Here is a 57671-nt window from a genome sequence, read left to right on the forward strand (position 1 = left end):
CCCCGCCCCGTCGTCGGGCAACGGCAGCGGCACTCCCCTGTTTCCTCTCCCAAAAGGGGCGCGCTGGTGCAAAGTGGCAGGACAGGGCTGGGTTCATGATCGGGAGATCTGATGCGGATCGGATACAAGCTGTCAAGCGAGGGCTTCGGGCCGAACGAGATCATCCGGCAGGCCGTCCGCGCCGAGCAGGTGGGGTTCGACTTCGTCGAGATGAGTGACCACTTCCATCCCTGGCTGGACAGCCAGGGCCACTCGTCGTTCACCTGGACCGTGCTGGGGGCGATCGCCGCCCGGACCGACCGGATCGAACTGGCGACCGGGGTCACCTGCCCGAGCGTGCGCTACCACCCGGCGATCATCGCCCAGGCCGCCGCCACGCTCGCCCTGGTGTCCGACAGCCGGTTCACCCTCGGCGTCGGCGCCGGCGAGCGCCTGAACGAACACGTCGTCGGCCAGGGCTTCCCCGGGGTCCGCGGGCGACACGAACGGCTCCGCGAGGCGCTGGAGATCATCCGGCTGCTCTGGTCCGGCGGCTACCGCTCGTACGAGGGAAAGCATCTTCAGTTGGACGACGCGCGCGTGTTCGACCTGCCCGAACAACTGCCCGTCATCGCCGTCGCCGCCAGCGGTGAGGCGTCCGTGACCGTCGCCGCGGAACTCGGCGACGGGTTGTTCGCCACCGAACCCGAGGCTGATCTGGTGCAGACCTACAAGCGACTCGGCGGGCAGGGCCCCCGCTACGCCGAGGTCCCGCTCGCCTGGGCGCCCGACGAACAGCAGGCGGTGCGGGCGGCCTGGGAGACCAGCCGGTGGGCGGTCACCGGCTGGAAGGTGATGAGCGAGCTGCCGAACCCGGTGAACTTCGACGCGGCGTCGCGCACCGTCACCGAGGACGACATCCGGCAGCAGTTCGCCGTCGGTCCCGACCCGGACGTGCACGTCCAGGCGGTGCGGACGTACGTCGAAGCGGGCTTCGACCACATCGTGCTGCAGAACGCCGGTCCCGACCCTGACGGCTTCCTCGATTTCTTCCAGGACACCCTCGCCGCCCGGCTGCGCGCCCTCGGCTGACCGGCGCCACCCCCGGCGGGCATTGACACTGCCGACAGTGACGTGATGTGCTCCCAGCGTAGCGGTAATGACAACCGTGATCGTTAGCTGAGGAGGAGCATGTCTCTCACCGTGCCGCCGAGCCTGCTGCGGGCCGCCGAGTCCGGCCCCGTCGACGACGAGGCATTCGTGGCCTGCGTCCGCGAGTCACTGCCGTACGCCTGGCAGACCGTCAGCCGGGTGGCGTCGGAGCTGGCGTCCTCCGACGCCGAGTTCGCCGACAACCAGGTGCCCCCGCCCAGCGAGGCGGAACGGGGCCAACTGTTGCGCGCTTTGGCCAGTGACGCCATCCGGTCCAGCCTGGAGCGTCACTTCGGCGTCAAGCTCGCCTTCCAGAACTGCCACCGGGTCGCGGCGTTCCGGCCGTCCGCCGTCGACTCCGACACCTACCACCGGTTCATCTCGATGCGGGGCCAGTTGCTCAACCAGTCTCCCGAGCTGCGTGACTGCTGATCCGAGCGAGGCCCGGCGGGCCGGTCGGGGCGTACGCGCGCACCTGTTCCTGCTCGCCGGGCAACGCCCCGGTGAATCGCACGCCGAGGCGCTGGCGACCGCCCACCGCTACGGCCACGCGGCCGAGGCCGCCGGCTTCGCCGGGGTGTGGATCGCCGAGCACCACTTCATCTCCTACGGGGTGTGCCCGTCGGCGATCACCTTCGCCGCGCACCTGCTCGGCGCCACCCGCCGCATCGAGGTGGGCACCGCCGCGTGCATCCTGTCCAACCGGCACCCGGTGGCGCTGGGCGAGGAGGCGGCACTGCTGCACGAGCTGTCCGGTGGACGGTTCCGGCTCGGTGTCGGTCGGGGTGGCCCCTGGGTGGATCTGGAGGTCTTCGGCACCGGGACGGAGCGGTTCGCGCACGGGTTCCACGACTCGCTGGAGCTGTTGACCCGGTGGCTGTCCGGGCAACCGGCGGTGGCCGGGAACCATCGCTTTCCGTTCCGTGCCGTCCCGGTGGTGCCACGACCGCGCGGCCGGCTGCCCGTCTGGGTCGCGGCGACCTCGACCGGCACGGTCGATCTCGCCGCCCGGCACGGCCTGCCGCTGCTGCTCGGCCTGCACGCCGACCTCGCCGAGAAGGCGGAGCTGCTCGACCGCTACGCGCGGGTGACCGAGGCGCACGGCCACGACCTTGCCAGCATCGATCATGCCAGCGCCCATCTCGCCCAGCTGGCGGAGACCGACGCGGCGGCGGCGCGGGTGGTCGCCACCGGGCTCCCCCCGCTGCTGGCCGGCACCCGGGAGTACGTCCGCCTGGACGGCGCACCGGCCGGGCAACGGGATCCGGCCGGCTACGTCGAGCATCTGATCGACATCCATCCGGTGGGCGCACCCGGCCGCTGCCGGCAGGCGGTCACCCGGGCGGCGGCGCTACCCGGCGTACGCCATCTGTTGTTCATGGTGGAGGCCGGCGGCGGGCCCGAGGTCGGACTACCCAACCTTCGTCGGCTGGCCGCAGACGTGCTCGACCTCGCCCCGGCCGGCGATCGGCAGCCGGTCACACCGACCTCGGCGAGTCAGGCGGCGGGTTCGGCGTCGGATGGCGAAGCGACCCGTTACCATGCGATTCATGGAAACGGTTACCGTTAGCATCTGGCCGGAGGGGCGCCGATGAAGATCGCCTTCGTCGGAAAGGGTGGCAGTGGCAAGACCACCCTCGCCGCGCTCCACGCCCGCCACCTCACCGCCGAGGGCCGCCCGGTGCTGGCCATCGACGCCGACATCAACCAGCACCTCGCGGTGGCTCTCGGCGATCCGGTCGTGGCGGGCACGATGCGGCCGTTGAGTGAGCACCTGCCGGCCATCAAGGAGTACCTGCGCGGCGACAACCCACGCATCGGCTCGGCCGCGCAGATGGTGAAGACGACTCCCCCGGGACGGGGCTCGCGGCTGCTGCGGGTGGCGGAGGAGAACCCGATCTACGCCGAGTGCGTCGCCACCGTCGGCGGCGTACGGCTGGCGGCGACAGGTGAGTTCAGTGCCGAGGATCTGGGGGTGGCCTGCTACCACTCCAAGGTCGGCGCGGTGGAGCTGCTGCTGAACCACCTGCTCGACGGGCCCGGCGAGTACGTGGTGGTGGACATGACCGCGGGTGCCGACTCGTTCGCCTCGGGACTGTTCACCCGCTTCGACCGCACCTTCCTGGTCTGTGAGCCGACCGTGCGCAGCGTCAGCGTCTACCGCCAGTACGCCGGCTACGCCCGCGACTACGGGGTGGCCCTGTCGGTGATCGGCAACAAGGTCGAGGACGCGACCGATGTGGAGTTCCTCCGCGAGCACGTCGGTGCCGACCTGCTGACCTGGATGAACCGCTCGGCGTACGTGCGCCGCGCCGAACGCGGCACGGTCGGCCCGCTGCACGACCTCGAGGACGCCAACCGGGCCGTACTGGGCCGGATGGCCGAAGCCGTCGACGGCACCGCGCAGGACTGGGCGGCGTTCACCAGGTGGGCCCACGAGTTCCACCGGCGCAACGCCGAGGCGTGGGCCAACGACCGCGCCGGAATCGACCTCACCACCCAGATCGATCCGGACTTCCGCATGGGGCCGGCCGCACTGGCCGGGGCCGCCCCCCACGCCTGAGGCAGCGCGCTGCCGGGCCGGCCCGCGTCGCGCCCGGCGGCTCGTCGCCTTTGTTCCAACCTGGTTAACGTCACCTGCCGCCTACGCGACAGGTCTGGCGCCGGGCGCGACATCTTGCGACGCTGGTGATCGTGTATGACTACGACCTGTTGGTGCTGGGCTCCGGGCCCAGCGGTCAGAAGGCCGCCATCGCCGCCGCGAAGCTGGGCCGGCGGGTCGGCCTGGTGGAACGACGCGACATGCTCGGCGGGGTGTGCATCAACACCGGCACCGTGCCGTCCAAGACCCTGCGCGAGGCGGTGCTCTACCTGACCGGCCTGAGCCAGCGGGACCTCTACGGCAGCAGCTACCGGGTCAAGGACGAGATCACGGTCAGCGATCTGGCCGCGCGGACCCAGCACGTCATCAACCGGCAGACCGATGTCATCCGCAACCAACTGGCCCGCAACCGGGTCGCCATCATCACCGGCACCGGACGGTTCGCCGACGCCCACTCGGTCTGGGTCGACGGCGACTCCGGACGCGAGTCCAAGGTCACCTTCGACAAGGCCATCATCGCCGCCGGCACCCGGCCGGCCCGGCCGGAGAGCGTCGACTTCGACGACCGGACCATCGTGGACTCCGACGGTGTGATCAACCTCCAGGCCGTACCCCGCAGCATGGTCGTGGTCGGCGCGGGCGTGATCGGCATGGAGTACGCCTCGATGTTCGCCGCGCTCGGCACGAAGGTCACCGTGGTCGAACGCCGGGAGCGGATGCTGGACTTCTGCGACGAGGAGGTCGTCGAGTCGCTGAAGTACCACCTGCGGGACCTGTCCGTGACGTTCCGCTTCGGCGAGGAGGTGGCCTCGGTCGAGAAGCACCAGACCGCCGCGTTGTGCGTCCTCAAGAGCGGCAAGAAGATCGTCGCGGACACGGTCATGTACTCGGCCGGCCGGCAGGGCCAGACCGACGGGCTGGACCTGGCCGCGGCCGGGTTGACCGCGGACCGGCGCGGTCGCATCGAGGTCGACGCGAGCTACCGCACCACGGTGGAGAACATCTACGCCGTCGGCGACGTCATCGGGTTCCCGGCGCTGGCCTCGACGTCGATGGAGCAGGGACGGTTGGCCGCTCAGCACGCCTGCGGTGAGCCGGACCGCCCGATGCACGAGTTGCAGCCGATCGGCATCTACACCATCCCCGAGATCAGCTTCGTCGGGAAGACCGAGGAGGAGCTGACCGACAGCGCGACGCCGTTCGAGGTGGGCATCGCCCGCTACCGCGAGCTGGCACGCGGCCAGATCGTGGGTGACTCGTACGGCATGTTGAAGCTGCTCGTCTCGCCGACGGACGGCCGGTTGCTCGGCGTGCACGTCTTCGGCACCGGCGCCACCGAGATCGTCCACATCGGGCAGACGGTGATGGGCTGCGGCGGCACGGTGAACTACCTGGTCGACACGGTGTTCAACTACCCGACGCTGGCCGAGGCGTACAAGGTCGCCGCCCTGGACGCGTCCAACAAGATCCGCAACATCACCCGGATCGACGGCTGACGGATGTGGCGGCGCCGGTCGGCCCAAACCCGACCGGCGCCGCCACCCGCGCTGACGCCGACTCAGCCGGCCGTCAGGGCGAGTTCCCGCGCCGGCCTCAGGTGCCGGGCGTACGCGCTGGTGGTGAAGAACGACGGCAGGTCCTCACCGAGGGCGGTCTCCTCGACGATGCGCGCGGCCTGCTCGGCGCGTTCCCGCTCGGCGTCCTCGCGCCCCTCGGTCACCGTGGCCAGTTCCTCGGCGAGCATCGAGCGGACCAGTTCCTCGGTCACCGATCCCCCACCGGCCAGCGGCGTGCCGTGGTGCAGCCACTGCCACAACTGGCAGCGGGCGATCTCGGCGGTGGCCGCGTCCTCCATCAGGTTCCACAGCGCCACCGCGCCCGCGCCGCCGAGCCAGGCGTCGATGTAGCGCAACGCCACCGCGACGTTGGCCCGCACCCCCGCCTCGGTGACCTGCCCCGGGGTCTTGTCCACCGAGAGCAGCTCGGCGGCGGTGACCGTCACCTCGTCGCGGCGCCGGTCGAGCTGGTTCGGTCGCTCGCCCAGCACCGCGTCGAAGACCTCCCGGCAGGTCGCCACCAGGCCGGGGTGGGCGACCCAGGAGCCGTCGAAGCCGTCGCCGGCCTCGCGCTGCTTGTCCGCCCGCACCTTGCTCAGCGCCACCTCGTTGACCTGCGGGTCGCGGGCCGGGACGAAGGCGGCCATCCCGCCGATCGCGTGCGCGCCACGCCGGTGGCAGGTGCGCACCAGCAGTTCGGTGTACGCGCGCATGAACGGCACGGTCATCGTCACCTCGGCGCGGTCCGGCAGGACGAAGTCCGGCCACTGACCGAAGTTCTTGATGATGCTGAAGATGTAGTCCCACCGCCCGGCGTTCAGGCCCGCCGAGTGCTCGCGCAGTTCGTAGAGGATCTCCTCCATCTCGAACGCGGCGGTGATCGTCTCGATAAGCGTGGTGGCCCGGATGGTGCCCTGCGGCAGCCCGAGGTAGCGCTGGGCGAAGACGAAGATGTCGTTCCACAGCCGCGCCTCGCGGTGGCTCTCCAGCTTCGGCAGGTAGAAGTACGGGCCCTTTCCGGCGTCGAGCTGCCGCCGGGCGCAGTGGAACAGGTAGAGGCCGAAGTCGACGAGGCTGGCCGAGATGGGCCGCCCGTCGACCACGATCCCCTTCTCCACCAGGTGCCAACCGCGCGGCCGGACCACGATCGTGGCCAGGTCGTCGCCGAGCGCGTACCGCTTGCCTCGGGCGTCGGTGAAGTCGATCCGGCGGTCCAGGGCGTCGATCAGGTTGAGCTGGCCGCTGATGACGTTCTGCCAGGTCGGCGCGGTGGCGTCCTCGAAGTCGGCGAGCCACACCTTGGCACCGGAGTTCAACGCGTTGATGGTCATCTTGCGGTCCGGCGGGCCGGTGATCTCGACTCGGCGATCCTCCAGGCCGGGTGCGGGCGCGGCCACCTGCCAGGTCGGGTCGTCGCGGACAGCGGCGGTCTCCGGCAGGAAGTCGGGCAGCTGACCGGTGGCGTAGCGGTCGCGGCGGGCACGGCGGGTGTCCAGCAGGGCAACCCGGCGGGCGGCGAACTCGCTGTCCAGCGCGACCAGGAACTCCAGTGCCTCGGGCGTGAGGACCTCGTCGAAGCGTTCGGCCATCGGGCCGATGATCTCGTATCTCATGCGAACTGCTCCTCTTCCGTGGAGCCGCGCAGCGCGGTGGTCTCGGCGGCCGGGTTGAGCACCGTGCTGATCAGGTCGAAGTAGCCGGTACCCACCTCGCGCTGGTGCTTGACCGCGGTGTAGCCCGCCGGCTCGGCCGCGAACTCCCGCTCCTGGAGCGAGACGTACGCCGACATGCCGTCGGCCGCGTAGCCGCGGGCCAGGTCGAACATCGAGTAGTTGAGGGCGTGGAAGCCGGCCAGGGTGATGAACTGGAACTTGTATCCCATGTGGCCGAGTTCCCGCTGGAACTTGGCGATGGTCGCGTCGTCGAGATGCTTACGCCAGTTGAACGACGGCGAGCAGTTGTAGGCCAGCAACTGGTCCGGGTGCTCGTCCTTGATCGCCTCGGCGAAGCGCCGGGCGACCTCCAGGTCCGGCGTGCTGGTCTCCATCCAGAGCAGGTCGGAGTGCGGGGCGTACGCCAGGCCACGGGCGATGCACGGCTCGACGCCGTTGCGGACCCGGTAGAAGCCCTCCGCGGTGCGCTCGCCGGTGACGAACGGCTGGTCCCGCTCGTCGACGTCGGTGGTGAGCAGGGTGGCGGCCTGGGCGTCGGTGCGGGCGATGACCACCGACGGCACGCCCGCCACGTCGGCGGCCAGCCGCGCCGCCTCCAGGGTGCGGATGTGCTGGCCGGTGGGGATGAGCACCTTCCCGCCGAGGTGACCGCACTTCTTCTCGCTGGCGAGCTGGTCCTCCCAGTGCACCCCGGCGGCACCGGCCGCGATCATCGCGTTCATCAGCTCATACGCGTTGAGCACGCCGCCGAAGCCGGCCTCGGCGTCGGCGACGATCGGCGCCAGCCAGTCGATGCCGGAGGTGTCGCCCTCGGCGGTGGTGATCTGCGCGGCGCGCAGCAGGGCGTTGTTGATCCGACGCACCACCGCGGGCACCGAGTTGGCCGGGTAGAGGCTCTGGTCGGGGTAGGTGTGCCCGGCCAGGTTCGCGTCGGCGGCCACCTGCCAGCCGGACAGGTAGATCGCCTTGAGCCCGGCCCGGACCATCTGCACGGCCTGGTTGCCGGTGAGGGCGCCGAGGGCGTGGATGTAGTCCTCACTGTTCAGCAGCCGCCACAGCCGGTTCGCGCCGTGCCGGGCCAGGGTGTGTTCCTCCTGGATCGCACCACGCAACCGCACCACGTCCTCGGCGCGGTAGCTGCGCCGCACACCCCGCCAGCGGGGGTTGGTGTCCCATTCGTGCTGCAACTGCTCGACCGCGGTAACCATCGTTGCTCATTCCCTTCGAATTCCGTCGTCACCTGGTGACGCTGCGCGAGACGCCGGGCCGCCGGGTGTGGAGCCCACGGTCACATGGCCCGCCGGAAGTGGTCGAGGGACGGAAAAAGCCAATTATTGAAAAGTCAACGGGCGATTCTGCGAAGTTGTGAAAGCGCCCATTCGCAGCAGTGCTAATGTGGCCGGATCAGGTCGCCGGATCAGGGAGGTGAGGGCCGTCGCCAGGACCTTCGCCGGGGCCCGGCTGCGCCGGATGCGCGAGGAGCGTGGGCTGAGCCAGACGGAACTGGCCCGACACCTCAGCATTTCCCCGAGCTATCTCAACCAGATCGAGCACGACACCCGGCCACTTACCGTCCCGGTGTTGTTACGCATCACCGAACTGTTCGGCGTCGACCCGACCGTGTTCGCCGCGCACGACACCCCTCGGCTGGTCGCCGGGCTACGCGAGGCGCTGCCCGGACGCGCCGGCCTGACCGAACTCACCGAACTGGCCACCCGGCTGCCGGAGGTCGCCGCGGCGGTCATCGAGCTGCACCGGCGCTACCAGCAGGCCGACGAACAGCTCGCCGAGCTGGTCGGCGACCGGGAGCGGATCGGTCGTAGCCCGCACGACCAGGTCACCGAGTTCTTCTACCGGCGGCAGAACTACGTACCGGATCTCGACGAGGAGGCCGAGCGGCTGGCCGGGCGGATGGGGCTGCGTCGCGGCGAGGTCCGCGCCCTGCTCCGCGACCGGCTGGCGCAGCGGCACGGCGTACACGTCACCCGCGAGGACGCCGCCGCACTCGGTGGTGAGCTGCACCGGTACCGCCCGCAGACCCGCACCCTGCACCTGTCCACCTCGTTGCGCGCCGGGCAGGAGGCGATGCGGATGGCGGCGCAGATCGCGCTGCTGGAGTTCGCCGACGTCATCGACGAGATCGTCGAGTCGGAGGAGTTCGACGACGTGCAGACCCAGATTCTGACCCGCGTCGGCCTGGCCAACTACTTCGCGGCGGCGCTGATCCTGCCGTACGAACACTTCCTGGCCGCCGCCGAGCAGCGCCGTTACGACATCGACCTGCTCACCCAACACTACGCGATGGGCTGGGAGACGGTTTGCCACCGGCTCAGCACGTTGCAGCGGCCCCGGGCGCGCGGCGTGCCGTTCTCCTTCGTCCGGGTCGACCGGGCCGGCAACATGTCGAAGCGCCAGTCGGCCACCGGCTTCCCGTTCTCGCGTACCGGCGGCACATGTCCGTTGTGGACGGTGTACGAGGCGTTCGGGGCGCCGGGGCGGGTGGTGACCCAGGTCGCCGCCATGCCGGACGGGCAGCGTTACCTGTGGATCGCCCGCACCATCACCCGCCACCACGGCGGCTACGGCCAGCCCGGCAAGGTGTACGCCATTGGGCTGGGCTGCGAGGTGCGGCACGCCAGCCGGCTGGTCTACTCCACGGGAATGGACCTGCACGCGGCCGAGGCGGCGACCCCGATCGGGCCGGGCTGCAAGACCTGCGAGCGGATGACCTGCCCGCAGCGGGCCGCCCCGCCGATCAGCCGACACCTGGACGTGGACGAGAACCGCAGCACCTTCATCCCGTACCCGCTGCGGACCTGACCTCCGTACCGCCGCCCGCCGCCGCCATCACCCAGCCGGCGGTCCCGATCGCCGACCGTGACGAACCTGGCGGCGGAGCACACCGGTACGGATACACTTTCAGCCCCTCCGCGAGCCAGGGCTGGTGCATGGTTTCTCGTCCGATAGTTCTGCGGCAACTGGCGGCCGCCGTCGCCCTGCTCTCGGTCGCCACGGTCCTGGCGGGCTGCTCGGTCGTCGCACCGGTCGCACCGGCACCACTGCGGGTGCTCCAGCTGAACCTGTGCAACAGCGGCATGGCCACCGGCTGCTACACCGGCCGCTCGGTGGCCCGGGCCGCCGAGGTGATCCGGGCCGAGGCCCCCGACGTCGTCACCCTCAACGAGATCTGCTCCGGCGACGTGGACACCCTGGAGCGGGCGATGACGGACGTGCACGACGGCACGATCGCGGCCGCCTTCCAGCCGGCGCGAAACGGCCGCACCGGCGAGCCGTACCGTTGCGTCAACGGGCAGCAGTACGGCGTCGGGGTGCTGACGCACATCGCGGCACCGGCGGGCGACCACGAGGTGCACGCCGGGATCTACCCGGCACAGGACCCGGCCGACCCCGAGCAGCGGGCCTGGCTCTGTGTGGAGGCCCGGACCCTCTTCTTCGCCTGCACCACACACCTGGCGTACACCAGCTCAACCCTGGCCCTCGCCCAGTGCTCGCACCTGCTCGGCACGGCGATCCCGCAGTTGCACCGCGACGGTCGCTATCGACCCACCGTGGTCAGCGGCGACCTCAACCTGCGTCACGGCGGCACGCCCGACGTGACATCCTGCGTACCGGCGGACTACCGGCACCGGCACGACGGCGGAGTGCAGCAGTTCATGGCCACGGCAGACCTGGGGATCGAATCCACCAGGTCGGTCAGCATGGCACGGACGACCGACCACGCGGCCTTCCTGGTGACGCTCACGCTGCCCGGTCAGGGTGAACCCGCCCACTGAGGAGCACCCGGGTCAGTCCCACCAGAACGCCCAGGTCGGCGCGTCGACGATTCGCTCGGCGTAGGCGGCCAGGGTGCACGGCCGCTGCCCCTGCCACACGTTGTCGGGGCAGAAGGCGAAGTGCTCGGCGGCCACCCGCAACGCCTCGGCGGTCTCCTCCGGAGGTGCGGCGACGCTCAGATACAGCTCGGCGAAGCCGACCCCGATCACCCGGACCCCGAACCGGTCCTCCCAGCTGCGCAGCACGGCCGACAGCCGGCCGGGATCGTTTGTGTGGTTGACCGCGCCCAGCCAGCCGAGGACGGCCAGGGCATCGCTGCCCCGCTCGGCGGGGACCAGCCCGAGGCGCATCGCCGGTTGGGCCAGCGAGAGCTGCTCGGCCCAGTGGTCCGCGTGCCGCTCCGGCGTCGTCCACGGCTCGCCGGGCGGTGCCAGCCCCGGCCAGTCCTGCCCGTACGGGGCGGTCACGGCGACCCGCCGGTCGTTTGACAGCTGGTCGTCGCCGTCGTAGGGGGCCGTCTGGCCGGCCCACCAGTCGGCGAGCAGCCGCTCCGGATCATGCTCGGTGGGCGAGGACCCGCGCTCGGGCCAGAACTCGCCGTCGTCCCACGGCCGCGTCGGCTCACCGTCGTAGCCGTCCAGCAGCAACGGCCACAACCCCGACTGCGCGTGCGCCGCGTGCAGCCGCGACCACAGCCCGGCCGGAGCCGGGCCGTCGCTGAGCCACAGCGTGGGTCGGTCGGCGTCGCCCCCGTCGCCGCGGATCGTCCGGCCGGGCGGAAGCGGCACGGACAACGTCCGCGGACGCGCAGCGGCGGCCACGAACAACTCCAGCAGGTCGGGCGGCATCTCGTTCAACTGTGCTGTCACGACGCGTGAGGATAGTGGCCATGTCCGACAATGCACGGCGACAAGCCGCTCGCGTCGCCGGGTCGTCGGCCCGGCCGAAGATCCGGGCCGCCGTCTTGGTCGGACGTCAGACGCCCTCCTACTCGGCGGCAGCGAATCGTTCGACGTTGTCGACCGGACCAACGACCAGGATCAGATCGCCGTAGGTCAGCACGGTGTCGGGGGTCGCGTGGGTGAAGCCTGGTTGACGGCCACCGATGGCGACCTCCGGTTTCACCGCCACCACGGTCACCCCCCACCGGCTGCGGAGGCGCGACTCGCGCAGCGGCATGCCGACCACGTCGTGCGGAGGCTTGGTCTTGATGACGGCGAAGTCCGCGTCCACCTCGACGTAGTCGAGAATGCGGCCGGTGAGCAGGTGGGCGGTGCGTTCACCCATGTCGTGCTCCGGCGCGATGACGTGGTGGGCGCCGACGCGAGTCAGGATGTTGCGGTGCTGCCCGCTCACGGCTTTGGCCCAGATGTCGGGGATGCCGAGCTCCGAGAGCAGGCTGGTCGTCAGGATGCTGGCCTGGATGTCGGTGCCGATCGCCACGACCGCCCGGTGGAAGTCGCCAACACCGAGTTGCCGTAACGCCTCGATGTCGGTCGAATCCGCGGTGATCACGTGCGGAAGTTGCCCGACGAGGCTCTGCACGGTCTTCGGCTGGTTGTCGATGCCGAGCACCTCGGTACCCCGCTTGGCCAGTTCAAGAGCCAGAGCGCTGCCGAAGCGGCCCAGGCCGATCACGACGACCGGCTCGTTACGGACGTCAGCCAACGATCGTCCTCTCCTCGGGTAGTTCGAATCGCCGGTTGCGATCGCGCAGCGCCAGCGCGGAGGCCAGGGTGAGCGGTCCGATCCGGCCGGCGAACATCAGCAGAACGAGTAGCACGTCGGCCTGCGGCGGCAGGTCACCGGTGATGCCGGTGGACAGGCCGACGGTGCCGAAGGCCGACACCACCTCGAACAGGACCGCGTCGAGCCGGTACGGGGTGGTGGCCAGAAGGGTGAAGGTGGCCACGGCCACCGTGCCCGCGCTGAGCAGGACGATCGCGAGAGCCTGACGCTGGTTGCTGGCAGGGATCCGGCGGTGGCCCACGTTCACCTGTGTCTCGCCACGCATCTCGGACCACAGGACGAAGGCGAGCAGTCCGAAGGTGGTGACCTTGATACCGCCGGCCGTGCCCGCGCTGCCGCCGCCGATGAACATCAGCACGTCGCTGGCGAGCAGGCTCTCCGGACGCATCGCCCCGATGTCGACGTTGTTGAAACCGGCCGTACGGGTCATCGCGGAGGCGAAGAACCCGGCGAGCAGTTTCTGCGGACCGTCGAGTGGGCCGAACGTGCCCGGATTCGAATACTCGGCGAGAGTGAACACCACGGTGCCGAGCGCCAGCAGCGCGACGGTGAGCGCGACGGTTATCCGGGTCGTCACCGACCAGTACGAGGGCTGGCGCCAGGAACGGACCAGTTCGAACACGACCGGGAATCCCAGCCCACCGAGGATGACGGCCGCCGTGATGGTCAGCGTGATCCAGGGGTCCGTGACGTAGCCCATCAGGCTGTCCGCGTACGTGGAGAAGCCGGCGTTGTTGAACGCGGAGATCGCATGGAAGACGCCCTCGTAGAGCGCCGTTCCCAACGGGCGATGATACGCGGTGGCGAACCGGATGGTGAGCAGCGTGGCTACCACTGCCTCGCTGACGAGGCTGAACACGACGATTCGGCGCACGACGCCGCGTACGTCGCCCAGGTTGAGACTCTTGGTTTCCGCTTGGGCGAGGAAGCGGGCACGTAGCCCGAGCCGACGGGACAGCAGCACGGTGAACAGCGTGGCCAGGGTCATGATCCCGAGGCCGCCGATCTGAATGAGCAGCAGGATGACCACCTGCCCGAAGGTGGACCAGTAGCTGCCGGTGTCGACCGTGACCAGGCCGGTGACGCACACCGCCGAGGTGGCGGTGAAGAGTGCGTCCACCAGTTCTGTGCGATCTCCCGACCGCGTCGCCCATGGCAGGGACAGCAGACCGGTGCCCACCACGATCGCTCCGGCGAAGCCCACGGCGATCATCTGCGCCGGATGCCGAAACCGGTCACCACGTCGCTGCCACGCGGGCCGTCGGGTTAGCGGACGCACGATCGGCCGCCCGACCCTTGCCCCGTTTGCCTCGAACGATCCGAGGTGCTGACAGCCCGTCCGACGAACCGGCCCACCGGTCGCCTCTGGTCAGCAGCGATCAACACATGGCGCATCTTCCCACGGTCGAACCGTCCCGGGCCCCCGGCCCGGCAGGTGGGGGTGACCGGCGCATCGAAGTCCGGCGGCGTAGCGTGCCGGTGTGGAGCCTGATCGGACGCCCGGGCAGCGACCGCGCCGGGCAGATGGGTCGGCCGCGGAGCTGCTCGCGGCGGCGCGGGCCGGTGACGGTGCGGCGTTCGGCCGTCTGGTCGGCGGTACGCGGCAGCCTGGGAGACCGGTGACGTCGAGACCCTGGTGGCGATGTTGGCCGAGGACGCGCGGTACTCGATGCCGCCGCAGCGGGTCTGGTACCAGGGCCGTACCGCGATCGAGGGCTTCCTGGCCGAGGCGGTGCTGTCACACCGCTGGCGGTTCCTGCCGGCCTCGGCGAACGGGCAGCTGGCGTTCGGCACGTACCTCTGGGACGACGCCCAGGGAAGCTACCGGCCGGCGGGTCTGGATCTGCTGGCGCTGGACGGCAGCCGGGTCAGCGAGGTGGTCTCCTTCCTCGACGCCCCGTTCCCGGAGTTCGGCCTGCTCGCCCGACTTTGCGAAAACGAATCGGCCACCCGCGGTGAGTTCGCGTGCTGCCCGGGGTTGTAGGGGTGACGGACCCGATCGACCCGGAAGGACCGAGCCGAGCATGACCACCAACGAGGAACAGATTCGCGAGCTGATTGAACGCTGGGCCAGGGCGGTACACCAGGGGGACCTCGCCACGGTGCTCGCCGACCACGCCGAGGACATCGTGATGTTCGACGTGCCGCCGCCGCAGCAGGGGGTGCGTGGTCTCGACGCGTACCGGCAGACCTGGCCGCCGTTCTTCCGGTGGCAGGCTCAGGGTGCGTCGTTCGACATCGAGTCGCTGGAGGTCACCGCCGGCGACGACGTGGCGTTCGCGTACGCCCTGCTGCGCTGCGGCACGGCGGAGGACCTGGCCGAGGCGCCCGACCGGCGGTTGCGCCTCACCCTCGGCCTACGCCGCCACGACGGGCGTTGGGTGGTCACCCACGAGCATCATTCGTTCGCCCTCGACCCGGCGTCCGACCGGGATTCCGTCGCCGACGAGCGGGAACTGCACGAGCTGCACGAGCGATGGTTCGCCGCGACGGCGGCGAAGGACCTCGACGCCCTGATGGAGCCGATCGCCGCCGACGTCGTGTCGTACGAGCACGAAGCACCGCTGCGGTATGTCGGCGAGCCGGCGGTACGCGAGATCTGCCGGGCCCGCCTCGACGCGGCGGGTGATGGTGCGGTGAGCTGGGAGGTGCCGGACCAGACGCTCGTGGTTGACGGTGATCTCGCCGTGTCCTGGGGCCTGAACCGGGTACGGGTCACCACGCCCGGTGACGCGACCGTCGAGAGCTGGTCGCGCGGTACCCGAATCTTTGCCCGACGCGACGGCGGCTGGCAGCTGGTGCACCAACACCTGTCCTATCCGTTCGACCCCGCCACCGGTGCCGCCCGGACCGATCTGCTTTCCTGAGCCGGTCCGGTCCCGGTGCGTCCGCCGGCGCACCGCTGCTGTCCCACCCCGTGGCACAGAACGGTGCGCCGTCCACCGCCAGCCCGGACCCGCTACACGACACTAGTTGCCGGGCTGCTCCGGGTTGATCAGGAACACGATCTTGCCGCTGGCCCAGGCGTCGATGACCCTCGACAGGTCCTTGTCCGGATACCGCTCCCCGGTGTCGGAGTACGAGAACAGGTCCTGACGAATGGCGGTCTTCGCGAACTCCTCAAGCGCCTCCCGGCGGTTGATCGCGTCGGAGCTTCGCGGAGTTCCGCCGCTGACGCACGCCGCGACGAAGTCCACCTGGTCGCCCCGCTCGCCGCCCTTCGCCCGTGGCACCCAGTTCGGCAGCCTGATGAGCGTCTTGTAGAAGAGTTTGTTCAGCTTCTCGTTGCCGGGCCCCCGGAAATAGAGGTTGTCCCGGAGACCGTCGATCAGATCCTCGACCGACCTCCGATCCTCCACATCGCGGGGCCTGTCGACAAAATAGACATCGGCCTTCTGGAAGTACTGCTGGAGAAGCTCCTTGGAATAGGGCTCTCTCGCGAGGCTGGCGAGCGCTTCCGGGGGCAGCAGCTCGATGACGTCGAAGCGAAGTTCCTCGGGTACGCCCATGATGAATTCGTCCGGCATGACCGGCACTCCTCTCTGGAGGTCGGTCAGTCGATGGTGGAGATCGCGACCGGGCAGGTGAAGGACCAGCTGAGGCGTTCGGTGTGCGTCTTCACCTTCACCGCGAAGACCTCGAAGGTCTTCTCCACCGACGCCAGGTGGGCCGTGACGTCGGCGAGCAGGCGTACGTCGTTCGACTGCTTGCCGCGGCTGACGAAGATCCCGGTGGTCACCAGCGGAAGGTTGACGATCGAGATGTGCGGCACCGGGTGCAACGGCGCCCCCGCCACCTGACCGCCGCCGCTGAGGTCGACGAGATCCTTCGGCTGGTTGTAGCGCGCCCCGTCCTCGGTGGTCGCCATGCGGTACTGGTGCTGGATCACGGTGTCGTCCGAGAGGTTCTCGACCCGCCATGCCTGCAGGCTCTCGCTGACGGAACTGCCGATCGTGAGGCTCCCGCCCGCGTTCGTCGTCGGGGTGTCGCCGAACGTGCCGGCGCTCAGGTTCAGGGTGAACTGCGAGGATGAGGTGATGGTGGAGGCGTTCATGGTGGTCGGCGGGGAGTCGGTGCCGACGTAGTACTCCGGCGAATCGAGGCGCAGGGTGAGGTCGACCCCCTCCAGGAAGTACCCGCGCTTGTCCTTCTTGTCGTGCTTCATTTTGCCGTCCCGGGCCGCCGCGACGTTTGTGCCTTTGACGTCGACGCTGACGAAGGTGTGATCCTTGAACTCGTCGAGCTGGGTGACGATCGCGTTGAGCCGGAGTCGCACTCCGACAGTCTGGCCGTCGAGGGACTTCTCGACGTAGGTGTCCAGCGAGAATGATTTGTCGCTCATGCAATTCATCGTTCAATCGGGCATCAGGAATGACAAGACGTATGTCAATTTCCGCACTGACGCCAATCGAACGTGGATGTCGCTCTTATCCGACAGGGTCAGCGTTGCACCCGGGCACCGGCCCCGCGCACCAACGCCTCCACCTCGGACAGACTGGCCATCGACGTGTCGCCCGGCGTGGTCATCGCCAGCGCACCGTGCGCGGCGCCGTACTCCACCGCGAGCGCCAGGTCGCCGTCGCGTTCGAGCAGACCGTAGATCAGCCCGGAGGCGAAGCTGTCGCCGCCGCCGACCCGGTCCAGGATCTCCAGGCCGGGTCGGTGGGTGGCCTCGGCGAACGCACCGCCGGCCCAGGCCACGGCACCCCAGTCGTTCACGGTCGCGCTGCGTACCCCGCGCAGGGTGGTCGCCACCACCTTGAAGTTGGGGTACGCCCGCACCACCGCCTCGATCATCGCCTTGAAGTTGCCGGCGTCCAGCGCACCACTGTGGATGTCGGTGTCCGGCACCGGGAAGCCCAGGCAGGCGGTGAAGTCCTCCTCGTTGCCGATCATCACGTCCACCAGGCCGGCGAGTCGGGTGTTCACCTCCCGCGCGCGGTCCGGGCCGCCGACGGCCTTCCAGAGGCTGGGCCGGTAGTTCAGGTCGTACGAGACGAGTGTGCCGTGCCGGCGGGCGGCGGTCATCGCCGCCTCGGCGGTCTGCGCGGCCGTCTCCGACAGGGCGGCGTAGATGCCGCCGGTGTGCAGCCACCGCGCCCCGAGCGTGCCGAAGAGATGGTCCCAGTCGACGTCGTCCGGCTTGAGCTGGCTGGCGGCGGAGTGGCCCCGGTCGGAGGTGCCGACCGCGCCGCGCACCCCGAAGCCGCGCTCGGTGAAGTTCAGACCGTTGCGGACGGTGCGGCCGATGCCGTCGTACGGCAGCCAGGTGATGAGGTCGGTGTCGACGCCGCCCTGGAGGATCAGGTCCTCCAGCAGCAGGCCCACCTCGTTGCGGGCGAACGCGGTGACGACCGCGGTGCGCAGGCCGAAGCAGCGGCGCAGGCCCCGGGCGACGTTGTATTCGCCGCCGCCCTCCCAGACCCGGAACTGACGGGCGGTGCGGACCCGGCCCTCGCCGGGGTCGAGCCGCAGCATGACCTCGCCGAGCGAGACCAGGTCGTACCGGCAGTCGGCCTTCGGCCGGGGGTTCACCGCGCTCACACCGCACCTCCGGCGGCGGCCAGCGCCTCCCGCGTGCGGGCGGTGATCTCGTCCCACTGCTCGGCGGCGATCAGGTCGGCCGCGACCATCCAGCTCGCTCCGACCGCCAGGACCGCCGGCAGGGCCAGGTAGTCGGCGATCACCGCGGCGGTGATCCCGCCGGTGGGGATGAACCGGACGTCGCGGAACGGTGCCGCGAGAGCCTTGATCATCGCCGCGCCACCGAGCTGTTGGGCGGGGAAGAACTTGACCACGTTCAGGCCGGCGTCGAGGGCCATCTGGATCTCGGTGGCGGTGGCGGCTCCGGGCACCACCGGCACGCCGGCCTGTTGGCAGGCGCGGACCACGGCCGGCGCAAAGCCGGGGGTCACCACGAACCGGGCACCGGCTCCGATCGCCCGCTCGGCCTGTTCGACGGTGAGCACCGTGCCGGCGCCGACGGTCAGGTCGCCGCGGGCGGCGAGCGCCGCGATGGCGTCCAGCCCGGCGGCGGTACGCAGGGTCACCTCGACCGCGGTCAGACCACCCTTGACCAGGGCGTCACCGAGTGGGTCGGCGTGCCGCGCGTCGTCGAGCACCACCACCGGCAGCACCCGCCCGACAGGCAAGCGTTCAGAACCATGAACGTTGGTCACGTACGTGACCTTACTGGAGGCGTACGCCCTTCGCTAGTCTGGCCTTGTGTCCACCGCGCCCGATGACTTCCAGCCCGTGAAGTCGGCTGGACGCACCCTCGACCTGCTCGAACTGCTCGCCGATCAGCCGCAGACCTGGGCGCTGGGCGACCTGGCCCGCGCCCTCGCCATCCCGAAGAGCAGCCTGCACGGCCTGCTGCGCACGCTGGTCAGCCGCGGCTGGGTACAGACCGACGAGAGCGGCACCCGGTTCCGACTCGGCCTCCGCGCGCTGCGGGTCGGCGCCGCCTACCTGGACGGGGACGACCGGGTGGGCCTGCTGTCCGGCGTGCTCGACGAGTTGTCCCGTCGCTTCGGTGAAGCCGTGCACCTCGGTCGACTCGACGGCGACCAGGTCGTCTACCTCGCGAAACGGGAGTCGGTGCACCGACTGCGGCTCTACAGCGCGATCGGCCGCCGGCTGCCGGCGCACGCCACCGCGCTGGGCAAGGCGCTGCTGGCCGGGCATCCGGACACCGATGTCGACCAGATGCTGACCTGGCCGCTGCCCCGCCTCACGCCGCACACGGTCACCGACCGCGAGGCCCTGCACGCCGCCCTGGCGATGGTGCGGAACACCGGACACGCGGTCGACCGGGAGGAGAACGCCGAGGGCATCCGCTGCTTCGCCATGGCCGTACCGTTGGCGAACCCGGCGGTCGACGCGGTGAGCGTCTCGGTGCCCGTCAGTCGCCTGAGCCCGGAACTCGAAGCGGCTATCGTCGCGGCGCTGCGGGAACTGGTCGGTGGCCTCGCCCAGGCCCGGAGCATGCTGATCGCGTGATGTCGGCGGCACGGCGACCTGCGTTGACCCTGCCCGACGACCCTCATAACCTGAGGTGAATCGGTTCGACAGCGAGGAGCGGGATGAACATCGGGGAGATCGCCCGCCGCGCCGGGGTGTCCCGCAGCACCGTGTCGTACGTGTTGAGTGGCAAGCGGGCGGTGTCGGAGCCGACCCGGCAGCGGATCCAGGCCGTCATCGACGAGCTGGACTACCGTCCCAACGCGAACGCCCGGGCGTTGAAGGAGGGCCGCACCCGTACCCTCGGCCTGGTCATTCCCCCGGCCAGCCAGCGCCTGACCGACATGCAGCTCGGCTTCGTCGCCAGCGTGGTCGAAGCCGCCGCCCGCGCCGACCTGGACGTGCTGCTCTCCCCGTCCGGCGGCGACCACGACCGGTCGTTCGAGCGGATCGTGACCGGACGCCGGGTGGACGGGGTGATCCTCATGGAGATCCGGCTGGAGGACGACCGGGTGACCCGGCTGCGGCAGAGTCGACTGCCCTTCGTCACCATCGGCCGCACGGCCGAACCGACCGGCACCAGCTGGGTCGACGTCGACTACGAGGGACTGATCGCGCGATGTGTGCACCATCTGGCCGACCTGGGGCATCGGCACGTCGCCCTGGTGAATCGCTCGGCCGAGTTGGTCGCCGCCGGTTACGGTCCCGGGCACCGCGCTCTGGCCGGGTTCTCCCGGGCGGTGGCCGAACGCAGACTGACCGGCGTCGACCTGTGCTGCGGTGACGACGCACCCGCTGGCGAGGCCGCCATGACCCGGCTGTTGACCGCCCGTCCGGAGGTCACCGCCGTTGCCACGATCAACGAGGCCGCCCTGCCCGGCGTACAGCGGGCGCTGGAGGCCGCGGGCCGGCTGGTGCCCCGCGACTTCTCCGTCGTCGGGGTCGCCGCCGCGCATTGGGCCGAGGATTTCCGCCCGCCGCTGACGGCGGCGGACGTGCCCACCCTGGAGATGGGTGCCGAAGCCGTGGCGCTGCTGCTGGAACGGATCGCCGCCCCCACCGCCGCCCCCCGCCACCACCTCTACCAGCCCCCCATCTCGCTGAGAGCCAGCGCCGGCCCGACCCCACCCACCTAACAGTCCCGCCGCGTTGATCATGAAGTTGTTGTTGCTCCGCTCGGCGTGGCGCGACAACAACTTCATGATCAACCGGGGGTGGGGGTGGGGGTGGGGGTGGGGGCCGGGGGTGGGGGTGGGTGGGGTTATCAGTGGGTGGGGGTGGCGGGGCGGCGGCGCTCGTGGGCAGCGGCGAGGAGAAGGTAGCTGCTGGCGGTCCAGGTGTAGGCGCGGTCGCGCAGGCCCGCGCCGGTCTCGGCGTCGAAGTTCTCCGCGAAGCCGGACTTCTCGCACAGGGCACGGAACCGGTGGCTGATCTCGTCGGCGAGCCCGACGTGTCCGGCCCGGCGCAGGCCGTCCTCGATCAGTACGGTGGCCGGTGCCCAGATCGGCCCACGCCAGTAGCCGTCGGCCGCGTAGTGGGGCGAGTCGACAGGTTCGGTGGCGAGGCCGTGTGCGGTCAGGTGACGTTTGAGACCACCGGCGAGCCCGGCGCTCACCTCGGCGGGCAGGTCGGTACCGAGCACGATGGGCATGAAGTCGAGCAGGCTGGCGCTCGACCTGGGCTGACCGGTCCGGGCGCTGCGGGCGACGAACCGCTGACCGTCCCAGAGCTCGCTCAGCAGCTCACCTCGGACGTGGCGCGCGGTGCGGCTCCACTGTGCCACCTCCTCGGGCAGCTGAAGCTCCGCGGCCAGGTCCGCGAGCTGGTACAGCTGCAACAGCAGCAGGGCGGCGAGGTCCGGGGCCTCGATGGTCCGGGCACCGTCGAAGGTGGTCGCGTTGTCCCATCCGCTGTCGTTGCCGTGCTGGTAGTGCGGCAACTGGTGTCCGGGTACCCGGCGGTGGTCAAGCCAGAAGGTCGTCCAGCGGGTGAGCCGGCGGTACAGGTCGGACAGTTCGTCGCGCGGCAGCGGCCGGGACAGCCGCTGCCGCAGCTGCCGCAGCGCCCAGCCGTGCACGGGCGGCTTGACGTAGTTGTGCAGCACCTCCGAGTGGGCGACCGAGTCCGGCAACGCACCCGTCGGGTCCTGATGGTCGAACGGTATGTGGAACTGGTGCCAGGCCAGGTCGGCGTCCGCCTCGGCGAGGGCCAGAGCGTTGAAGCAGTGGTCCCAGCTCCACACCTTGTTCATCCAGTGCTTGGACATCAGTACCGCCGGTCGGGTGAGGAAGCCGGCCGGCGCGACCGTCGCCGACCACAGCACGTACGCGGCCAACTCGGCGGCGGGTGTCTCGGAACTGCGCCAGGGTGCCAGCCGGTCGACGAAGCTGGCGAACTCGGCCGCCACCGACCCGACGAGCTGGTCGAAGTGCCGGTCGCCCGGGTAACGGCGGCGGGCCGACTCGTACTCCTCGACGGCGATCTCCCACGGATGCTCGGCCGGCAGCTCCACGGCCCGCTCGACGGTGCCGAGCGCCTCGGCACCCACGGCACGCAGGTGGCCGGAGAGGGAAGTGACCCGGTAGCGGCGGCCGGTCTCGTACGAGGTGAAGACGTACGAGTCGTCGACCGGGTCGTGGAAGAGGTAGGTGCCGCTGAACGGGGTGAGGGTGGCCTGGGCGGCGGAGATCCGCAGGCCGATTCCGCGACCCCGCAACCGCACGGTGTCCCGACCGTCGTAGGTCAGCTCGATGAGGCCGGTGCGGTTGCGCCAGGTCAGCAGCGCGGCGCTGGCCGTCACCGTGGTGTCGGCCGAGGGCGTCAGCCGCAGCACCGGATGCATCCCGGTCTGGTGTGAGACCAGATGCAGCTCTGGCGCCTGCGTGTGCGCTGCCACTACCGGCGAGATGCTGAACCAGGACCCGTGGTAGCTGAACGGAATCTCCTGGATGGAGAAGGTCGGGCCGGTACGGACGACGGTCATGATCGACGACTGCCTTTCGGGGTGCGGTTGGTGCGACTGCTCCAAGGGCCGGCCGGATCAGTCCTTGACGGCGCCAGCGGTCACCCCGGCGGCGACGTAGCGTTGGGCCAGGACCAGCAGCAGGGTGGTGGGGATGGACGCCACCACGGCGGTGGCCATGATCGCGTTCCACTGCTGGTTGTTGTTGCCGATGTACTGGTAGATGCCGAGCGTGATCGGCCGATGGCCGCCACCGCCGGCCAAGGTGGAGGCGAAGACGAAGTCGGACCAGGCCCAGAGGAACGCGAACAGCGAGACGGTGACGATCGCGTTGCGGCTGACCGGCAGCACCACCGACCAGAACGTGCGTAGCCGGTTCGCACCGTCGACAAGCGCGGCCTGGATCAGGTCGTCCGGTATCCCCGACATGAACGCGGTGAAGATGAGCACCGCGAAGGGCACCGCGATCGTCGAGTCGGCCAGGATCAACCCGGGCACGGTGTTGAGCACACCGAGGTTGAGATAGATGGCGTAGAAGCCCATCGCCATGATGATGCCGGGGATCATCTGCGCGATCAGCAGGACGAACCGGATCGCCCCGCCGCCGGGCGGCCGGAGCTTGGCCAGCGCGTACCCGGCGGGGGCGGCCAGGACCAGGGTGAGCAGCACGGTGCCGAGCCCGACGACCAGACTGGTGCCGACGTACGGCAACTGCTGGCCGAGCACGGCTCGGTAGCCGTCGAGGGTGCCGTCGATCGGGAACAGGTGCGGCGGGCTCTTGCGCATGTCCTGGTCCCGGGTGAAGGAGACGTTGATCATCCAGTAGACCGGGAAGAGCATCAGCCCGGTGAGCATCACCCCGAGCCCGGTTCGCCACCAGCCACGAGTCGGTCGGCTCATGACAGCCGCCGCCGACGCTCGAAGCCGAGGTAGAAGCCGCCGGCGGCCACCGCCAACAGGATCAGCAGGTTGCCGACGGCCGCCCCGGAGCCGAACTCGGGCAGCAGGTTGCCGAACCCGAGCCGGTACGACCAGGTGGCCAGGGTGGTCGACGAATCGGTCGGGCCGCCCCTGGTCATGATCCAGATCAGGTCGAAGACCTTGAGCGTGTAGACCAGCCCGAGCAGCAGCGTGATCGCCGAGACCGGGCGCAGCAACGGCCACGTGATCCACCGGAAGCGCTGCCAACTGCCCGCTCCGTCCAGCTCCGCCGCCTCGTAGAGCTGGCGCGGGATCGCCTGCAGGCCGCTGTAGAGCACGACCAGGTTGAACGGGATGCCGATCCAGATGTTGGCGATGATCACCGACACCAGCGACCACCGCGGCGAGGTCAGCCAGTTCACCGCATCCACGCCGACCAGCGCGAGCGCCGCGTTGACCACGCCGGCCTCGCTGTTGAGCAGCCAGGACCAGGTGGACGCCGACACGATCAACGGCAGCAACCAGGGTACGAGGAACAGCGCGCGCAGCGTACGCGAGAGCGGAAAGTGCCGATGGAAGAAGAGCGCCAGCAGCAGCCCGATGGCGAACTGGAAGGCCAGTGACGTGACGGTGAAGACCAACGTGTTGAGCAGCGCGGGCAGGAACGTCGGCGCGGACAGCACCGCACGGTAGTTGTCCAGCCCGGCGAACGGCGCACCGCCCTGGACGAAGGAGCGGACCGTGTACTCGCGCAGACTCAGCTCGACGTTGCGGTACAGCGGATAGGCGTAGAAGGCGATCAGGTAGCCGACCACCGGGGCGAGGAAGGCCCACGCCGCCCACTGGGAACCGCCGGGGCGGCTACGGCGTCGGTGTGCCGGTGGGGGGCTGCTCGCCGCCCCACCGGTCTCGCCCACCGTCGCGGATGGCGGGGTACGGGTGACGTCGATTCCCATGGCGCTGGCGTACCTTGCTCAGCTCGTTGCGCTCGCGGCGGCCCGCTGCGCGGCCGACAGCGCCTCCTGCGGCGGCTGCGCGCCGCTGAGTGCGGACTGCACCGCCGTCCACAACGACTCGGAGATCCTCGGATACCGGGTCCCGAGGTCGTCGCCGGTACGCCCCTTCGCCGCCTTCACCGCCTCGACCCAGACCTTCAGCTCGGCGTTGGCCGCCACCTGTTGCTCCTGCACCGCGGCGACCGGGGCGACGTAGGACAGGGTGGTGTCCGTGGTGAGCAGGTTGTCGCCGCTGGTCAGGCAGGTGACCAGCTGCTGCGAGGTGGCGTACCGCCCGGTGTCGCCCTGCACCGGGATGGAGATGAACTCGCCGCCGGTAGGTGCCGGTGCGGTGCCACCGGTTCGGGCCGGGATGGGAATGATGCCGTACTCGAAGTCCAGCTTCGCCGCGTTGGCCAGCTGCCAGGTGCCGTTCTCGCCGAACGCGTAGTCGCCGCTGGCGAACTCCTGCCAACTGGTGGTCTGCGTGTTGTTGATGACGGAGTTGGGCGCGTGGCCGGCGGCCAGCCAGTCGGTCCACAGGGTCAACGCCGCCACCGCCGGTGGCGCGTCGAGCGCGGTCAACTGGGCACCGGCGCCCCAGAACCAGGGCAGGAACTGGAAGCTGCCCTCCTCGGTGCCGATCGCGGAGAAGGTGATGCCCTTCTTGCCGGCGGCCTTGACCTTGACCAGCGCCGCGCCGAGTGAGGGCCAGTCCGTCACCGTGGCGACGTCCACGCCCGCCTCGGTCAGCAGGTCCCTGTTGTAGTAAAGGGCGAGGGTGTTCGCGCCGATGGGTACGCCGTACGTCTTGCCGCCGCTCTGCCCGGCGCCGAGCAGGTTGGGCTCCATCGTCGACACGTCGAGGTTCGTCTCGTCGGTCGTGGTCAGGGCACCGGCCTCGGCCAGGGTGGAGATCACCGGGTTGTCGATGATCAGCACATCCGCGGAGTTGCCCTGCTGCGCGGCGAGCAACGCCTTGTTGGTCAGGTCGGTGGTGTCGTAGCCGGTCCGTTCGACGGTCACGCCGGCCGACGTGCCGCAGTCCTTGAGCAGTCGGACCCAGTCGGAATCGTCGGTGAACTGCGGGTACGGATCCCAGATGGTGTATGTCCCGCCGGCCTCGTTCGACGGGGATCCAGTGGAGCAGGCAACGGCTGTGGCGGCGATGGCGACTGCCACCAGGGCGGCACCGACGGCACGCCCGCGCGGGATGGATCGGGTCATCTGACGCCTCGCTTCGATCTCTGTGGCGGAAGGTGCGCAACATCAACCCACTGTCGAACCGATTCGCCGAATCGGTTCGGCCGACCATAGGCCCGGCCGAGCGACCCGGTCAAGAGCGTGTGAGACGAGGTCCAGCCACGGGGAGAAACTTCCGCTTCACGCTGACGTCACGGCGTTGACATTTACCACCGTAAACTCCTACGCTCCGCAGCGAATCGATTCGCTCCAGCCCTCCAGCCCTCCAGCCCTCCGCCCCTCGGACGTGCTCCCGTCGCAAAGGAGTCCCAGTGCCACTCCCCCGCACGAGCAGACCAGGACCTCTCCGCCGCCTCACCGCCCGACTCGCGGTCGGTATCCTCGCGGCTACCGCCGTCGTCGCGGTATCCACGCCGGCCCAGGCGGCAGACGAGGCGATAAGCGTGAACTTCTCGGGCACCGGCGGCGCACCGACGTACCGCGCGGCCGGCTGGATCTACGGCATGACCGAGAACGCCTCCGGCCCGGCCGACCACTTCTATCGGGACGTGAAGTTCCGGTACATGCGTGCCGGTGGCGCACAGCTACCCGGCAGCGGCTGGGTCGGCGGGAACTACGAGCGCCGGTGGAATTCCACCCTCGCCCAGGCTCGCCGGACCAACGCTCTCGGCGGCGAGTTCATCCTCCTGCCGCACGACCTGTGGGGCGCGGACGGCGCCGCGATCTCCCGTTTCCCCGGCGACAACGGCAACTGGACCGACTACGACAACTTCCTCAACCGGGTCATCAGCGACGTACGCGCGGCCGGGCTGACGGTGCAGTGGGACATCTGGAACGAGCCCAACATCACGTTGTTCTGGAACCGCCCGATCTCCCAGTACTTCGAGCTGTGGCGCCGCACCTACCAACGCATCCGGGCCGAGTTCCCCAACCAGCTCATCGTCGGACCGAGCTGCGCCTGCGTACCCTCGACCAACCACGCCTTCTGGAACCAGTACCTGGACTTCGTCCGGTCGACCAGCACGGTGCCGGACATCGTGAGCTGGCACGCCCTCCCCGGCGATCCGGTGGCCAACGTCGCCGCCGCCAACGCGACCCTCGACCCCCGCGGCATCCCGCACCCCCGCCCGTATCAGATCAACGAGTACGCCGCCCCCGACGAGCAGAACCCCGCCGACGGCGCCTGGTACATCGCCCGCCTGGAGCGGGCCCGCGCCGACGGCCTCCGGGCGAACTGGGCCGGCGGCGGCAACCTGCACAACGACCTCGGCAACCTGCTGGTGCGCAACTCCGCCGGGCAGCACCAGCCAAAGGGCGAGTGGTGGGTCTACCGCTTCTACGGCTCGCAGACCGGGCAGATCGTTCCGGTCTCGGCCAGCCCGTCGTACGACGCCTTCGCCACGAAGACGACCGGTTCGGCGAAGGTGCTGCTCGGCGGAGGTCGAACCACCGGCAACCTGACCGTCAACCTGCAACGGCTCGACGCCACCAGCGGCATCGTGCAGAACAACCAGGTCCGGGTGCTCACACAACGGACCCCCAACAACGGCGGCGGCCCGGTGCAGGGCCCGATCACCGTCTCGAACAGCGTGGTGAGCGTGAGCGGCAACAACGCCACCGTGACGGTGCCCTACGTCAACCAGACCGACACGTACACCCTGACCCTGCTGCCGCCCTCCGACGGCGGCTTCCAGTCGGTGGCTGTGGCGCAGCACTCCCAGCAGTGTCTCGACAACACCGACCGCAACACCGCCGACGGCAACGTGCAGCAGCAGTTCCACTGTGCGGGCGGCGACCAGCAGCTGTGGAACTTCCAGCCGGTCTCCGGGGTGGCGAACACCTACACCGTGGTCAACCAGCAGACCGGCAAATGCCTGGATGTCAGCGGGGTGTCCACCGCCGACGGCGCGGCGGTGCACCAGTGGGGCTGCCACGGTGGTCTCAACCAGCAGTTCACCCTGCGCAAGGTGACCTACTCGGGCAACGACTCACACGACTATCAGTTGGTGGCTCGGCACAGCAACAAGTGCGTCGACGTCAGCACCATCTCCACCGCGCCCCGCGCCGTCGTTCACCAGTGGACCTGCAACCCGGTGGGCCAGGGCAGCCCACTCAACCAGACCTGGCGGCTGTGGGGCCGGTGACCGCCGATCCCGGCCGATGAGGAGCCCGCCGGCCGAGGCGGCCCCGTCCCCACCGGGACGGGGCCGCCATGGCGTTGCGGCCGGACGAGGTCAGATGCTTGGTTCCTCGAGGCAGCCAAGTCTTAAAGAGTGGTAACGGTAATGGTCGATGACGTCCTTCGATCGAACGTGCTGCCGGCTCAGCCGACGGTGACCTGGTACAACGTCGTGTTGACCTCGCCGCTGCCGGTGAAGATCTCCGGTCCCGCCTGAACGCTTGTCAGGTACTTCGAGCGGCTCATCCAGCCCCGGGACACCACGTCGTCGGTGAAGTCGCGGATGTTGAGCGTCGCGCTTGTGGTGTTGCTGGTCCGCACGTAGGAGTAGACGTTCCAGGTGCCCACGTAGCCGCGCCAGACCTCCCAGGTGGTACCCGCGATGGTGACGGTGCCCTGGCGGCTGCCGGCCGGCGACGCGTTGGAACGGTAGAGCCAGATCATCAGCTCGTCGGTGGGCTGGTCCGCCGAACCCGGATTGGCCATCGGGTGGAACCACATGTCGTACGCGACGTTCATGTTCGAGGCACCATTGGAGGTGACGTTGAAGCGCCAATTGGTGTTGACGTCACGGTTCGCGGAGAGCTGCACCGGCAACCCGGTGTTCGGCCGCCGCCAGCCCCAGTGCCAACCCAGGATCGCCGCCGCGTACGACTTGACGCTGCTGGCGTCGCCGCTCCAGGTGTAGCTGGTCCCCCAGTAGATGGGGTCACCCGGGCCTCCGTTGGACCAGATGCACTGGCTGCCGGTGGCGCCGGTGGCGCCCCACTGGTTGTTGGGGATCCAGTACTTGCCGATGTCGATCAGATCGTCGCTGTCACACAGCCGGCCGGTGGGGGGATAGTCGGGCACCGGCGGTGGAGTGGTGCGGGTCGGCGTCGGGGTCGGACCGGGGTTGCTGGAGCCGGTGCAGGTCACCCCGTTGAGCGCGAACGCGGTCGGCACCGGGTTGCTGCCGCTCCACGAGCCGTTGAAGCCGAAGTTCACGGTGCCGTTGACGCCGATCGTCCCGTTGTACGACACGTTCGCCGCGGTCACCTGCGCGAGGTCCTGGGTCACGGTGGCGTTCCACGCCTGCGTCACCCGCTGTCCCGAGGCGTAGGCCCAGGTCAGCCGCCACGACGACACCGGGTCGCCGAGGTTGGTGATGGTCACGTCGGCGTTGAAGCCGCCCTGCCACTGCGCGGAAACCGTGTACCGGACAGCACAACCGACGGCCGCGGCGTGCGCGACCGCGACCCCGACGGCGGCGGTGACGACCGTGCTGGCCACCGCGGCGGCGAGCAGGGCGAGGCGGGTACGTTTCACCATTGGTCCTCCTTCAGTCCTGGCCGCCACATGAGCGGCCGGGACTGTTCGCGGTCACGACAGCGACGGATCGACGTGCGGTTCGTGATCGCGTACGGAGGCGGCAGCCGGCAGCGGCGTGTGCGTGGCCCGGGTCGCGGCGGCGGCGCCGATCCTGGCCATCGCGGCCCATCTCGCCCGGCGACCCTGCCCGAGAAGTCGCCCGGCGGACACGACGCCGGCTCGGTCGCCATGCCCATCATCGATGGCTGACGCTGCGACGGTACGACGGCAGCCGGACGGCAGTCAACGAACCGCTCCGCTCCGCAGGGCCGGACGGGGTCCATTGTCGACATGTGGTCAGCCCGTCGGGCCGCCGCGTCAGTACGCTGATGCCATCCGGGCTTCGGTGGTGGCTCTGTCGAAAGGTCCAGCATGGCTGGCTTGTCCGTCACACGAATCACGGTTGCCCTCGTCGTGGCGGTCGCCGCCGGGCTGACCGCCGCGCCGGCACCGGCGTCCGCCGACGAGCCGCTCGCCGAGGTGGCCGTCGCCCTCACCGGCACGGATTCTGCCGCCTGCGGCGCCCCAGCCGTCCCCTGCCGCACCATCAACCATGCCGTGGGCCGGGTCGCCTCCGGTGGCACGGTCCGGATCGGGCCCGGCTGGTACGACGAGAACGTCATCATCCCGGACGGCCTCGCGGTCAGCCTGATCGGTGCCGGGATGGACGTCACCGTCCTCAACGGACACAAGCGGGCCACGGTGATCGACTCCTGGGACGGCGGCGCGCTCGAGGTGGCCGACCTGAGCATCGTCAACGGCGTCGGCGAGGGTGCCCTCGACGGCGGTGGGATCACCAGTGCGGCACCGCTGACCGTGCGGCAGGTTCGGCTGTGGCACAACGCGGCCGAGTTCGGCGGCGGGATCGCGGCCCACGCCACGACCAGGGTCAGCGGAAGCATCATCAGCGGCAACACCGCTCGTTCCGGCGGTGGCGGAATCTTCTCGCGGTTGCACGGGCTGACCCTGGAGAAGTCCACGGTCAGCGGCAACCGCGCCGCCGTCGCGGGTGGCGGCGTCTACGCGGTCTTCGCGTCGACGCGGATCACGGACTCCACGATCACCGGTAACACGGCCGGTACCAGCGCGAGCGGAATCCTCGTCGCGCACGGGGATCTGCGGCTGCGGCACGCCACGGTCGCCGGCAACCAGGGGCCGGCCGCTCTGCTGACCTCCGGGGATCCGAACCGGTCCCACGACATCACCGCGTCGCTGTTCACCGGCAACGCCGGCGGAGACTGCGCATTCACCCATTCGCCCGTCATCGACCCGGCCGATCACAACGTCAGCGCCGACGGCAGTTGTGGCCGGCAGGTGGCAGCGGCCGACATCGACCTGCACCCCGAGGCGGAGGCGGACACCGGCACGACCCCGACCCACGCTCTCGGCGTGGCGAGCACGATCCGCGGCAGCATCCCGGCTGGCGACCCGCTCTGCGACGGCACCGACCAGCACGGCCAGAACCGCCGCCCTTCGCTGGCCGGCGGCTGTGATCCGGGCGCGTACCAGTCGCCGCCGGTGCCGTTCAACGCGATCCCGCCGCAACTGAGCGGACTCGACAGCCCGATCGACCCATACGGATCAGTGGGGAGCGCGACGCCGGGGGTCTGGCCGTTCCAACGAAACCTGGTGTACGCCTTCCAGTGGCAACGCTGCCACCACTCCCAACCGGTCTGCGTGTCGATTCCGGACGCCACCAGCAGGACGTACCGGGTCGCCGAGACCGACGCCGGAAGTCGGTTGCGGGTACGGGTCATCGCGACCAGCGCCACCGGGATCAGCCAGCCGGCCTACTCGGCGATCACCGAATCGATCGGCTACGGCTGACCCTCTCCCGCCGACCCGGGCGGGCACCGCGACGGCGGCGACGACGCCCGCCGTGACGAACGAACACCGGCCGTGCGGGACAAGCCCGCACGGCCGGTGTGCCTCGGCTAGGTCAGCCTGCGGTGCAGGACGTGATCTGCGGGCGGGCGCTGGAGTTGCCGTTCATCATCGTGGTGAAGCCGAACGTGTTGCCGCTGCCGTTGGAGCGCATCGTCATCACGTTGCCACTGCTGTCCCAGGTGGGGCTGCCGCTCCAGGTGGCGGAGATCTTCTGCGGCGCGGTGATGGCGACGACCACCGACCAGGTGCTGGCCCCGCTGACCGTCACAGAGGTGTTGTAGCGGTCGCCCCAGACCTGGCCGGGCGTCACCGTCGCGGTGCATCCACCACCGGGCGGCGGCGTGGTCGGGTTGCCGGTGGGCGGCGGGGTCGTGGGGTTGCCGGTGGGCGGAGTGCCGTTGTTCAGCGCGGTGAGCACGGCGTCGTACGCCGGCTTCTTCTGGCCACTGCCGTTGAACAGCAGCGGGTTCTCGCTGGAGCGCCACGAGTCGGAGTCGCGGATGCCCCAGACGGTGATGCCCTTGCAGCGGGCGACGGCGAGGCAGTCGTTCACCACGTTCCGGTACGCGTCGGACGGGGCGTTGCGGATGTCCAGCTCGGTGATGTGCACGTCGACGCCGAGGGCGGCGAAGCTGGACAGCGTGGTGCGGTAGTTGCTCGGGTAGTTCGAGCCGCCGGTGAAGTGCGACTGCAGACCGACGCAGTCGATCGGCACGCCACGGCTCTTGAAGTCCTGGACCATCCGGTAGACGGCCTGGGTCTTGGCGTCGTTCCAGTTGTCGATGTTGTAGTCGTTGTAGCACAGGTCGGCGTTCGGGTCGGCCTGCCGTGCGGCGCGGAAGGCCGCCTCGATCCAGTCGTTGCCGGTGCGCTGGAGGTTCGAGTCACGGCGAGCGCCGCTCGACCCGTCCTGGAACGCCTCGTTGACCACGTCCCACCACTCGATCTGGCCCCGGAAGTGGGTGGCGACCTGGGTCACGTGGTTGAGCATGGCGTTGCGCAGCGTGGTGCCCGACATGTTCTGCATCCAGCCGGGCTGCTGGGAGTGCCACGCCAGGGTGTGTCCCCGAACCAGCATGCCCTGGCTGCGGGCGTGCTGGACGAGCCGGTCGGCGTTGCCGTAGTTGAACTGCCCCTGGTTCGGCTGGAGCGCGTCGATCTTCATTTCGTTCTCGGCGGTGACCTGGTTGAACTCGCGGTTCAGGATGGTCGTGTAGGCCGAGTCGTTGAGCCGGCTCACCGCCACGGCGGTGCCGAAGTAACGACCGCGCTCAGCCGCGGAGGCGCCAAGGGTGCTCGCGGCGCTGGCGCTGCCGGGCAGGACCAGGGCGCCCGCGGTGGCGAGCAGGCCGACGGCGGCTGAGACGACGAGCGCGGCGCGCAGTCGCCTCGACCGTCCGGGTGCTCGGGAAGAGTTGGCCATGACGCTCCTTCCGGGTCCGGTGGCCCGATTTGGGCAGCATGAATCCGGACGTGTAGGTGCGGAAAGGGTGGACCGTGCGTACCCCGGCCAAAGGAACCGCATCGGCCTTACTGGGCGGAAGTATTGCAGCGAGATTTCACAGACGTCAATGATTTCCGGAAGTTCTACCGGAAGTTTCGGAGTGTCCACTGGGCGTGGCGGCGCACGCCGCCACGCCCAGACCTCCGCTCGCGGCGTCGGAAACTACCGGGCGGCGCAGGTGGGTGTCATCCCGCTGCCGGTGCCGGTGCCCTGGAAACCGAACTCGGTCGACTGCCCGGCGGCAACGGACCCGTTGTAGCTGACATTACTGAAGGTGACTGCTCCGCTGGAGCCGCTGCGCTGGGCGTTCCAGGAGTTGGTGACGCTGGCGCCGGAGGGCAGCGTCATGGTGACCGCCCAGCCGTTGAGCGCGGCGGAGCCGGCGGTGACCCGTACGGTGGCGACGAAGCCGCCGGTCCACTGATTGACCGACACCGACGCCGAACAGGCGCCGCTCGCCGGTGGCGTGGTGGGTGGTGTCGTCGGAGGCGTGGTCGGCGGCGTGGTCGGCGGCGTGGTCGGCGGCGTGGTGGGAGGCGTGGTCGGCGGGGTCGTCGGAGGCGTGGTCGGCGGGGTGGTCGGGCCGTCGGCGAGGGTCGGCGTCTGCCAGTCCCGCCACTCGGACAGGTTGCCGGCCTTGCGGCTGGAGATCCGGAAGACGCCCGCCGAGTTGCCGATGTTGAGCAGGAACTTCTGGATGCTCTGCTGCAACGGGGCACGCCACTCCGACCGGGAGGCGCAGTGCGTGCCGTCCTGGACGTCGGACCAGTAGCTGATGTTGTCGCCCGCACCGAGTGCCCGGTAGACCTCCGCTCCGGCCAACGCGGCGACGCTGGAGGACCGGGCGGCCAGCCAGTCGATGTGCGGGTTGTCCATGATGAGCAGTCCACGCGGAGCCACCATGGCCACCGTCTGATGGGTGTCGATCGGCAGGTTCGCGGGGTTGCCGGTGTACGAGCCGAAGGCGTCGCCCAGCCACGGCTGCTCGCCGTACGCGCTGCTCAGCGGTTGGGCGCCGGACTCGCCGGGGATACCGCGGAAGATCGGTGAACCGGCACTGCCCGACTCGATGGGCATGGTCAGGGCGATGCGCTGGTCGAACGCGCCCGTCACGAAGGCTCCCTTGCCGTAGCGGGAGCACCCCGTCACGCCGGTCGCGTCCGCACGCAGGATGTTGCCGCCCGACTGCTCGATGACGTCGATGATCCGGCTGACGCCCCAGGCCCAGGCGACCAGCAGTCCGCTGCTGCTGGATGAGCCGTAGATGCTGTAGAAGGCGCCCTGTTTGTTGTTGCGGGGAGTGCCCTCCCGCCCCACCGCGAGCGGGTCATAGCTGATCACGGCGGCACCGGCGGACCGGATGGTGGCGGTGTCCGCGCCGAAACCGCCCAGCACCACGACGGCCGGAAACGGTCCGCTGCCGCCGCTGGGCAGTTGCACGCTCGCGGAGAAACTGGCGGTACGGCCGTTGTGTGCCACGTTCACCGTGATGCTGGTGTTCGAGACCGTACCGCTGACGGTCTGCGGTTTCGCCGGCTTGTCGCCGTAGACGTACCGCTGCGCGAGCTGCTTGGTCTCCGCACGCTGACAGCGCCAGTCCGACTTGGCCGAGATCCGGCTCCCGTCGAGCCTTCGGAAGGGGTCGGGCAGCCTGGGGGTGGCCGACGGCGTTCCCGGATTCGGCGTCGGACAGTCGACGCCGTCGTCCTCCACCGAGGAGACGACCGCGAGCCCGGCGGCGGCCCGGGCAACGCCCATCTCCACCACCGCCAGTGTCGTTGCGGCGAGGGCGAGCGCCGTCACCGCCAGTACGACGACCACCGAACGGGTCCGAGGGCGGCCGAGCTTCGCAGTCACTCCAGACCCCTTCCGGGCAGACGCCGAGTAGAGCGAGATTGATCGAGAGCTATCGATTTCCAGTCGAAGGTAAGTTTCGAGCCGGGAAACGAAACGTGTCAATACAGTTTCGGTGATTATCGGCGCCCGCCGCCCGTCGACCCGCCCGTCACGACCCGCGACCACCCTCGGGGCGGCCGGAGCGGCCTCGGCCCGCCGGCAGTCCCCAACCACGCCGCTCCGGCTGGCCGCGTTCCCGGCGAGCGGCAGCCGCTTGGGGTTGTTTACCCTGGGTTTACCATCGGTCCACGCTCGGTCCACCCGTGCGTGACTGCGCCCTGACCAGCGAATCGGGCCGAGTTGGAGAGTCGGGGCAGCGCCTGGCACGCGCCAAAAGTCCAGGTTGGCACTACATTGCCATTGACCTACTTCGATGCTTTCTACTACTATTCTCGGAATAGTTCCCGCAAGTTTACCGAGACTTTCGGTTGCGTTCGGTCCGCCTGGCCGCAGCTCGTGCCGACGAGATGGGACGGGGCCGGCGCGACAGCGACCCAGGAGGAAGACACCAGATGTCGCAGCTCATCCTGTTCGCGATCGACATCGGCGCGGTGGTGCTGCTCGTCTTCGGGCTCTACTTCCCGAGGCACCGCCGCCGCGATCTCGTCGTCGCCTACCTCGGCGTCAACGTCGGTGTCCTCGCGGTGGCCAGCGCGCTCAGCGCCAGCAACGTCGGCGCGGGGCTGGGGCTCGGGCTGGCGCTGTTCGGCGTACTGTCGATCATCCGCCTGCGGTCGACGGAGCTCGACCAGCACGAGGTCGCCTACTACTTCTCAGCGCTGGCCCTGGGCATCCTCGGCGCGTTGAGCACCACCTCGGTCTGGCTCAGCGGCGGGCTGATGGGCCTCATCCTCGTGGTGATGTTCCTGGGCGACCATCCCCGGCTGCTCCGCCACTACCGGCACCAGATCATGGTGCTCGACTCGGCCGTGACCGACCACGTGACCCTCATCGCCCAGTTGGAGCAACTGCTCGGCGCCCGCGTGCACGTCGCCACCGTGCAGCGACTCGACCTGGTGAACGAGACCACCGTGGTCGACGTCCGGTACTCGGTCAAGGGCCGCGCCGCCCGGGCCGCCGCCACCCCGGCACAGGCGGGAGTCCACCGATGAACAACCAACCCATCACCGCGTCCCTGGCGGCCATGGACACCATCGGGCTGGCCGAGCTCATCGACCGGGCCGCGTTGCAGACCAGGGTGGACCGCAAGTACGTCGTCCCCCTCGACCAGTTGCCGCACCTGCTGGACCAGCTCACCCCGCACGCACGAGTGCTGGAGATCGACAGCGCCCGGAGCTTCCGCTACGAGTCGGTCTACTTCGACACCCCGAGGCTGGCCAGTTATCACTGCGCGGCCTACCGGCGGCGACGCCGCTTCAAGGTGCGCACCCGCACCTACCTCGACTCGGCCCAGTGCTGGCTCGAGGTGAAGATCAGCGGAGCGCGCGACAGCATCACCAAACACCGGTTGCCATACGATCCGCGCGATCGTACGACCGTCCGCCCCGGCCGGGACTTCGTCGACGAAGCGCTGGCGCGGGAGGCGATCTGCCCACCCGCCGGCAGTGCCCTCGACCCGGTGCTGGTCACCAGCTACCGGCGGGCGACGCTGCTGCTGCCGGCGACCGCCAGCCGGGTAACCATCGACACCGGGCTCGCCTGGCAGGCCGGCGACACCTCACTGCACCTGCCGGAACTGGCCGTGGTCGAGACCAAGACCAGCGCCGCCGCATCGCCGGCCGATCGGCTGCTCTGGCAGCGGGGGCTGCGGCCCGCCCGCATCTCCAAGTACGCCACAGGTCTGGCGGCGCTGCGTCCGGACCTGCCGGACTCGCCCTGGCGCCGGACCCTGCGCCGTCATTTCCGCACCACCCCGTCGGTGGGCACGGCACCGACCGCCACCACCCACCGTCCCGTTCAGGAGGCATCGTGCGTCTGACCGACCCCAGCGGCGGCACCTCGGCGGCACCCCTGCGCATCGCGGGGATCGCGGCCGTCGCCGTGCTGGTCACCGGGTTCCTCGTCCCGTCGCCGGCACCGGCCGGTGCCGAGCCCCTCGCCGGCACGTCCAGTTCCACCGTCCCGGTCGACCGGGCCGCCGCAGACGCCGTCGCGGCTGCGGCGGCCGCCGAGGACCTAGTCGGCGACATCGGCTTCTCCGTACCCAGTGGCACCTTCACCGGTGCGGTCTCGGTGTCGCTGAGCACCACCGTGAGCGGTGCCCAGATCCGCTACACCACCGACGGGCGCCTGCCGAACGCGCAGTCGCCGCTCTACTCCGGATCGGCGCTGCGATTCACGCGTACGACGCAACTGCGGGCCCAGGCGTTCGTCGGGCAGACCGCTTCGGGCGCACCCGGCACCGCCATGTACGTCGCGCAGAACACCAGCACGGCGCACGACCTGCCGGTCGTACTGATCGACTCCTACGGTGCCGGCCGGCCCGAGCGGGAGTACTTCGACGCCACTACGATGATCTTCGAACCGGGCGGCGGCAGCACCTCCCTGGCCGCCGCACCCACCGTGGCCACCCGAGCCGGGTTCCGGCTGCGCGGGCAGTCGTCGGCGATGTTCGAGAAGACGCCGTTCCGGCTCGAATTCTGGGACAACGAGGACGACGACGCCGACTACCCGGTGCTCGGCATGCCGGCCGACTCCGACTGGGTACTGCGCGGGCCGTTCAGCGACAAGGCCCTCATCCGTGAGGCGTTCGTCTACGACCTCGGACGGCAGATGGGCCTGCCGGCGCCCCGGTACGCCTTCGCGGAGTTCTACCTGAACACCGACGCCGCCCCGGTCGGTGCCGACGACTACATGGGCGTCTACATGCTCGTCGAGACGATCAAGAACTCCAAGAACCGTCTCGACCTCAAACAGCTCCGTGAGGACGACCGGACCCTGCCGAAGATCACCGGCGGCTACATCTGGAAGTTCGAGTGGATGGCCGCCGAGGAGCCGACCCTGCCCTGTACCGGACCGGCAGCGAGCTGCTGGAACTACCTTGAGGTCGCCGATCCGTCGCCGCTGCAACCCGAGCAACGCGACTGGCTGCGCAACCACATCCAGGAGTTCCACAACGTGCTACGGGCACCGAACTTCGCCGATCCGGTAAGCGGCTACCGGGCGTACATCGACGTCGGCTCCTTCATCGACCAGCTCATCGTCAACGAACTGAGCCGGGAGATGGACTCGTACATCCGCAGCGCGTACTTCTACAAGGACCGCGACACCAAGATCTTCGCCGGGCCGCTCTGGGACTACGACCTGAGCTTCGGGGTGGGCGGCTACTTCCAGAACGACCAGACCTCCGGCTGGCAGTATCAGCAGGTCCGCCAACCGGTGGCCAACGACTGGTACACGCAGTTGATGCGCGATCCGGCGTTCGTCAACGAGGTGCGGCTGCGCTGGCAGACGCTACGCCGCGGCCCGCTCTCCGATGCGTCGTTGCAGTCCCGCATCGACAGCCTCAGCGCCCCGCTGACCGCCGCCGCGCAGCGCAACTTCCAGCGCTGGCCGAACCTGAGCAACCGAAACGTCGGGCCTTTCATCACGCCGACCGCGCCGACCTGGCAGGGGCAGGTCCAGTTCATGCGGGACTGGATGTTGCGCCGCGCGGCCTGGTTGGACTCGACGGCCGGCTGGGGCGGTTCCACCACCCCGCCGCCCACCACTCCGCCGCCCACCACTCCACCGCCCACCACCCCGCCGCCCACCACCACCGCGCCGCCGCCGACCACCCCGCCGCCCGGCGGAGGCGGCTGCACCGCGACCTACACGGTGACCAACCAGTGGTCCGGCGGCTTCCAGGGCGAGGTGCGGGTCACCGCGGGCGGTTCGGCGATCCGTGGCTGGACCGTGACCTGGACGTACCCGGCCGGGCAGACGGTCACCCAGGCATGGAACGCGACCGTCACCAGCCAGGGATCGGCGGTGACCGCCCGCAACGTCAGCTACAACGGCAACCTCGCCGCGGGCGCCAGCACCACGTTCGGTTTCCTCGGCTCCACCACCGGCACGCCCAGCACACCCACACCCACCTGCACGGCGAGCTGATCGAAGCGGTCGTCCGGCACCGGTCCGTCTGACGGACCGGTGCCGGACCGGAGGTCGGGCGGTGACCTCCTCGGCCGTGAGCCCCACCGCCTGCGCCCGACGCGCCCAGTCGACCAGCTCGGCGCGCAGCTCGGCCCGGTTGACAGGGCCTCGCGATGCAGCGACGCGGTGATGAACGTGCCGACGCCCGGCCGCCCCTCGGCCAGTCCTTCGATCTCCAACTCCCGGTACGCCTTGAGCACCGTGTTGGGTTGATCGCTTTCCTCCCGAGCCGGTGACCGCACCACCGGAGGCGTGCGGCACGATCAGCGGCATGGTCTTCCACGGGCTCGCGTACACCGCGACACCGCACGACCGGGCCGCGAGCCTGCGCGCCGACCCGGCCCGGGTCGCCGACCTGCTCGACCGCGACGACAGCCAGGTGCTGCCGATGTGGCGCGACCGGCCACTGCTCACCGCCGACGGCAGGCCGGTGCGGCTCACCGGTTCGCCCGCCCGCACCCTGATGGCGGTGGCCGGTCAGACCGCCCTGCTCGGCCTCGACGGCACCACGGCGAGCTTCGCCGCCGACCTCAGCGGGGTCGAGGAGACCGAGGCGCTGCGCCTGGGTGCCGCCCACACCAGCGCCGACCTGCGCGGACTGGCCGCCACCCTGCCCGGCCCCCTCGCCGCGACCCTGGCGTACGCGCGCGGCCTGCTCTACTGGAACCGGCACGCCAGATACTGCGGCACCTGCGGCGCGACCACGGCCAGCGCCGACGCCGGTCACCTGCGGGTCTGCCAGGGCCCCGACTGCGGCAGGCAGTTGTTTCCCCGGATCGAACCCGCCGTCATCGTGCTTGTGGAAGGCCCTGGTCCGCAGCCACGCTGCCTGCTCGCCCGCCATCACGGTGCCGGCCCGAACAACTTCTCGCTGCTCGCCGGCTTCGTCGAGATCGGCGAGAGCCTGGAGGGCACCGTCCGCCGCGAGGTCGGCGAGGAGGCCGGCGTGACGGTCGGTGCGGTCACCTACCAGGGTTCCCAGGGATGGCCGTTCCCCGCCGGCCTCATGGTCGGCTTCGTCGCCCGGGCCGTGGACGAGACGATCGCCGTGGACGGACGCGAACTGCTGGAGGCCCGGTGGTTCACCCGAGCCGAGATCGTCGAACGCGTCCGCAACGGTCCGGGCTCGGGACCGGCCGACTCCATCGGCGGTCGGCTGCTGCGCTCCTGGGCCGAGCTCGACCGGCCGCCGCTTCAGCAAGCCGAGGTCTGAGACCTGGGCAGCACGGTGCACCCGCGAATGGCGTACCGCGAGGACAGCAGGTTAGCCTGCCCTAACTCTTCGAACGTGAGGCGGGGGCATGACACAGACCACGGGGCGACTGATCCGCCGGATGTTCTGGCGGCAGCGTCGCGACGCTGCCCTGTGCGCCGCGTTCTGGTCACTGCACCAGCTGTGTGAGGCTCTCGTCCCGGTGGCCATCGGCCTGGTCATCGACCAGGCCGTCGGAACCGGGTCGACCTCGGCGATGGCCTGGTCCGTGCTGGGCATCTTCGCGCTGTTCACCGCCCTCACCATGGGCTGGCGGTCGGGCTTCTGGTTCCTGTCCCGGGCGGTAACCGAGGAGTCCCACGAGTTGCGGATGCGGGTGGTCCGGCGCGTGGTCGGTGGTCAGGGGGTCCGGACCAACCGCCAGAGCGGGGAGCTGCTCTCGATCGCGACGTCCGACACCCAGTCCGCCGCCGAGCTGCTCGAACTGGGCACCCGGGGAGTGAGCGCGCTCGTCGGGCTGACGGTGTCGACGGTCGTGCTGCTGCGGATCGACTGGTCGCTCGGGCTCGGACTGGTGGTGGGCGTGCCGATCCTGGTGCTCGGGCTCAACGCGCTGGGGCCGGTCGTGGGCCGCCGCACGGCCGCGCAGCAGCAGGCGGTCGGCCGGGCCGCCGCCACGGCGTCGGACCTGCTGCGTGGGCTCCGGCCACTGCGTGGGTTCGGTGGGGTCGACGAGGCCGTCGGCCGTTACCGCACGGCCAGCCGTACGTCGCTGCGCGCCGGCATCGGCACAGTCAAGGCCGGTGCCACGTTCATCGGTGCGTCCACCTTCACCACCGGCCTGCTGATCACCGCAGTGGCCGCGCTGGCGGGCTGGTTCGCCCTGGAGGGGCGGATCACGGTCGGGCAGCTCATCACGATCGTCGGGCTGGCCACCTTCCTCACCGATCCGGTGCTCAACCTCGCCGACTGCGTCTTCCGGCTGGCGACGGCACGGGCCAGCGCGGCCCGCGTGGCCGAGGTGCTCGCCGCCCCGGAGCGGGTGCCGTCCGGGACACTCACGGCCCAGCCGGGAACGCTGGCCCTCGACGCGGTGCACGCCCCGGGCCTGGACGGTGTCCACCTCGCCGTGGCCCCCGGTGAGCTGCTCGGCATCGTCACCGCAGAGACCGGCACCGCCGACAGCGTCACCGAGCTGCTCGCGGGGGCGCGGTCGCCGGACCGGGGCGACGTGCGGCTGGCCGGCATGGCGATGCCGGAGCTGGACCTCGACTCGTTGCGCCGAACCGTGCTTGTCGAACCGCACGGCGTCGACCTGTTCGGCAGCACCCTGCGCGAGGTGCTCCAGAGCGGCGACGACCGGCACGACGCCGCGCTACGCACCGCCATGGCCTCGGCCGCCGTCGGTGACCTGCTCACCGACGACGCCGGGTTCGACCGGGAACTCGTCGACCACGGCCTGAACCTCTCCGGCGGCCAGCGGCAGCGGCTCGCCCTGACCCGCGCGCTGCTGGCCGACCGGCCGGTCACCGTCTTCCGTGACCCGACCACGGCGATCGACGCGGTCACCGAGCACGCCATCGCCGACGGCATCCGCGCCTACCGGACCGGCGACGGCCGGGCGACCGTACTGGTCACCACCAGCGCACCGCTGCTCGACCGGTGCGACCGGGTCGTGTTCCTCCGCGCCGGCCGGGTGGCGGCCGTCGGGCGGCACCGCGACCTGCTCGCCGACTCGTCGTACGCGGAGGTGGTGGTGCGATGACCCCCGACCCCACGATCCTGCCGGTCGCGACCGGCCGGGTGACGTTCACCGCCTTCTGGCGTGCCCTCCGACGCTATCCGGTGCTCGCCTGGACGTCGGTGGCCGCGGCCACGGCGGCGAGCGTCGCGGCCGTCGTCGTGCCGATCCTGCTCGGCCGGCTGGTCGACCTGGTGGTGGCCGGTGGCACCGTCGGCGCACTGCTGCTGACCTCGGCGTTGATCCTCGGTGCGGGCCTGGCCGCCGCCGTCCTCACCGGCACCGCCAACTGGCTGGTCACCGAGTGGGGCATGCGTGCCTGCGCCGATCTCCGCGAGGAGGTGCTCGACCGGGCCCTGCGGATGGACGCGACCCGGCTGGAGAGCGCCGGGTCCGGCGACGTGGCGTCCCGGGTCACCGAGGACGTGGAGCGGGTGACCGACTCGGTACGGCTCGCGGCCGGAATCTTCACCGCACTGGTCACCGTCGTCATCACCTTCGCCGGTTTCGCGGCCCTCGACTGGCGCATCGCCGCCGCGTTCCTGGTCGTCTTCCCGGTGTACGTGGTGAGCCTGCGCCGTTTCGTGCCGCAGGCGAAACGGCTGTACACCGCCGAGCGGGAAGCCGCGGCGGTGCGTACGCAGAGCCTGCTGAACACCTTCACCGGTGCCCGTACGGTGCACGCGTACGGCATGCAGGACCGTCAGAGCCGACGGGTCGAGCAGGCCTCCCGGGACGCCGTCGGGGCGCGCCTGCGAGCGGTGCGCGGTTTCCTCTGGTTCGCGAACACGATGAACTACGCGGAGGCGCTCGGACTGACCGCCGTGCTGCTCACCGGCTTCCTGCTGGTTCGCGCGGGCGACAGCACGGTCGGCGACGTCACCGCCGCGGCGCTGCTGTTCCATCGACTCTTCGGTCCGCTCGGCCTGTTGTTGATGTCGTTCAACGACATCCAGTCGGCCGGCGCGGCGCTCGCGCGGCTCGTCGGTATCTCCGGGCTCGACGTACCCGCGACGCAGCCGGCCGGACCGGTCTCCGGGTGGCTGCCGACCAGCATCACCGCCAAGTCGGTGTGGCACCGCTACCCCGGCGGCCCCGCCGTCGTGCAGGACGTCTCGATCGAGATCGTCGAGGGCGAGTCGTTGGCGATCGTCGGCGAGAGCGGAGCCGGTAAGACGACCCTCGCGGCCATCCTCGGTGGCGTCTTCCCCGCCGCCGAGGGCGAGGTGTGGCTGGGCGACCGGCCGATCGGCGAGCTGCATCCGGCCGAGCTGCGCCGCACCGTCGGCGTGGTCACCCAGGAGGTCCACGTCTTCGCCGGCACCCTCGCCGACGACCTGCGACTGGCCGCTCCGGGCGCCTCGGACGAGGACCTGCACGCCGCATTGCGGCTGGTCGAAGCCGACGGTTGGGTCGCCGCCCTGCCCGAAGGGCTGTCGACCCGGGTCGGCGACGGCGAACACCCGCTCACGGCCGGTCAGGCGCAGCAGGTGGCGCTGGCCCGGATCGCCCTGCTCGACCCACCGATCGTCGTGCTCGACGAGGCCAGCGCCGAGGCCGGCAGCGCGGGGGCCCGGCAGCTGGAACGGGCCAGCGCCGCCCTGATCCGGGGCCGCACGGCCGTCGTGGTCGCCCACCGGCTCAGCCAGGCGCACACCTGCGACCGGATCGCCGTGATGGCGCACGGCCGGATCGTCGAGCTCGGCACGCCGGACGAACTGGTGGCGGCCGGCCGCCGGTACGCCGAACTCTGGTCGGCCTGGCGGCGTTGACCCGGCGGCGGCAGGCCGACCAGGCGGGCGTGACCCGGGCTGCCCGGGCCGGCCGTCAGGTGCGCAGCAGCGGCAGCACCCGTCGACCGATCAGGTCGATCCCGCGTTGCGGGGTCAGCCCGTGCGGAGTACCGAACTCCACCCGGCTGGCCCCGGCGTCGAAGACCGCGGCGGCCTGCGCGGCGACCTGCTCGGGCGTACCGGAGAACGCGAACAGGTCGAGCAGGTCGTCACCGATCAGCGCGCCGGCCAGGTCGTCCTCGCGGCGGGTGACATGTTGCTGGATGCGGGCCAGCAGCTCCGGGTCGACCTCGACGGTGGGATCGAGGGCGGCGACCACTGCGAGGTACATGGCGACCTCGGTACGGGCCATCCGCCGGGCCAGCGCGCCGTCGGTGTCGACGACGGTGACCGCGCCGAGCACCACCCCGGTGTCCCGGCCCGAGGCCGCCTCGTCCAGCCACGCCCGCATGGTCTTGGCCATCGCCGGGTTCGCCGACCCGCCGACCTTCACCTCGTCGGCGAACCCGGCGGCGGACCGGGCGGTCTGCTGGCCCCAGGTGCCCACCAGCACCGGCACGTCCGACCGGGCCGGGGTGTACCGCAGCGCGGTACCCGGGGCCACGGTGAACTCGCGGCCGACGAAACCGCCGTCGTCACCGGCGAGCAGCCGCCGGACGATCTGCACCGTCTCGGCGATGCGCCGCAGCGGCCGGGACTGCGCCACCCCGACCTGCTGCAACCAGGTGCCCCGGGCCAGGCCGAGGTACGCGCGGCCGTGCGAGGCCAGGTCGAGGGCGGCCACCTGACCGGCCACCTCCACCGGGTGCAGGGTGAACGGGTTGAGACAGGCCGCGCCGAGCCGGATCCGGCGGGTGTGCCGGGCGGCCACCAGCAACGGGAACAGCGGCGGCTGGTACATCAGGTCGCCGAAGACCGACAGCACGTCGAAGCCGTGCCGTTCGGCCATCTCCGCCAGCACGGCGTACTCGTCGGCGGACTTGTCCGACTGTAGGCCGATGCCGACCAGGCGATCGGGAGAACTCACGTCAGCTCCTCGGTGGGGATCTGCCGCCGGGCAGTGCGCTCGATCCGCATGATGAGCCGCTCCTCCGGGTCGGGGCAGGCGACGTGGCTGTCCCGGGCCATCCAGTCCCCGTCGTCCAGGGCCCGCTGCTTGGCCGGCAGCAGCGGCAGGCACGCAGCCAGCGCGTACAGGCAGAAGTGCTGGCCCTCGGGGATGCGCAACCGGCACGACTCGGTCAGGTCGACGTGGTCGCCCGGCTTCATGCCGCACACCGAGCGTCCCTCGATGCGCTCCACCACGACCCGCAGGTCGTAGACGTCGGTGGTGGGCTGGTCGTCGCTCATCGCACGGCCTCCGCGTGGTGGTGGACGATCCGCCAGCCCGCGTCGTCGCGCCGCAGCACGTCGGTTACCCGGAAGCAGACGTCCGGTCGGTCGTCGGCGTGCCGGGCCCGGAGCACGTACCGGACCAGACCGGTGTCGTCCCACGACTCGGCGTGCAACGCTTCCGGAGCGACCGTGACCGGTGCCGGTCCGGTGGCCACGGCGGCCCGGCGGTCACGCAGCGCGTCCAGCGCGGCCAGCCCGGTGATCAGCCGATCGGCGTCGGATTCCCAGATGGTCAGGTCGGGGTGCAGGTGGGCGTCGAAGGCGGACCGATCCCCCAGTGATCGGTACATCTCGGTGATCGTGTTGGTGAGTTCGTCGATACTCATCGGGGTCACTTCCGGTCGAGGGAGGCGGCAGCGGGTCGGAACGTCTCGGCGAGGCGCTCACGCAGCGGATCCAGACCCATCGGCCCGAGCGCCAGCGCGGTGTGGTGGAACCGTTTCCGGTCGAAGGCGGGGCCGGCGCGGCGCTCGGCGTCCTGGCGGGTCTGCTGCCACAGCCGCGCGCCGACCTTGAAGGCGAGCGCCTGGGCGGGCCAGCCGAGATAGCGGTCGACCTCGAACCGGGCCGTCGCGGCGTCCAGCCCGGCGACCCGGGTGAGCAGGTCCACGGCCACCGGGTGGCTCCAGCGGGGCGCGTCGGTGAACCCGTTGCCGGCCGGAATCGGCAGGTCGAGGTGCAGGCCGAGATCGATGACCACGCGGGCGGCCCGCCACATCTGCCCGTCCAGCATGCCGAGCCGTTCCGCCGGGCCGGCGTAGAGGCCGAGTTCGTCGGCGAGCCGTTCGGCGTAGTGCGCCCAGCCCTCGGCGTACCCGTGCACGTGGCACAGCGTGCGCTGCCACGGATGCAGGTCGGCGGTGGTGAGCGTGATGGCGTGCTGGAGGTGGTGGCCGGGCAACCCTTCATGGCAGAGCGTGCCGACATGCCGCCACACCGGCACCGTCGACTCGCCCGGCGGTACCGACCACCAGATGCCACCGGGGCGGGTCAGGTTCGCGTCGGGTGGCGTGTAGTACATGACCCCGGAGGCGGCGGGGCTGATCCGGCAGACCACCTGCCGGGTGGCGGGTGGGATGTCGAAGTGCGTCCCGTCGAGCAGCTCGGTCACCAGCGCCGTCCGCCTGGCCAGCCACTCCTCCAGGGCAGGGCCGACCGGCACCCGCCCGTCCGGGTCGGCATCCAGCGCCGTCCGGGCGGCGGCCACGTCCGGGTGACCGCAGTCGGCCGCCGCCGCCCGCAGTTCGGCGGCGGTGCGGGCCAGCTCCGCCCAGCCGTACGCGTACAACTCGTCCAGGTCGACGGTGGCACCGAGGAAGGCGCGGGCGGTGACCTGGTAAAGGTCGCGCCCCACGCCGTCCACCTCGGTAGCGGCGGGAGCCAGTTCGGTGCGCAGGAACGTGGCGAATCCCGCCGTGGCGGCGGTGGCCAGCCGGGCCCCCTCGGCGAGGCGCTCGGCGAGCGGCCCGGCCGGGTGACCGGCGACGAGACCGCCGAAGAAGTCGGCGGTGACCCAGGCGGTGCACTGCGCGGCGACGGTAAGCACCTGCCGGCGGGCGACCAGTTGGCCGCGCTGGGCGGAGCGACGCAGCGTGGCGGTGTACTGGTCGAGGGTGGTGGGCAGCCGGTGCAGGTGGTCGGCGACCACGGCCCAGTCGTCGGCGGTGGTCCGGGGCAGGTTGTCGAAGACCTGCCGGGCCAGGTGCACCGGGGTGGCCAGCGGAGCGAGCAGCCGGGTGGTGAAGCCGGCGTCGTGCAGCGCCACCTCGCTGGCCAGCCGGTCGGCCAGGGCACCGGCGAGGGCACGCTCGGTCGGGCCGGTCACCGTGGCGGTGGCCACCGCGGTGGCGGTCGCGCGGGTCAGCTCGGCCCGGGCGTCGAAAGCGTCCGGCGACAGGTCCGCCAGCCGCCGTTCGGGCGTACGCCCGGCCGTCTCGGCGGCCTCCGGATCGAGCGCGGCGAGGGCGTGCAGGTACCCGTCGGCCACGGTGGAGATGCTCGGCCCGGTCGTGTCGGCCGTCCCGGCGCCGGTCATCGGGGCGTCCGCAGCCGCTGGTGGTCGTCGCGGTACACCACGCCACCCTTCATGACCGCGTGCAGGGTGCGCAGCGCGGAGACGGAACGGGTCGGGTCGTCGCGCAGCACCAGCAGGTCGGCGTGCTTGCCGGCCTCGACGCTGCCGAGCATGTCGGCCTGGCGGAGCCATTCGGCGGGCCGGATGGTGGCGGCCTTCAGCGCGTCGGCCACCGGCATCCCGGCGTCCACCATGAACTCCAGCTCACGCACGGTCGCGGTGGTCTCGTCGTAGCCCGCGTGCGGCGGCATGTCGCTGCCCAGTGCGATCGGTACCCCGTTGCGGATGGCGTGCTGGAGGCTCTCCCAGTGTCGGGGGCCGGCGGCCAGGGCCCGGTCCATCAGCCAGCCGGGCACCCCGGAGTCACGGAAGAACTGTTCACAGCGGCTCACCACGATGGTGGGCACGTACCAGACGCCCCGGTCGGCCATCAGGCGGGTGACCTCGTCGGTCAGTTCGTAGCCGTGTTCGACGCAGTCGAGGCCGAGTTCGACCGCCCGCCGTACGGTGTCGGCCGGGCCGGCGTGCGCGGTGACCTTGCGCCCCCAGTCGTGGGCGACCCGGATGACGGCGGCCATCTCGTCGTCGAGCAGCTGCGGGGTGTCGATCGCCTCGAACTGACCGGCGATCCCGCCGGAGATACAGACTTTGATCAGGTCGGCGCCGGCCCGGATCTGGGCCCGGGTGAGCCGGCGGAAGCCGTCGGCACCGTCGGCCTCCAGGGCGTCGGCCTCCCAGCCGTGGCCGCCGGTGCAGCACAGCGCGTGTCCGGCGGTGAAGATCCGGGGACCGTCCACCGCGCCGGCCTCGATGCCCCGGCGCAGCGCGAAGTCGGCGTAGCGTCCCTCGCCGACCAGCCGGGCGGTGGTGACCCCGGCGTGCAGGGTGCGTCGGGCCGAGTCGGCCATCAGCAGCACCAGTTCGGCCAGGTTGGACCGGTGCACCGTGTCGGCGAGGTGACCGGGCAGCCCGAGGGAGAGGTGCACGTGCATGTTGGTCAGGCCGGGCATCACCACGTCGCCGCCGAGGTCGACCACCCGGGCGTCGCCGGCCTCGGCGAGCACGTCGTCGACGGCGCCCACAGCCTTGATCAATCCGTCGGCGCCGACCCGGACGCCCTGGTCGGGCTGGAGGTGGTCGGCGACGCCGTCGTAGAGCGCGAGGTTGACCAGGACCTGTTCGGTGGCGGTGTGCATGACGACGTCCTCAGTTCGCGGGCACGGTGGCCGGGGCCATCGTGGGATCGTTGAGCCAGCAGGCGGCGCTGCGTCCGCCGAGGTCGAGGGTGGGTGGCTGGTCGCCGCAGGGGGCGAAGGCGTGCGGGCAGCGCGGCCGGAACCGGCAGCCGGTGGGGGCGTTGGCGGGATCGGGTACCTCACCGGCCAGGGTGGCGGGCAACCGTGGGGTGGGGCCGATGCGGGGCACCGCGTCGATGAGCGCCCGGGTGTAGGGGTGTCGCGGATTCCGCCACAGCTCGCGGGTGGGCGCGCTCTCCACGATGCGGCCCAGGTACATCACGGCGGTGACGTCGGCGATCTCGTGCACCAGGGCGAGGTCGTGGGAGATGAACAGCATACCCATGTCGAGATCGCGGACCAGCCCGACGAGCAGGTTGACCACCTGTGCCTGGGATGAGGCGTCCAGCGCGGTGACCGGTTCGTCGGCGATGATCATGCGGGGTTGCGGGGCGAGGGCCCGGGCGATGGCGAGCCGTTGCCGCTGGCCGCCGGAGAACTGGTGCGGGTATCGCTCGGCTGCGGTGCTCGGCATGCCGACCCGGTCCAGCAACTCGTCGACCCGGTCCCGGCGGGCCGCGCCGGTAAGCGTCGCCGGAACGCCGTCGAGAAGTTGCGCGCCGATGGTGCGCCGGGGATTCAGCGAGGCGTACGGGTTCTGGAAGACCATCTGCAGGCCGATCTCGGCGTCCGGCCGGCGTCGCCAGCCCAGCGGGGTGACCGGCCGCCCGGCGAAGCGGACCACCCCGGCGCTCGGCGGGGTCAGCCCCACGACGGCCCGGGCCAGTGAGGACTTGCCGCAGCCGGACTCACCGACCAGGCCGACGATCTGCCCGGACGCCACCCCCAGACTGACCCCGGCGACCGCGAGCACCCGGCCGCGTCCCCGCGAGCGGTACTCGACCTCGACGTCGCTGATGTCCAGCAGGCCGGTCATCGGGCTGTCACCTCCAGGTGCGGGCGGACCACGCAGGCCACCGACCGGTCGGCACCCACCGGAGCCAGGGGCGGGGGCACGGTGCCGCAGGCCGGCTCGGCGTACTGGCAGCGGGGTTGGAACGGGCAGCCGGGCGGTGCCTCGCCCGGTGCCGGCGGTGCGCCGGGGATGGGCCGCAGCGTGCCGACCGCCTGGGTGCCGTGCGGCCGGGCACCGAGCAGCGCCGCCGTGTACGGATGGGTGGGTGCGGTGAGCAGCGAGCCGGTGGGACCGGTCTCCACCACGCGGCCGGCGTAGAAGACGTAGCCACGGGTGGTCAACGCGCTGAGCACCCCCAGGTCGTGGGTGATGAAGGCGACCGCCAGCCCGGTCTCGGCGCGCAGCCGGTCGAGCAGGGCGAGGATGCCGGCCTGCACGGTGACGTCGAGAGCGGTGGTCGGTTCGTCGGCGATCAACAGTCGGGGCCGGGCGGCCAGGGCGATCGCGATGGCCGCCCGTTGCCGCATGCCGCCGGAGAACTGGTGCGGATAGGCGCGCAGGGCACGCTCCGGGTCGGGGATCCGGACCTGGTCGAGCAGCTCCACCGCCCGGCGGGTCGCGGACCGCCGGTCCATCCGCAGGTGCACCCGCATGTGTTCGGTGAGCTGACGGCCGACGGTGAGCATCGGGTGCAGGGCGGCGGTCGGGTCCTGGAAGACCATGGCGATGCCCGCGCCCCGGATCCGCTGCCAGCCCCGGTTGTCCAGGCCGAGCAGGTCGGTGCCGGCGAACCGCGCCGTTCCGGTGACCTTGGCGCCGGCCGGGAGCAGACCGAGCAGGGTCTGCGCGGTCAGGCTCTTGCCGCAGCCGCTCTCTCCGGCGATGCCGACGAGTTCGCCCTCGTCGACGGTGAGGGACACGTCGTGCAGGATCGGCAACGGCCCGCGCGGGCCGGGCAGGGTCACGGCGAGGGAGTCGACGTCGAGCAGCGGCGCCATCTCAGCGTCCCTTCGCGTAGCGGGGGTCGAGCCGGTCTCGCAACGCGTCGCCGAGCACGTTGAAGGCCATCACGACGGTGAGGATGGCCAGGCCCGGGAAGACGCTGACCCACCACATCGACAGGTCCTGGGAGCCGAGCGCGACCATCGAGCCCCACTCGGCGGCCGGTGGGCGCGGGCCCAGCCCCAGGAAGGAGAGCGCGGCGAGCAGCAGCACCGCGTTGCCGAGTTCCAGGGTGGCCAGCACGATCGCCGGACCGATGCTGTTGGGCAGCACATCGCGGCGCAGCGCCCGGACCGGTCCGACACCGAGCAGTCGGGCGGCGTTGAGGTAGTCGTCGCCGCGCATGCTGAGCACGGCGCTGCGGATGACCCGGGCGTACACCGGCCAGGAGACGATGACCAGCGCCAGCACCGCGTTGCGGGTGTTCGGGCCGAAGGCGGCGGTGACCGCCATGGCCAGGATGATCTGCGGGAAGGCGAAGACCAGGTCGGTCAGCCGCATCAGCGCCTCGTCGGCGAACCGGCCCAGGTATCCGGCGATCAGCCCGAGCAGGCCGCCGATCAGCAGGGCCAGCGAGACGATGGCCAGGGCCAGCGGGATCGACAACCGCGCGCCGTGCACGACCCGGCTGAAGATGTCCCGCCCGAGGGAGTCGGTGCCGAACCAGTGCGCCGCCGACGGTGCCGCGTAGGTGTCGGCGCTCTGGGCGAGCGGGTCGTAGGGGGCGACGAACGGGGCGAGGATCGCCACCAGTAGCCAGCCACCGAGAATGGTCAGCGCCACCACGGCGATCGGCTGTCGCCAGACCGGTCGGCCGGCCGAGCCGCCGCGCAGCCGACCGAGCCAGCGACGGCGGGTGAGTGCCCGGTCCACCTTCGGGTCTGGGGCCACCGGATCGGGTGCGATCATCGTCATGACAGGCGGATCCTCGGGTCGATGAGCCCGTACAGCAGGTCGACGGTCAGGTTGACAAGCGTGTAGACAAGCGCCACGAACAGGCTGACGCCGAGGATCGCGGGCAGGTCGAGGGCGGTGGCGCTGCGGTAGGCGTACTGACCGACGCCGGGCCAGCCGAAGATGCTCTCCACCAGCACCGTCCCGGACAGCAGCGAGGCGAAGGCCAGGCCGGACACGGTGACCACCGGGACCAGGCCGGCGCGCAGCAGGTGCCGGCGCAGCACCACCCGGGTCGGCAGGCCCTTGGCGTACGCGGCCCGAATGTAGTCCTGCTGGAGCACCTCCAGCATGGCGGAGCGGACGAAGCGGACCAGCAGCGCCACGGTCAGCGAGGTCAGCACCAGCACCGGCAGGGTCAGGTGCTGCGCCGCGTCCCAGGCCACATCCCACTGACCGGCCAGTGCCGCGTCGACGGTGTACATGCCGGTGACGGTCGGCGGCGGGCTGAAGCCGGTGGAGAGCCGTCCACCGCTGGGAGCCAGCCCGAGTTGGTAGAAGAAGACGTAGAGCACCACGAGCGACAGCCAGAACGGCGGAGTGGAGAGCCCGAGCAGGGCGCCCACCCGGATGAGCTGGTCGGTGAACCGGCCGTTGCGGACCGCCGCCAGCATGCCGATCCCGGTGCCGATCAACAGCGCCAGCACCATGGTGGGGATGGCCAGCTCCAGAGTCGCCGGCACGTACCGCACCAGGTCGTCCAGGACCGCCCGACCGGTCTGCTGGGAGATACCCAGGTCGCCGCGGAAGAGGTTGCCCAGGTAGTGCAGGTACTGCTGCCAGAGTGGCTGGTCCAGCCCCCACTTCTCGCGGAAGGCGGCCACCGTGGCCGGGTCGTTGAGCGCCTGGTCGGACAGGTTGGCGGTGACCGGGTCGCCGGGCACCACGTTTACCAGCCCGAACGTCACCACGGTGACGCCCAGCAGCAGTCCGGCGGTGATCGCCAGCCGCTTGGCCAGGAAGGCGAGCAGCGGGTGGGCGCGGCGGGGCCGGGGCGCGGTCGTGGTGACCGCGCCCGGCTCGCCGTTGTGGACCGTCGTCATGGTGCTCCGACTACCTGCGGCCGACCGCGGCGACGTCGACCTGCCAGCCGGCGGCGGAGTAGTCCGCGCCGGTCAGGTCGGCGGTCGCCACCACCGTGGAGGAGTTGCTGGCCAGCACGATGTACGGGGACGACTGGTTCATCAGCCGCTGCCACTCCTGCATGGCGGTGGCCCGGGCCGCGAGATCGAGGGTCTCGGTGACCTTCTCACCGGCGGCGACGACCGCCGGGTCGGCCCGCTCGACGGTCCAGCCCGACCGCAGCGCGGTTGCCTGGCCGGGTGCCATGTTGTTGATCAGCGAGTCGGCGACCGGGTAGTTCAGGCTCTGCGGGGTGAAGCCCAGCGGCGACTTGCCGCCGCGCATCTCGTCGAGGAAGGTGGTCAGCGGCTGCGGGTTCAACTCCAGCGTGATGCCGGCCTCGGCGGCGTCGCCCTGCACCTTGGTGGCCACGGTGCCCAGGTCCACGCCCTTGTAGGTGATGGCCGGGTAGTTGAACGTGACCGTCGGGTCGCTCAGTCCGGCCTCGGCGAGCAGCGCCTTGGCCTTCGCCACGTCCCGGGTGGACGCCTCGCTCGCGGGCAGGGTGCCGGGGAAGGCCGGTGCCACCAGGCCGGCGCCGGGAGCGGCGCCCTCGCCGTACAGGGCGGCGATGCCCTGGTAGTCGATGGCAGCGCGCAGCGCCTGGTTGAACTTCGGATTCGCGGTCACCGCCGAGACCGCCGGATCGGCGTTGAGGAAGAGGAAGTAGACGGTGTCCTGCACGCCGGAGGTTTGCAGGCTCTCCGGCAGACCGTCGAGCAGCTTGCCGGAGATGTCCAGCGAGATCTCGGCGCTCTCGGCGCGCTGCATGGTCAGCTTCTGGGTCTGCACGTCCATGTTGCGCAGTACCACCCGCTCGAACTGCGGCTTGTCGCCCCAGTAGTTCGGGTTGGCCTCCAGCACCACCTGCGACTCCGGCTCGTACGACTTGAGCACGTACGGCCCACTGCCGATCGAGTTGGTGTCGAGGTACTGCTGGGCGGTGTCGCCCTGCGCGGCGTCCGCGCCGTCCTTGGCGCCGTTGTCCTGGGCGACCTCGGCGTTGAGCACGCCGGTGGACGGCATCGCCAGCACCACCGGCACGTTCGGGTTGGGCGTGGCCGAGGTGACCACGACGGTGCTGTCGTCGGTCTTGCTGACGCTCAGCTCGCTCACCGTGACCGCCGGGCTGCCCTTGATGTTCTTCAGCCGGTTGAGGGAGAACACCACGTCGTCGGCGGTGAGCGGGCTGCCGTCGGAGAAGGTCACCCCGGAGCGCAGCTTGAAGGTGAAGGTCTTCGCGTCCGGGGACGCCTCGTACGACTCGGCAAGCGCCGGGACGGGGGTACCGACGTCGGAGCCCTCGAAGGTGAGCAGGGTGTCGTAGAGGGCGTGCACGGCGGTCAGGCCGGTGGCTTCGTAGACGCGGCCGGGGTCGAGGGTCTTGAGCACGAACGAGGTGTTGACGGTGAGGGTCTTGGCCTCGCCGCCGTTCGCGTTGCCACCGCTGCCGCCGGCCGTGCAGGCGGTGGTGGAGATGATGGCCAGCGCCGCCAGAGCGAGTGCTCCGGCGCGGAGCCGGCGGGGGGACACCGACATGCTGTTCCTACCTTCGTATGGCGCGGCCCGCTGCGCGGGATCCGCGGGGCATCGACGTCCGGCGGCACCACCACCGGCCGGGCCCAGACGGCCAATGACGGTGTTCCGGGTTCTCGGGGGTGCGTCGGGTTCTCGGGGTGCGTCGTCGCAGGGTTGGATGTAGCCGGACTCGCGTTCGTCCGGTTCGTGTCTGGGCGCGGCGTGTCTACCAGTACCAAACAACGCCGCCCTCGCGTTTGACCACCCTAAACACGGCCGTGTAGCTTGGTCAAACATTTTTAGCCACACTGTTATCGGATCGAGGTTCCCATGCTCGGTGACCGGCTCCGCGTCCTGCGTCAGCAGCACTCCCTCACGCTGCGGCAGCTCGCCACAGCCGCCGACGTGTCACCCGCCCTGCTGAGTCAGATCGAGAACGGGGCGACCGACCCGAGCTTGGCCACCCTGCGCAAACTCGCGCAGGTGTTCGACACCTCGATCGCCGAGTTGTTCTCCGAACCGGAGGCACCGGCGGTGCACATCAGCCGGGCCGGCAGCCGCAGCCTGCTCACCGCTCCCCCGGGTCAGATCACCTACGAACGCCTCACCCCCGGGCGCGGCGACCTGGAGGTGCTCCAGGCGCATCTCGCCCCCGGCGACGCCAGCTCGGCCGAGCCGTGGGCACACCCCTCGACCGAGTGCGCCATCGTCATCAGCGGCGAGGTGGTCGCCGACATCGGCGGCGAGGCGTACACCCTCACCGCCGGCGAGGCCGTCACCTTCGACTCACGCCTGGCCCACCTCTACCGCAACGCCAGCGACCAGCCGGCCCACCTGATCATCGCGGTCACGCCGCCCAACCCCTGAGCGGGTTACGGATCATCGCAGGTTCGGGCCTGTTGCGACGACGGCACCGGTCGCTACTGTCTTCCGCGTGGATCTGGACGACATCGCCACCCGGCTCGGCGTACCCGTCGAGGACATCGAGCGCGTGCACCGGCTAGCCGGCGAGCACCCGTCGGCTCCGGTGCCCGCCAGAGCCGACGCGCCCGCGCTGCTCGACCGGCTCGCGGTGCGGCCGGACGACGCCGCCGAGATCATGGCGGGCTGGCCCGATCCCGACTCCACGGAGTGGACCCCGGAGCTGCGCTGGCTGCTCGACCGCTCGATCGCCCTGGTCCGCGCGGATCTCGGGGGCCACGAGTGGCTGCCGCCCGGTCCGGCGCTGCCGCGCGAGCGGGGCCCCGCCTGGCAGCATCTCTACGTCTACGCGTACCTCGCCCTGGTCGACGTGGTCAGGGAATATCACCGTGAACACGGTGTCCCCGACGCCGTCTCCTGGGTGACTCTCGCGGACCTGGGTCGCAACCTCGCCATCGACCGGCGGATGCATCGCGAGGGCTGGTCGGTCATGCAGAGCTGGCTGACGCTGCACGCGCGCGGCAGCGTCTACGAGCTCGGCCGGCTCCAGCACCATCGCGGTGGCACCGCCATCGAACTGCACATCCCCGACTCGGGGCCGATGAGCCCGGAGGCGGTCGAGGCGTCACTCGACGAGGCCCGCGCGTTCTTCCCGCGCCACTTCCCCGACGAGCACTACACGTCATTCGCCTGCGGCTCATGGCTGCTCGACCCGCAGCTGCGGGAATATCTGCCCGAGCACTCCAACATCGTCCGCTTCCAGCGGCGGTTCGAGCTGGAGCCCTATCAGGAGCCGGAAGGGCTCGACGCCGACGTCGAAGTGCTGCGGTTCGTGTTCCGCACCCTGACCACACCCCTGGGGCAACTCCCGCGCGACACCGTGCTCCAGCGCGCGGTCATCGACCACCTCACGGCCGGCCGACACTGGCACTGGCGCCGCGGCCGCTTCCCGATCCAGCCGATTCGCTGACCGAAGGCAGGGACACAACGCTCGTTCCGGTGCCGGCTGACGGCCGGGCCGGGCGCGGACCCCGAGTGGGATCCGCGCCCGCTCGGGCGGAGGGGTCAGCTGACGGTGCAGGCCGCACCGTTGAGGGTGAACGAACTCGGTCTGGCGGTGTTGCCGGTGTGGGTGGCCTGGAAGCCGATGCCGACCGACGCGTTCGGGGCGATGGTGCCGTTGTACGAGACGTTCCGGGCGGTCACCTGCCCGGAGGTCGGTGAGTAACTGGCGTTCCAGCCGCCGGTGATGGTCTGCCCGCCGGGCAGCGTGAAGACCAGCGACCAGCCGTTGATGGTGGAGCTGCCGGTGTTGGTGATGGTGATCTGCTCGGTCAGCCCGTTGTTCCAGGCGTTGACCTCGGCGGTGACCCGGCACGCCCCGCCACCGGGCGGCGCTGTGGTCGGGCTCGGCGCCGGGGTGGTGGGGTTCGGCGGCGGCGTGGTCGGGTTCGGCGGCGGCGTGGTGCCGCCGAACTGGGTGAAGAAGCGCCAGGTCTCGCCCGGCAGCCAGGTCCGGGAGCCGCTGTCGCCGGGGGCGCCGTCCTGCGGTGCGGCGATGTGTCCCTCGTCGAACGCCGCCCAGACCACCGGGTAGCCGGACGCGCAGCCGGAGTAGGTGGTGCTGCGGTGGGTGAGGCTGCCCTGCGACGGTTCCGGCGGGTTCTGCGCGGTGCAGCCGTTGTTGCGGACGAACCGGTCCCGCAGCGACCGCCCGTTGGAGATGTTGAGAACGCTGTCGCGGATGCCGTGTGCCCCGAAGTAGGCGACCGGCTGGCTGCCGCCGCTGCATCCACTCAGCTGTGCGCCGCCGTAGACGGCGACCGCGCGGAAGATGTTGGGCCGAGCACAGGCGACGGCGTAGCTCATGGCGCCGCCGTAGCTGAACCCGAGGGCGAAGCGCTGCGTGGTCTCGACACAGAGATCGCCCTCGATCTGCCGGAGCATGTCGTCGACGAACGTGACGTCCTCGCCACCGGAGTTGGCCCAGCCGCTGTTGAGTCCCTGCGGCGCGACGAAGATGGTGCTGTTGTTCGACAGCGGCAACAGCCCGTAGTAGGCCCAGGTGTCGCGCTGCACGGTCTGGCCGGTGGCGACGTCGGTCGCCGAGCCGTTGAGCCAGTGGAACCCGAACACCAGTCGGTACGGGTGGTTGTTGTTGTAGTTGTCCGGTACCCGCAGGATGTAGCTGCGGTTCTTACCGCTGCTCTGGATGGTGTGCGTACCGCTGCGCAGCGTGGGTGCCTTGCCGCAACCGGCGGTCGCGGCGAGGATGCCCGACTGGGCGGCCGGGACGCTGCCGGGATTCGCGCTCAGCGCCGTGCCGGCGGCGGCCAGCACCATCAGCGCGGCGAGCGCGACCGGCCCGAAAATCGATTTACGCCTGGACATCGTGTACTCCATTCCGCGCCCGCTGTGGACGCGCGGCGGTGCGGCGCATCGCGGTGGTGGTCATGCCGGGAACGGCCGGCGTACCGCTGGGATGCGCCTGGATACGGTGCGACGCCGGCCCGGGATGTCAGGTCAGGTGGGCGACCCGGGCGGCGACCTTCGACGTGTGCCACGGCTCCCGCGACGTGCTGTCAGCCGTCCTGGACCGGCGGCGTGACCCGTCCCGCACGGGGCCCGCAGTGCCCGTCAGCAGGCACACAGCGCCTCGGCTCGCCTGGTCGCCGACCGGGCGGGGGACGTCGGAGCGTGCCCTTCGCTCCTGCCTCCGAAACGTAGTCAGTGAGCGATAACATCGCAAGGTGTAAATGTCTCCAGCCATCGAAGGGAGACGCCCGTGCGTCGCCACCCCCACCTGCTGGCACTACTCGGGATCGGCCTGTCCGGCACGCTGGCGCTGCACGCGGCACCGGCGGCGGCGCGGCCCGCGTCCACCGGCACACCGTCCATCGTGGTCGTCGACGGCATGACCCAACCGGTGTTCGCGCTCGCCGACGCGATCGAGGAACGGGTGTACGTGCAGACCATCGTGGACACCGACCGGGACGGCCGTCTCGACCGGGTGGCGATCGACATTTCCCGCCCCCGGGAAACTGCCACCGACGGGTTCAAGGTGCCGGTCATCTTCGAACACAGCCCGTACCGCAAGGATGTCTGGTACGACGTGCCGTACCCGAGTGTGCTGGTGGACGAGCTGCCGCAGAACGGCGTCAACCGTCGGTCCGGCCACCGGACGTCCGACCTGGCGGTGCAGCGGGCGGCGGCAAAGGCCAACCTGCCCGGTTCGCTTGACGACTACTACGTGCCCCGGGGATACGCGGTCGTGCTCGGCCAGAGCGTCGGCACCGGCGATTCCGACGGCTGCCCGACCAGCGGCG

At 70.7% G+C, this 57671-nt stretch carries 47 protein-coding genes and 3 pseudogenes (1 of these 50 running past the window's edge); 23 read left to right on the forward strand and 27 right to left on the reverse strand.

Annotated elements, in window-relative coordinates; all coding sequences use genetic code 11:
- The first annotated feature begins 111 nt into the window (after positions 1–111).
- From AB0J93_RS24535 to sthA, 5 genes are all read left to right on the forward strand, one after another.
- Positions 112–1071, forward strand: coding sequence for a TIGR03557 family F420-dependent LLM class oxidoreductase (locus tag AB0J93_RS24535; RefSeq protein ID WP_363924677.1), 960 nt, complete (start codon positions 112–114; stop codon positions 1069–1071).
- Positions 1072–1170: 99 nt separating this feature from the next.
- Positions 1171–1563: an SCO5389 family protein gene (locus tag AB0J93_RS24540; RefSeq protein WP_363924678.1), complete on the forward strand. Its 393-nt coding sequence runs from the start codon at positions 1171–1173 to the stop codon at positions 1561–1563.
- Complete coding sequence (locus AB0J93_RS24545; RefSeq protein WP_363924679.1) at positions 1553–2701, forward strand: LLM class flavin-dependent oxidoreductase; 1149 nt, start codon at positions 1553–1555, stop codon at positions 2699–2701. The genes AB0J93_RS24540 and AB0J93_RS24545 overlap by 11 nt, the downstream gene beginning before the upstream one ends.
- Positions 2702–2722: 21 nt before the next feature.
- Positions 2723–3694 (forward strand): ATP-binding protein, encoded by a 972-nt coding sequence (locus AB0J93_RS24550; protein ID WP_363924680.1) that lies wholly within the window; start codon positions 2723–2725, stop codon positions 3692–3694.
- Between the two features lie 131 nt (positions 3695–3825).
- Entirely contained in the window at positions 3826–5229 is a 1404-nt protein-coding gene (sthA, locus tag AB0J93_RS24555; RefSeq protein WP_363924681.1) for a Si-specific NAD(P)(+) transhydrogenase, read from the forward strand.
- Positions 5230–5291: 62 nt separating this feature from the next.
- Here sthA and aceB read toward each other — a convergent pair whose 3' ends face one another.
- Both aceB and aceA read right to left on the reverse strand, forming a co-directional pair.
- On the reverse strand, positions 5292–6902 hold the full coding sequence (gene aceB, locus AB0J93_RS24560) for a malate synthase A (RefSeq protein ID WP_363924682.1): 1611 nt from the start codon (positions 6900–6902) through the stop codon (positions 5292–5294).
- Entirely contained in the window at positions 6899–8170 is a 1272-nt protein-coding gene (gene aceA / locus AB0J93_RS24565; RefSeq protein ID WP_363924683.1) for an isocitrate lyase, read from the reverse strand. Before aceA ends, aceB begins: the two co-directional genes overlap by 4 nt.
- Before the next feature lie 217 nt (positions 8171–8387).
- Between aceA and AB0J93_RS24570 the strand changes: the two genes are divergently transcribed.
- Positions 8388–9782, forward strand: coding sequence for a short-chain fatty acyl-CoA regulator family protein (locus AB0J93_RS24570; protein WP_363924684.1), 1395 nt, complete (start codon positions 8388–8390; stop codon positions 9780–9782).
- 128 nt (positions 9783–9910) lie between these two features.
- Entirely contained in the window at positions 9911–10756 is an 846-nt protein-coding gene (locus tag AB0J93_RS24575) for an endonuclease/exonuclease/phosphatase family protein (RefSeq protein WP_363924685.1), read from the forward strand.
- A 12-nt stretch (positions 10757–10768) separates the two neighbouring features.
- Here the strand turns inward: AB0J93_RS24575 and AB0J93_RS24580 are convergent, their stop codons facing one another.
- The 3 genes from AB0J93_RS24580 to AB0J93_RS24590 form a co-directional block, all read right to left on the reverse strand.
- On the reverse strand, positions 10769–11626 hold the full coding sequence (locus AB0J93_RS24580) for a DUF4253 domain-containing protein (protein WP_363924686.1): 858 nt from the start codon (positions 11624–11626) through the stop codon (positions 10769–10771).
- A gap of 118 nt (positions 11627–11744) precedes the next feature.
- Entirely contained in the window at positions 11745–12425 is a 681-nt protein-coding gene (locus AB0J93_RS24585) for a TrkA family potassium uptake protein (RefSeq protein WP_363924687.1), read from the reverse strand.
- Entirely contained in the window at positions 12418–13719 is a 1302-nt protein-coding gene (locus tag AB0J93_RS24590) for a TrkH family potassium uptake protein (RefSeq protein ID WP_363924688.1), read from the reverse strand. The genes AB0J93_RS24585 and AB0J93_RS24590 overlap by 8 nt, the downstream gene beginning before the upstream one ends.
- 378 nt (positions 13720–14097) lie before the next feature.
- On the opposite strand from AB0J93_RS24590, the pseudogene AB0J93_RS24595 reads away from it, so the two are divergent.
- A pseudogene (locus AB0J93_RS24595) lies at positions 14098–14490 on the forward strand (nuclear transport factor 2 family protein); the annotation flags it as partial.
- A 40-nt stretch (positions 14491–14530) separates the two neighbouring features.
- Positions 14531–15373: an SgcJ/EcaC family oxidoreductase gene (locus AB0J93_RS24600; protein WP_363924689.1), complete on the forward strand. Its 843-nt coding sequence runs from the start codon at positions 14531–14533 to the stop codon at positions 15371–15373.
- 102 nt (positions 15374–15475) lie between these two features.
- Here AB0J93_RS24600 and AB0J93_RS24605 read toward each other — a convergent pair whose 3' ends face one another.
- From AB0J93_RS24605 to eda, 4 genes are all read right to left on the reverse strand, one after another.
- Positions 15476–16033 carry a hypothetical protein gene (locus tag AB0J93_RS24605; protein WP_363924690.1) on the reverse strand — a complete coding sequence of 186 codons (558 nt, stop codon included), beginning with the start codon at positions 16031–16033 and terminating at the stop codon, positions 15476–15478.
- Between the two features lie 26 nt (positions 16034–16059).
- Positions 16060–16848: a hypothetical protein gene (locus AB0J93_RS24610; protein ID WP_363924691.1), complete on the reverse strand. Its 789-nt coding sequence runs from the start codon at positions 16846–16848 to the stop codon at positions 16060–16062.
- Between the two features lie 98 nt (positions 16849–16946).
- Entirely contained in the window at positions 16947–18050 is a 1104-nt protein-coding gene (locus tag AB0J93_RS24615) for a sugar kinase (RefSeq protein WP_363924692.1), read from the reverse strand.
- Positions 18047–18685 carry a bifunctional 4-hydroxy-2-oxoglutarate aldolase/2-dehydro-3-deoxy-phosphogluconate aldolase gene (gene eda / locus AB0J93_RS24620; protein ID WP_363924693.1) on the reverse strand — a complete coding sequence of 213 codons (639 nt, stop codon included), beginning with the start codon at positions 18683–18685 and terminating at the stop codon, positions 18047–18049. Before eda ends, AB0J93_RS24615 begins: the two co-directional genes overlap by 4 nt.
- Positions 18686–18731: 46 nt before the next feature.
- Between eda and AB0J93_RS24625 the strand changes: the two genes are divergently transcribed.
- Complete coding sequence (locus AB0J93_RS24625; RefSeq protein ID WP_363924694.1) at positions 18732–19508, forward strand: IclR family transcriptional regulator; 777 nt, start codon at positions 18732–18734, stop codon at positions 19506–19508.
- A gap of 83 nt (positions 19509–19591) precedes the next feature.
- Complete coding sequence (locus AB0J93_RS24630; RefSeq protein WP_363924695.1) at positions 19592–20605, forward strand: LacI family DNA-binding transcriptional regulator; 1014 nt, start codon at positions 19592–19594, stop codon at positions 20603–20605.
- Positions 20606–20733: 128 nt separating this feature from the next.
- Here the strand turns inward: AB0J93_RS24630 and AB0J93_RS24635 are convergent, their stop codons facing one another.
- From AB0J93_RS24635 to AB0J93_RS24650, 4 genes are read right to left on the reverse strand one after another with little or no spacing between them, the layout of a single operon-like run.
- A complete protein-coding gene (locus AB0J93_RS24635) occupies positions 20734–22452 on the reverse strand; it encodes a trehalase family glycosidase (protein WP_363924696.1) in 1719 nt (572 codons plus the stop codon).
- Positions 22453–22509: 57 nt separating this feature from the next.
- Positions 22510–23331, reverse strand: a complete 822-nt coding sequence (locus AB0J93_RS24640) for a carbohydrate ABC transporter permease (protein ID WP_363924697.1) — start codon at positions 23329–23331, stop codon at positions 22510–22512.
- Complete coding sequence (locus AB0J93_RS24645; protein ID WP_363924698.1) at positions 23328–24308, reverse strand: sugar ABC transporter permease; 981 nt, start codon at positions 24306–24308, stop codon at positions 23328–23330. Before AB0J93_RS24645 ends, AB0J93_RS24640 begins: the two co-directional genes overlap by 4 nt.
- An 18-nt stretch (positions 24309–24326) precedes the next feature.
- Positions 24327–25574 (reverse strand): extracellular solute-binding protein, encoded by a 1248-nt coding sequence (locus AB0J93_RS24650; protein WP_363924699.1) that lies wholly within the window; start codon positions 25572–25574, stop codon positions 24327–24329.
- A gap of 287 nt (positions 25575–25861) precedes the next feature.
- Between AB0J93_RS24650 and AB0J93_RS24655 the strand changes: the two genes are divergently transcribed.
- Positions 25862–27694 carry an RICIN domain-containing protein gene (locus tag AB0J93_RS24655; protein WP_363924700.1) on the forward strand — a complete coding sequence of 611 codons (1833 nt, stop codon included), beginning with the start codon at positions 25862–25864 and terminating at the stop codon, positions 27692–27694.
- 179 nt (positions 27695–27873) lie between these two features.
- Here the strand turns inward: AB0J93_RS24655 and AB0J93_RS24660 are convergent, their stop codons facing one another.
- Entirely contained in the window at positions 27874–29040 is a 1167-nt protein-coding gene (locus tag AB0J93_RS24660) for a cellulose binding domain-containing protein (protein WP_363924701.1), read from the reverse strand.
- Between the two features lie 420 nt (positions 29041–29460).
- Here AB0J93_RS24660 and AB0J93_RS24665 point away from each other — a divergent pair, with 420 nt between their 5' ends.
- Positions 29461–30906, forward strand: a complete 1446-nt coding sequence (locus AB0J93_RS24665) for a hypothetical protein (protein WP_363924702.1) — start codon at positions 29461–29463, stop codon at positions 30904–30906.
- 112 nt (positions 30907–31018) lie between these two features.
- Here AB0J93_RS24665 and AB0J93_RS24670 read toward each other — a convergent pair whose 3' ends face one another.
- Entirely contained in the window at positions 31019–32389 is a 1371-nt protein-coding gene (locus AB0J93_RS24670; protein WP_363924703.1) for an endo-1,4-beta-xylanase, read from the reverse strand.
- A gap of 243 nt (positions 32390–32632) precedes the next feature.
- A complete protein-coding gene (locus AB0J93_RS24675) occupies positions 32633–34327 on the reverse strand; it encodes a cellulose binding domain-containing protein (protein ID WP_363924704.1) in 1695 nt (564 codons plus the stop codon).
- Between the two features lie 551 nt (positions 34328–34878).
- On the opposite strand from AB0J93_RS24675, the gene AB0J93_RS24680 reads away from it, so the two are divergent.
- The 7 genes and pseudogenes from AB0J93_RS24680 (at position 34879) to AB0J93_RS24710 (ending at position 43187) form a co-directional block, all read left to right on the forward strand.
- Entirely contained in the window at positions 34879–35478 is a 600-nt protein-coding gene (locus AB0J93_RS24680) for a DUF4956 domain-containing protein (protein WP_363924705.1), read from the forward strand.
- Entirely contained in the window at positions 35475–36305 is an 831-nt protein-coding gene (locus tag AB0J93_RS24685) for a polyphosphate polymerase domain-containing protein (RefSeq protein WP_363924706.1), read from the forward strand. Before AB0J93_RS24680 ends, AB0J93_RS24685 begins: the two co-directional genes overlap by 4 nt.
- Before the next feature lie 62 nt (positions 36306–36367).
- Positions 36368–36721, forward strand: a pseudogene (locus AB0J93_RS24690) (chitobiase/beta-hexosaminidase C-terminal domain-containing protein); the annotation flags it as partial.
- A 117-nt stretch (positions 36722–36838) separates the two neighbouring features.
- Positions 36839–38419, forward strand: coding sequence for a CotH kinase family protein (locus AB0J93_RS24695; protein WP_363924776.1), 1581 nt, complete (start codon positions 36839–36841; stop codon positions 38417–38419).
- A gap of 274 nt (positions 38420–38693) precedes the next feature.
- Positions 38694–39674, forward strand: a complete 981-nt coding sequence (gene nudC, locus AB0J93_RS24700) for an NAD(+) diphosphatase (RefSeq protein WP_363924707.1) — start codon at positions 38694–38696, stop codon at positions 39672–39674.
- A gap of 88 nt (positions 39675–39762) precedes the next feature.
- Positions 39763–41439, forward strand: coding sequence for an ABC transporter ATP-binding protein (locus tag AB0J93_RS24705; protein ID WP_363924708.1), 1677 nt, complete (start codon positions 39763–39765; stop codon positions 41437–41439).
- Positions 41436–43187, forward strand: a complete 1752-nt coding sequence (locus tag AB0J93_RS24710) for an ABC transporter ATP-binding protein (RefSeq protein ID WP_363924709.1) — start codon at positions 41436–41438, stop codon at positions 43185–43187. Before AB0J93_RS24705 ends, AB0J93_RS24710 begins: the two co-directional genes overlap by 4 nt.
- 55 nt (positions 43188–43242) lie before the next feature.
- Here the strand turns inward: AB0J93_RS24710 and AB0J93_RS24715 are convergent, their stop codons facing one another.
- From AB0J93_RS24715 to AB0J93_RS24760, 10 genes are read right to left on the reverse strand one after another with little or no spacing between them, the layout of a single operon-like run.
- The gene (locus AB0J93_RS24715; RefSeq protein WP_363924710.1) at positions 43243–44235 is read right to left on the reverse strand and encodes an LLM class flavin-dependent oxidoreductase; all 993 of its coding nucleotides are present in this window, start codon (positions 44233–44235) and stop codon (positions 43243–43245) included.
- The gene (locus AB0J93_RS24720; RefSeq protein ID WP_357581702.1) at positions 44232–44558 is read right to left on the reverse strand and encodes a TIGR04076 family protein; all 327 of its coding nucleotides are present in this window, start codon (positions 44556–44558) and stop codon (positions 44232–44234) included. Before AB0J93_RS24720 ends, AB0J93_RS24715 begins: the two co-directional genes overlap by 4 nt.
- Entirely contained in the window at positions 44555–44929 is a 375-nt protein-coding gene (locus AB0J93_RS24725) for a nuclear transport factor 2 family protein (protein WP_363924711.1), read from the reverse strand. Before AB0J93_RS24725 ends, AB0J93_RS24720 begins: the two co-directional genes overlap by 4 nt.
- 5 nt (positions 44930–44934) lie before the next feature.
- Positions 44935–46638, reverse strand: a complete 1704-nt coding sequence (locus AB0J93_RS24730) for a DUF885 domain-containing protein (protein ID WP_363924712.1) — start codon at positions 46636–46638, stop codon at positions 44935–44937.
- Positions 46635–47873, reverse strand: coding sequence for an amidohydrolase family protein (locus AB0J93_RS24735; protein ID WP_363924713.1), 1239 nt, complete (start codon positions 47871–47873; stop codon positions 46635–46637). Before AB0J93_RS24735 ends, AB0J93_RS24730 begins: the two co-directional genes overlap by 4 nt.
- Before the next feature lie 10 nt (positions 47874–47883).
- Positions 47884–48849, reverse strand: coding sequence for an ABC transporter ATP-binding protein (locus AB0J93_RS24740; protein WP_363924714.1), 966 nt, complete (start codon positions 48847–48849; stop codon positions 47884–47886).
- A complete protein-coding gene (locus AB0J93_RS24745; protein ID WP_363924715.1) occupies positions 48846–49826 on the reverse strand; it encodes an ABC transporter ATP-binding protein in 981 nt (326 codons plus the stop codon). Before AB0J93_RS24745 ends, AB0J93_RS24740 begins: the two co-directional genes overlap by 4 nt.
- A 1-nt stretch (position 49827) precedes the next feature.
- A complete protein-coding gene (locus AB0J93_RS24750; protein WP_363924716.1) occupies positions 49828–50745 on the reverse strand; it encodes an ABC transporter permease in 918 nt (305 codons plus the stop codon).
- Positions 50742–51827 carry an ABC transporter permease gene (locus AB0J93_RS24755; RefSeq protein WP_363924717.1) on the reverse strand — a complete coding sequence of 362 codons (1086 nt, stop codon included), beginning with the start codon at positions 51825–51827 and terminating at the stop codon, positions 50742–50744. The genes AB0J93_RS24750 and AB0J93_RS24755 overlap by 4 nt, the downstream gene beginning before the upstream one ends.
- A gap of 10 nt (positions 51828–51837) precedes the next feature.
- Positions 51838–53445 (reverse strand): ABC transporter substrate-binding protein, encoded by a 1608-nt coding sequence (locus tag AB0J93_RS24760; RefSeq protein WP_363924718.1) that lies wholly within the window; start codon positions 53443–53445, stop codon positions 51838–51840.
- Between the two features lie 309 nt (positions 53446–53754).
- Here AB0J93_RS24760 and AB0J93_RS24765 point away from each other — a divergent pair, with 309 nt between their 5' ends.
- Both AB0J93_RS24765 and AB0J93_RS24770 read left to right on the forward strand, forming a co-directional pair.
- Positions 53755–54291 carry a cupin domain-containing protein gene (locus tag AB0J93_RS24765; RefSeq protein WP_093402122.1) on the forward strand — a complete coding sequence of 179 codons (537 nt, stop codon included), beginning with the start codon at positions 53755–53757 and terminating at the stop codon, positions 54289–54291.
- Positions 54292–54358: 67 nt separating this feature from the next.
- Positions 54359–55315 (forward strand): acyltransferase domain-containing protein, encoded by a 957-nt coding sequence (locus AB0J93_RS24770; RefSeq protein WP_363924719.1) that lies wholly within the window; start codon positions 54359–54361, stop codon positions 55313–55315.
- A 95-nt stretch (positions 55316–55410) separates the two neighbouring features.
- Here AB0J93_RS24770 and AB0J93_RS24775 read toward each other — a convergent pair whose 3' ends face one another.
- Entirely contained in the window at positions 55411–56736 is a 1326-nt protein-coding gene (locus tag AB0J93_RS24775) for a cellulose binding domain-containing protein (RefSeq protein ID WP_363924720.1), read from the reverse strand.
- A 351-nt stretch (positions 56737–57087) separates the two neighbouring features.
- Here AB0J93_RS24775 and AB0J93_RS24780 point away from each other — a divergent pair.
- Positions 57088–57671 (forward strand): annotated as a pseudogene (locus AB0J93_RS24780) (Xaa-Pro dipeptidyl-peptidase); its annotated part runs 1339 nt beyond the window's last position; the annotation flags it as partial.

This window comes from Micromonospora sp. NPDC049374 (assembly GCF_040677165.1).
Classification (GTDB): domain Bacteria; phylum Actinomycetota; class Actinomycetes; order Mycobacteriales; family Micromonosporaceae; genus Micromonospora.

Bases quoted from the DNA above. Each gene is read 5' to 3' on its own strand.
- AB0J93_RS24600 (WP_363924689.1), top strand. From the start codon at position 14,531: ATGACCACCAACGAGGAACAGATTCGCGAGCTGATTGAACGCTGGGCC.
- AB0J93_RS24590 (WP_363924688.1), bottom strand. From the start codon at position 13,719: ATGATCGCCGTGGGCTTCGCCGGAGCGATCGTGGTGGGCACCGGTCTG.
- AB0J93_RS24670 (WP_363924703.1), bottom strand. From the start codon at position 32,389: ATGGCCAACTCTTCCCGAGCACCCGGACGGTCGAGGCGACTGCGCGCC.
- AB0J93_RS24685 (WP_363924706.1), top strand. From the start codon at position 35,475: ATGAACAACCAACCCATCACCGCGTCCCTGGCGGCCATGGACACCATC.
- AB0J93_RS24540 (WP_363924678.1), top strand. From the start codon at position 1,171: ATGTCTCTCACCGTGCCGCCGAGCCTGCTGCGGGCCGCCGAGTCCGGC.
- AB0J93_RS24660 (WP_363924701.1), bottom strand. From the start codon at position 29,040: ATGGTGAAACGTACCCGCCTCGCCCTGCTCGCCGCCGCGGTGGCCAGC.
- AB0J93_RS24680 (WP_363924705.1), top strand. From the start codon at position 34,879: ATGTCGCAGCTCATCCTGTTCGCGATCGACATCGGCGCGGTGGTGCTG.
- AB0J93_RS24725 (WP_363924711.1), bottom strand. From the start codon at position 44,929: ATGAGTATCGACGAACTCACCAACACGATCACCGAGATGTACCGATCA.
- AB0J93_RS24550 (WP_363924680.1), top strand. From the start codon at position 2,723: ATGAAGATCGCCTTCGTCGGAAAGGGTGGCAGTGGCAAGACCACCCTC.
- AB0J93_RS24535 (WP_363924677.1), top strand. From the start codon at position 112: ATGCGGATCGGATACAAGCTGTCAAGCGAGGGCTTCGGGCCGAACGAG.
- AB0J93_RS24745 (WP_363924715.1), bottom strand. From the start codon at position 49,826: ATGGCGCCGCTGCTCGACGTCGACTCCCTCGCCGTGACCCTGCCCGGC.
- AB0J93_RS24765 (WP_093402122.1), top strand. From the start codon at position 53,755: ATGCTCGGTGACCGGCTCCGCGTCCTGCGTCAGCAGCACTCCCTCACG.
- AB0J93_RS24755 (WP_363924717.1), bottom strand. From the start codon at position 51,827: ATGACGACGGTCCACAACGGCGAGCCGGGCGCGGTCACCACGACCGCG.
- AB0J93_RS24775 (WP_363924720.1), bottom strand. From the start codon at position 56,736: ATGTCCAGGCGTAAATCGATTTTCGGGCCGGTCGCGCTCGCCGCGCTG.
- AB0J93_RS24605 (WP_363924690.1), bottom strand. From the start codon at position 16,033: ATGCCGGACGAATTCATCATGGGCGTACCCGAGGAACTTCGCTTCGAC.
- AB0J93_RS24645 (WP_363924698.1), bottom strand. From the start codon at position 24,308: ATGGGAATCGACGTCACCCGTACCCCGCCATCCGCGACGGTGGGCGAG.
- AB0J93_RS24710 (WP_363924709.1), top strand. From the start codon at position 41,436: ATGACCCCCGACCCCACGATCCTGCCGGTCGCGACCGGCCGGGTGACG.
- AB0J93_RS24760 (WP_363924718.1), bottom strand. From the start codon at position 53,445: ATGTCGGTGTCCCCCCGCCGGCTCCGCGCCGGAGCACTCGCTCTGGCG.
- AB0J93_RS24730 (WP_363924712.1), bottom strand. From the start codon at position 46,638: ATGACCGGCGCCGGGACGGCCGACACGACCGGGCCGAGCATCTCCACC.
- AB0J93_RS24630 (WP_363924695.1), top strand. From the start codon at position 19,592: ATGAACATCGGGGAGATCGCCCGCCGCGCCGGGGTGTCCCGCAGCACC.
- AB0J93_RS24610 (WP_363924691.1), bottom strand. From the start codon at position 16,848: ATGAGCGACAAATCATTCTCGCTGGACACCTACGTCGAGAAGTCCCTC.
- AB0J93_RS24575 (WP_363924685.1), top strand. From the start codon at position 9,911: ATGGTTTCTCGTCCGATAGTTCTGCGGCAACTGGCGGCCGCCGTCGCC.
- AB0J93_RS24720 (WP_357581702.1), bottom strand. From the start codon at position 44,558: ATGAGCGACGACCAGCCCACCACCGACGTCTACGACCTGCGGGTCGTG.
- AB0J93_RS24705 (WP_363924708.1), top strand. From the start codon at position 39,763: ATGACACAGACCACGGGGCGACTGATCCGCCGGATGTTCTGGCGGCAG.
- AB0J93_RS24735 (WP_363924713.1), bottom strand. From the start codon at position 47,873: ATGCACACCGCCACCGAACAGGTCCTGGTCAACCTCGCGCTCTACGAC.
- aceB (WP_363924682.1), bottom strand. From the start codon at position 6,902: ATGAGATACGAGATCATCGGCCCGATGGCCGAACGCTTCGACGAGGTC.
- aceA (WP_363924683.1), bottom strand. From the start codon at position 8,170: ATGGTTACCGCGGTCGAGCAGTTGCAGCACGAATGGGACACCAACCCC.
- AB0J93_RS24695 (WP_363924776.1), top strand. From the start codon at position 36,839: ATGATCTTCGAACCGGGCGGCGGCAGCACCTCCCTGGCCGCCGCACCC.
- AB0J93_RS24635 (WP_363924696.1), bottom strand. From the start codon at position 22,452: ATGACCGTCGTCCGTACCGGCCCGACCTTCTCCATCCAGGAGATTCCG.
- AB0J93_RS24740 (WP_363924714.1), bottom strand. From the start codon at position 48,849: ATGACCGGCCTGCTGGACATCAGCGACGTCGAGGTCGAGTACCGCTCG.
- AB0J93_RS24650 (WP_363924699.1), bottom strand. From the start codon at position 25,574: ATGACCCGATCCATCCCGCGCGGGCGTGCCGTCGGTGCCGCCCTGGTG.
- AB0J93_RS24640 (WP_363924697.1), bottom strand. From the start codon at position 23,331: ATGAGCCGACCGACTCGTGGCTGGTGGCGAACCGGGCTCGGGGTGATG.
- AB0J93_RS24750 (WP_363924716.1), bottom strand. From the start codon at position 50,745: ATGACGATGATCGCACCCGATCCGGTGGCCCCAGACCCGAAGGTGGAC.